Genomic DNA, 57,671 nt, shown 5'->3' with positions numbered 1-57,671 from the left:
GATTGCCGCATTCATTACCCCGCCGGATATCGTTTCGCATATGCTGGTGACTTTGCCTTTGATCTTGCTCTATGAATTCAGTGTAATTATTGCGCGCATTGGCTATCGCAAGTTCCTGCGGGCAGAACAGCAGCAGGCAATTGAAGAACAGACAGAAGACCTTCCGCCGAAATAATGGCGGGAGGTTTTTTGTATGGAATGAAATGTATCTAAATCAGAAAAAACCGCGTCAGCTCTTAACACTGGCGCGGAGGGGAACTTATGGGAATATGATTAGGATTTCTCATGAAAGTTAATCTTCGAAAGATAGGTTAACCGGTTCTTCCATTAGCTCGTTGTCCAATTGCATATTGGTTGTAGGGGTATTGGCATCCACTGTTTGGAAAGACAGTCCATCGATCCAGACACTGCCTTTACCGGTTAGCAACACGCCGAATGAGATAGCTGCGCTGTTGTCCGGGACATCGAGAACAATGGCATAGCGGTTCCACGTGGTGGTGCCGATGAGCGGTCGATTGCTCATATTGTCGAATTGTAAAACGTCTTCTGATGAATTGTCGACACGCATCCATAGGCCCGCGAAATGTTGGACGTCTTTCGTTTGGATAAATCCGGACAGTTGAATGCGCTGTCCGCGGTAACGGTCGGCTTTAAACTGCTGCATCATCGTGGCGAATTCTTCATCATCCGCGGAATCGGTTGATTTTAGGTATCCCGATGCTCGCCCCTGATGGATTTCTTTTCGGTCAGTGCCGATTTCGTAATGGTCAGGATGGCTGCCGCTGATGAACCAGCCTTTAGGATGTTCAGTCATTTTTGTTTCCTCCTTTTCTAAGTACAGGGCGGTCATGATTTTTCGGTAACGTCCAGGTGGCAGTTGATAAACTTTCTTGAAAGCGCGCGTGAAAGCTTCTTGGGATTCGAATTGATAGAAAAAGGCAATATCGATAATACGTTCATCGGTATATAAAAGCTGGCTAGCGGCATTGGCAAGGCGTCTCCTCCGTATGTATTCAGCAGCGGATATGCCAACAATATGTTGAAATACGCGGTGAAAATGATATTGAGAAAATCCGGTGGCCGCTGCAACCTCATTAGCTGAGATAGGCTCGTGCAAATGCGATTCTATCCATTGAATGGACTTTTGGATAAAGTGTTCGTAACCCACCGTGTATCACCTCCTTCTACGCTTTATCATAAAACAAAGCAAAATTGCATTTTTGATATTTATTGCTTTTTTGCCGTGAAGGCATAAAAACCGCCATTCCAATATAGGAACGGCGGTTTTGGGTTATTGCAGGTTTTCCATTTGTTTGATGAAGGTTTCGATTTTGTCCATGTTGAGCTGGATGAGCATGACGTAGCCGTTCAGCATGATGTGCGCGATGATCGGTGTAAGGATGCGCTTGGTCCGCTGATAGAGGGCTGCCAGGATCAGTCCGGTCGTGAAATAGAGCAAGAGATGCGTGAACTCGAGATGGACGAGCGCGAAGACCAGTGCCGAGATGGCTGTGGCGATCCAGAAGTTCATCGTCTGGTTCAAGGAGCCAAAGACGACTCTGCGGAAGACCAGTTCTTCGAGGATCGGGCCGAACAGGACGACCGCGATGATCGCATATGGCACGACTTCAGCGATTTGGACGAGCGTCTGCGTATTGGCAGATCCCGGGTCGATGCCGATTGCCATTTCGATCATGGCAGCGATCGATTGGCCGATGATCAATAGCAGAAATCCGAGAATGCCCCAGCCGATTGCAGCGGGAAGACTCGATTTTTTGCCTTTCCAAATATTGAAGAAGTTGCGATCGCGCAAGATGAGAATCATCGTAACTAAAAAGCCGATGCCCATCGTCAGGAAGATCAGCCATCCGGAAGTGGAAGCGCGGGCGGTGGCATCGTCAAGCCCTTGGTCACGGAAATAACCAAGTGTCGGGCCGATAAAGAGAATCGGCATGAGCTGAACGGCCACGAAAACCAGCAGGACCAGGAGCGGCGTGCGCATGTTTTTGCGCTTATTTCCTTTCGCTTTCTGCGAAGAGGCGGTTTTATCGGTTGAGGTCATGTAGTCAAATTCCTTTCTTTTCGCGTGCTTCTTTTATTGTAGGGCTTAACGGAAAAAGGCGCAAAGAATTCAAAACGGCCTATGGTTTCTGCTTGCAATTAACTGAAGATTTTATTAAACTTATTTATGGGTTAGCACTCAAAGGTTGAGAGTGCTAAGCGACTAGAAGCTATTTAATTTGAGGAGGGTGTTTCAATTGTTAAGACCATTAGGAGATCGTGTCATCATTGAGCTCGTCGAAAAGGAAGAAAAGACATCTAGCGGAATCGTCTTGCCAGGATCGGCGCAGGAAAAGCCGCAGGAAGGCAAAGTGATTGCGGTAGGGAATGGGCTTATCCGTGAAAATGGACAGCGTACAGAGCTGGACGTAAATGAGGGAGACCGCATCGTCTTTTCGAAGTATGCGGGCACAGAATTGAAATACGAAGGCAAAGAATACTTAATCCTACGTGAAAACGACATCCTTGCGATTGTCGGCTAAATAAGCATAAATTCTATTTAAATAGGAGGAACCGAATCATGGCAAAAGATATTAAGTTCAGTGAAGATGCACGCAGCTTGATGCTGCAGGGTGTAGATAAATTAGCGGACGCAGTCAAAGTAACGCTTGGGCCAAAAGGGCGCAATGTCGTACTTGAGAAGAAATTCGGCACGCCGCTTATCACAAACGATGGCGTAACGATCGCCAAAGAAATCGAGCTTGAAAATGCGTTTGAAAACATGGGCGCGAAACTGGTAGCGGAAGTCGCTTCCAAAACAAACGATATCGCCGGTGACGGTACAACAACTGCGACAGTTCTTGCACAAGCGATGATTCGTGAAGGCTTGAAGAACGTCACAGCTGGCGCCAACCCTGTCGGCATTCGCCGCGGCATCGAACTTGCTGTGGAAAGCGCGGTTACTGGATTGCAGTCCATTTCTCAACAAATCGAAGGCAAAGAATCGATCGCGCAAGTAGCGGCGATTTCTTCTGGCGACGAGGAAGTCGGCAAATTGATCGCAGAAGCAATGGAGCGCGTTGGCAACGACGGCGTCATCACTTTGGAAGAATCCCGCGGCTTCACGACGGAACTTGACGTTGTGGAAGGGATGCAATTCGACCGCGGCTACCAGTCTCCTTACATGGTGACGGATTCCGACAAAATGGAAGCAGTTCTTGAAAACCCGTTCATCCTTGTCACAGACAAGAAAATCGGCAACATCCAGGAAATCCTTCCAGTACTCGAGCAAGTCGTTCAGCAAAGCAAACCGCTACTCATCATCTCTGAAGATGTTGAAGGCGAAGCGTTGGCAACACTTGTCGTGAACAAATTGCGCGGCACATTCAACGCAGTGGCTGTGAAAGCTCCTGGATTCGGCGACCGCAGAAAAGCGATGCTCGAAGACATTGCTGCACTCACTGGCGCTGAAGTGATTACAGAAGACCTCGGTCTTGACCTGAAATCCACAAACATCGCACAACTTGGACGCGCAGCGAAAGTCGTCGTTTCGAAAGACAACACGACAATCGTTGAAGGCAATGGCGATTCCGAGAAAATCATCGCTCGCGTGGCGCAAATCCGCAGCCAATTGGAAGAAACGACTTCTGAATTCGACCGCGAAAAACTGCAGGAGCGCCTCGCGAAACTTGCCGGCGGTGTAGCCGTCATCAAAGTCGGCGCAGCAACTGAAACAGAACTCAAAGAGCGTAAATTGCGCATTGAAGACGCATTGAACGCAACACGCGCAGCGGTTGAAGAAGGCATCGTGGCAGGCGGCGGTACAGCGCTTATCAATGTCTACAACCAAGTGGCGGAAGTTGCAGCTCAGCAAGAAGGCGACGTCGCGACAGGCATCAACATCGTGCTTCGTGCACTTGAAGAGCCGGTTCGCCAAATCGCAACGAACGCTGGTCTTGAAGGCTCGATCATCGTTCACCGCTTGAAAACGGAAGAAGTCGGCATTGGCTACAACGCAGCAACAGGCGAATGGGTCAACATGCTTGAACAAGGCATCGTAGACCCAACGAAAGTGACGCGTTCTGCATTGCAAAACGCAGCATCTGTTGCAGCTATGTTCCTGACAACTGAAGCAGTCGTAGCAGACCTGCCAGAACCAGCACAAGCTGGCGGTGGCATGCCCGATATGGGCGGCATGGGCGGCATGATGTAAGTCATCAGCCCATTTAGAAAAATCCCCTTCCACATTATGTGGAAGGGGATTTTTTGATATCAAAACTATAGTGAATCCTACTTCCTCGAAGTATACTGAAAAACCGGATCCATCAACTCAAACTCATAGCTCTCACTATTGACCTTCCCGAGAACCTGTTCGCTATCGTAAAGCTCCAGCATAAACTGTGCCATCTCTTTTGCGGTATGGAACTTCTGCACATTGTCGCTATAGCTGAAGTCATCAAGCTCCCGCGCTGTTTTCACGAATTCGGTTTCTGTCATGGACGGTGCGAGTATTTTAACTTTCAACCGAGCTCCGTTATCCTGCAGTTCCTGGGCCAGGCCTTCTGTAAATGCGCTTACGTAAAATTTGGTCGCAGCGTATGTCACGGCATTTGGCACGAGTCGGTAGCCGAGGTCTGATGATACGTTGATGAGCTGCGCGCCTTCTTGGTCCGCATAGTCGCGTGCATAAAGAGTGGAAAGCGTGGTGAGTGCTTCAACATTTACGCGAAGCATCTGTTCCGTTTTAGTTACATCTTGTTCAGCGACGGTTGCGCTGTTTCCGAAGCCGGCGTTGTTGACGAAGGTTTCAATATCGTATTCTTTGAGGCTTTCGTAAAGCGCATGGACCTGCTCGCTATCGGATAGGTCTGTGGGTTTGATAACGACGTCCAGATCAGAGTTTATGCTTTGAATGTTCTCTTTAAGATTATTGAGCTCGGCTTCTCTTCTTGCGACAAGAATCAGGTTTTTGCCACGTGCTGCGAAAGCCAATGCCGCTTCATATCCGATTCCTGAGCTGGCGCCTGTGATAACTGTGTACTTCATGTGAATCCCCCCATTGAAATGAATGTTTAGCAAATGTACAGAAATACTGAAACTCTCCTGAAATCGTGCTGGGTATTGAAGTGGAATAAAAAGCAGTTATAAATCGGTAATTTCTTGGAGTATTTAGAATTATGAGTGTACTCAAATGAAGATTATACACTATTCTTCGAGTAGCAAAGGAATAGGAAGCATCGAGTTAATTAAAAAGATCATTTAAGGGTATAAAGTGGATACGACGATTTTTCCCAGAATATGCAGGAAGGCTCGATTGATGCGAGCATTTCATAGATCAACGGGAAAGCGGATGCCGCATCACAGGCGTCGCAGTTGTGCCGAATGCACCTCAAGGATTATACTCGGTGCATCATTAAGTAGAGGACGGCTTCATTTTGACGGAGGAATGGACGTAATAGATAGGAGAAAGGTGAAGAATGATGGATATCCTAAAAGCGAAGACATTTGAAGAACGCATGGACATATTGAACGAAACAGTCGCACCGTTTACAGAACGGGCCGCGCATAACGATTCGGAACGAAAATTTCCATTTGAGAATTTTGAGGAACTGAAAGCGATCAATTACCCCGCGCTGACGATTCCGAAAGAATACGGCGGAGCGGGGATTTCCTTGTCGGAGATGCTACGCTATCAGGAAGCGATCAGCCGTGCGGACGGGTCGACGGGATTATCGATCGGCTGGCATATGGGCATCGTGAAAGATTTGGGCGAGACGAAGAAATGGGATGAATCGGTGCTCGAAGATTTATTCGATGACATCAAAGCACGCGGCGCATTGATCAATAATTGCGCGACCGAAAAGCAGACCGGCAGCCCGACAAGAGGCGGCAAACCGTCGACGACAGCCAGAAAAGTTGACGGTTTGTGGGTCATTGACGGGCGCAAGTCGTTCACGTCGATGGCGCCGGTATTGGATTACTTCAACGTGACCGCTGTGATTGAGGAGACCGGGGAAGTCGGCTACTTTCTCATTCCGCGGTCGGCTGACGGTATAGCGATCGACGAAACCTGGGATAGCGTGGCAATGACCGGCACTGGGAGCCATGATTTGGTGTTGACGAATGTCCACGTGGAGGAAAAAGCGTTGGTCGAAATCAGTGTGCCCGGGAAAAAGCAGCCGGCCGGATGGCTGTTGCATATTCCGGCGTGCTATCTCGGAATCGCACAGGCCGCGCAGGATTACGCAATCCGCTTTGCACAGGAGTATTCGCCGAATAGCTTGAACGGGCCGATTATCGAGCTGCCGAATGTGAAACAAAAGATCGGCCAAATCGAATTGGAGTTGCAGCGGGCGCGGCATTTCCTTTATTCCGTCGCGAAACAATGGGATGAATCGAACGACGAACAGCGCTCGCAGATGGCGGCGGAACTTGGGGCCGTGAAAGTCGCGGTAACGAATTCAGCGGTCGACATCGTGGATCTGGCGATGCGGGTGGCGGGCGCACACAGCCTTTCTGAACAATCGCCGCTGCAGCGCTATTATCGCGATGTGCGGGCGGGGCTTCACAACCCGCCGATGGAAGACATGCTCATTCCGTCGCTTGCGGACTTTGCGATTGCCAACCAAGCAGTAAAGCAGCCGGTGGAATAAGAGGCACAATAGCCGGAGCAGAGAGATTGTTTTTCCTGTTTCAATAATGTGATTATTGCTAGAATTTAAAGTGGGAAACCCTTGTGAAATAAGGGTTTCCCGCTTTTTTTGTCTGTAAATAACGGACGGTAAAAAAGTAGGGAAATTCAAGTTTAAAAAGTTGGCAAACACTTTATCATCGGATACAATTGGACACTTGTTGAAAAAAATCTTGCGGGTGTGGCGGTCTTTTTATATCATCACGCCAGCTGTCTATTGAAAGTGAAATCATCAGCTACGATTTCTATCATTCTTTTGTACGGCCTGGATTTGCACAACAGAACGATAAGGGAGGAATAAGATTGAAGAAATATGCATCCAGGACCGATTGGCCAGTCATGTGGATTAGTGGCGGGCTATTGGTGGCGTTTGTTTTAGCGTCATTTATTAATGTGGAGATGGTGTCATCCATCGTGAATTTGGCTTTTGCCTTTGCAGTGAAGTACTTTGGCGCATTTTGGCAAGTGTTGTTGCTGGGAACGTTTTTTATTGCTTTGTTTATAGGGTTTTCGAAATACGGGAATATCCGCCTTGGGGGCATCGATAAGCCCGAGGTTAGTTATTTCAAATGGGTTGCCATGATCATGACGACCTTACTTGCCGGGGGCGGCGTATTTTGGGCCGCGGCTGAACCGATGTATCATTTTCTGGATCGGTCCCCTAATTTTGCAGGAGTAGAATCCGGTACAGCGAGCGCTGTCGTGCCGGCTTTTGCCCAGTCTTACTTGCATTGGGGCTTTCTGGCTTGGTCCATTCTCGGGACGCTTGGAACGATCGTGTTGATGTATGCGCATTACCAAAAAGGAATGCCGTTAAAACCAAGATCTTTGCTCTACCCATTGCTTGGCGAAAAAGTTATGGGGAAAAGCGTGCTTGGTACTGCCATTGACGCCTCTGCCGTCATCGCCGTGGCAGCTGGCACCATCGGCCCGATCGGCTTTCTTGGCTTGCAGGCAGCTTACGGGCTGGAATCATTGTTCGGCGTGCCGAATACTTTGTTCACCCAAGTGATGATCATCGTTGCGGTCGTGGTGATCGCGACGATCTCTGCGATCACGGGACTTCGAAAAGGCATCCAATTCTTGAGCAATGTCAATATTTTGCTGACACTATTGTTGATGCTGGTTATTTTGGTTATTGGCCCGGGTGGCTTTATCGCCGACACTTTCTTAGCGGCATCGGGTATTCACTTGCAGGAATTTTTGGCGATGAGCACATTCCGCGGGGATTCCGCGTGGCTGGGTTCTTGGACCATCTTTTTCTGGGGCTGGTTCCTCGGTTATGGCCCGATGATGGCTATTTTTATCTCCACCATCACGAGAGGCCGGACGATTCGTGAATTGATCTTGGCCGTATCGATTACGGCGCCGATTGTGACGGCGTTCTGGTTTACAGTCGTAGGCGGGACGGGCATGTTTTATGAGCTTGGGGACCCGGGTGTCATTTCTTCTGCCTTGAACGCGGACGGCATGCCGGCTGCGATGATGGCCATCACGCAACAGCTGCCGTTTGATACAGTGATTGCACCGCTGTTCCTGTTGGTCACGATTCTTTTCGTGGTAACGACGGCGGATTCGATGGCCTATACCATTTCGGTAGCGATTACCGGCAATGGCCATCCACCGAAAGCGATGCGCGTCTTTTGGGCAGTCATCATGGGAACTGTCGCAATCGTGCTACTCATGATCAGTGAAGGCGGCATTCAAGCCATTCAATCCTTTATCGTCGTCACGGCGATTCCGGTTTCATTGCTGTTGCTGACGACGTTTTGGGCAGCTCCAAAAGCGGCCAAGACGATGTATGTCGACCAGTTCGGCACTGAAGCAAGACGCCAGGCAAGAGTGGCGAAAACGGACGGAAACTAAACGACGTTAGCTCGAACCGGCAAAGCGATGGAAGACAGATTGAATTTTTCCACACGCAGCGGTTCAGTGTCTCTATAATAGAAAGTTCTTGGTGGACAGAATGAGACGGGCAATTATCTGTAATGGATAATTGCCCGTTTTTTATCGGGAAATAGCTGCCCCGAAAAGTTCTGTGTCCAGATAAGTGCAAATTATGTCGACGCTTACATTAATTTTTCCTTATGTGACATCTGTCACTAGCCGCTATGGCTGCGCCTCCTGTACGTTAGCAAGAGCAGACAACTGCTTCCGATATGGAATTTGCATCTAGAGGAGATTTTTTGAATGAAAAAAATAGCATGGATCACGGATACAGCAGCGCAATTGGATGATGCGTTCATCCAACGGCATAATGTCTATGTATTGCCCCTTAGTGTCGTGTTTGATGATGGGTCGTACCGCGAGTCGATCGACCTGACACAAGGAGAATTTTACGATAAATTACGCGTGGCGAAAGTATCACCGAAAACGTCACAGCCGGCCATCGGGGAGATGGTTGCTTTATATGAACAATTGCAGTCTGAAGGCTATGATTTTGCGGTAGCGCTTCATTTGTCGAGCGGATTGTCCGGCACCTATAATAGCGCCCAATCAGCTGCTGAGATGGCCGATTTCAAAGTCTATCCAATCGACTCGAAAATCGGTTCGTTCCCGATGGGGAAAATGATCGAAATCGGCAATGAATTGTTCGCAGCTGGTAAAGGACCGGAAGAAGTCGTGGAGACGATCAACCAATTGACCGCTAAATCGCATTTGTCGTTCATTCCGTCGAGTTTGAACCAATTGCATAAAAGCGGACGGGTGTCAGGCACGCAGGCATTCCTCAGCAATATCCTCAACATCAAAGTGGTCATCACTTTTGTGGACGGCGTCACGACGATGAAAGAAAAAGTCCGGTCGAACAAACGCGCTAAGGAAAGCGTCAATTCGGCGTTGCGGGCGGATATGGAGACTGGAATGGTGCCGGAAGTGGCGGTCATCCATTGCAATAATGAAGCCGGTGCCGAAGTGTGGAAAAGTGAATTGATGAAGGAATTTTCCGGGCTGAAAGTGGAAGTCATTCCATTGAGCGTCTGTGTAGGCGTCCATGCCGGCGAAGGCACGACCGGCTTGAGCTGGGTTAGTTATTAAAATAGGCAAGATCCCCATGAACCTTGGATGGGCTGCGTATTTATGCGCGGCCATCCGGGGTTTTTGTTATTTTCCAGTATTTGAAGAAAGCTTCATAGTGTGACATTCTATGTTAAGCTCGAATAAATAAAGTTAAATATTGTCTATTGATAAGATTTGTAAGATTAATTTTCCAAAATAATGAAAATGAGAAATCTGACACTAATTGAGGTGCTTAATGATGGTGACATTTCGAGAATTGGAAATGTATAAGAATTTCGATGAACTGGCGGAAGATGTGATTGATTTGGCGAAAGAGATTTTACCGGATCAATTGTTTTGCTTAAGCTCGATCAGCGATACCCAGCAAATGATCCTCAAACTTTCGCAAAATGACACGGCCATCCCTGTAGAAGAAGGAATGGTGATCAACCTGGAGGATTCGCTGTGCAGCCGCGTGGATTTCAAGAACAAGCAGCCACTGGTCTATGAGGATGTCAAAGACGGACATGCACTGGGAGCGTTTGAAGAGAAGCTGGAAGCGGCCAATGTGCGCTCATATTTGGGGCTGCCGATTTCATTCGTCAATGGGGAGCGGTTCGGCACTTTATGCGCAGTGAATGATGAAAAAAGCCAGTTCGATGCAAAAAGCATCACTTTATTGCAGCGGATTGTGCGGATGTTTACCTATTACTTGGATCTCGAGCGTTTTGCTTATCGTGATTCGCTGACGGATCTATACAATCGCCATTTCCTCACACGGTTTTTTGAAGGGAATTCGAAAGCGGGAGGTGCGGTGTTCTTACTCGATCTGGACGGGTTCAAAAAGGTCAATGATTTATACGGCCATGACACGGGAGATGTGGTGTTGAAGGAAGTGGCCTCCAAGTTGCAGCGATTCACTGCAGATCATCCAGATGCTTTGGCGATCCGTCTTGGCGGGGATGAGTTTCTGGTATGTTTTACCGAGCCAGCAAATGCCGCGGAATTGAGCGAACGGGCAGACGGGCTGCTCGACAGCTTGAGTGATTGGGAAGCCGATTATCCGCTGTCGGCGAGCATCGGCATTGCCCAATATGTGGCCGGTGGGGATTGCAACTTGAAAGAACTTCTTCAACAAGCAGACCAAGCGTTGTATCAGTCGAAAAAAAGCAGGGAAGAACCGCTATACTTTCTATTAAGTTCAAAATTAAGCGTTTTGAGGAGTGGGGACATTGGCTGAACTCAATCAACTGCAATCAGTCTTTAAGCAATCGGAATATCAATTGGCGAATCATGGCTCACGCAATGTTGGCGTATTGAAAAAAGCTTTTGAAGAAATTGCTGATGACGTTGAAAGTGACTTGTATGGAACCGGACAAGTCATTGAAGATTTTCAGGAGAAGATGGCGGCGTTTTTAGGAAAAGAGACGGCAGTCTTTTTCCCGAGCGGCACGATGGCCCAGCAGATTGCGCTGCGGATCTGGTGCGATGATAAAGGACTGAAGCGAGTGGCGTACCACCCGCTTAGCCACTTGGAAATCCACGAAGAAGACGGGTTGAAGGAATTGCATGGCATCGAATCGGTGTATTTGACAGACCCGGACCGTGTCGTTGAGTTGAAAGATGTCGCAGAGTTGGAAGAAGAGGTGGCGGTAGTGCTGCTGGAATTGCCGCAGCGCGAAATCGGCGGGCAATTGCCAAGTTTCGAGACGCTGGAACAAATCTCGCGCTATTGCCGCGAGCACCAGATCAAGCTTCATCTCGACGGCGCCCGCTTGCTGGAAGTTACTCCTTATTACGAAAAGTCCGCAGCGGAAATTTGTGCTTTATTCGATAGCGTCTATTTATCCTTATACAAAGGCATCGGCGGAATTGCCGGCGCCATCCTGGCTGGGGACGAAGCTTTCACAAAGCAATCGAAAGTGTGGGAAAGGCGGCATGGGGGCGATTTGATCAGCCTCTATCCGTATATCATCTCAGCCGATTATTATTTCGACCAGCGCTCCGGGAAGATGGGGCAGTATTTCGAAGCTGCGAAGCGAGTGGCGGCGCTCTTTAATTCCTGTCAGGGCGTTGCGACTTTGCCGGAAGTGCCGGTTTCGAATATGTTCCATGTCCATTTCGCGCATTCTAAAGAAGAAATAGAACCGGTCATCATGGAGCTTGAGCAAGAAACAGGGATCGGCATCACCAGTTATCTGAAGGAAGTGGACAGCGGCTCCTGTTATTTTGAAGTGTCGATGGGGGACGAGTACGCAGAAATACCAGCAGATTTGGTTCAAGAAGCGTTCAAGCGATTGGATCAAAAGATGAAAGAACAGTTCAGTGAATAAAAGCTCGGATATTCAGCCCTTCCAGTCAATCTGCGGATTGCGGGAAGGGCTTTTGCGTTCAAGCGGAAGCAGGAGCGCCTCTCTTTCCACAGCGCGCGGAATCGTGTAAACTGTATAAGGTTAAGAAAAGCTAGCGAGACGTAGTGAACCATTTGATATTTTTGCATTCTTACTATAGATGACAGTGAATTTTTGGGTGAAGAAATGCTTCATCCCGTAAGGAAAGGATTGGAATTGAGTTATGAAAGAGAATTTTTGGCGTGAATTGCCGAAGCCATTTTTTGTATTGGCGCCGATGGAAGATGTGACGAATGTGGTGTTTCGCCATGTCGTAGCGGCAGCGGCGAGCCCTGACGTGTATTTCACGGAGTTTACGAATACGGAAAGCTATTGCCACCCGGAAGGCATCCACAGCGTGCGTGGGCGCTTGACGTTCACGGAAGATGAACAGCCGATCGTCGCCCATATTTGGGGTAACAAGCCCGAGCATTTCCGCGAGATGAGCATTGGCATGGCGGCGCAAGGCTTTAAAGGCATCGACATCAATATGGGTTGCCCGGTGCCGAACGTTGCCGCTAAAGGAAAAGGCAGCGGCTTGATCAATTATCCGGACAACGCGGCGGAAATTATCCAAGCAGCGAAAATGGGCGGCTTGCCAGTCAGCGTCAAGACGCGCCTCGGCTATACAAATGTCGACGAATGGAAAGGCTGGTTGCGCCATGTCTTGGAACAAGACATCGCCAACTTATCGATTCATTTGCGCACGAAAAAGGAAATGAGCGCAGTGCCGGCGCATTGGGAACTCATCCCTGAGATCAAAGCGCTGCGTGATGAAGTGGCGCCGGATACTTTGATTACCATCAACGGTGACATCCCGGACCGCAAGACCGGCCAGGAGCTGGCGGATAAATACGGCATCGACGGCGTCATGATCGGGCGCGGCATTTTCCATAACCCGTTCGCTTTCGAAGAAGAACCGAAAGAGCACAGCACAGAGGAATTGTTCGACCTGTTGCGCCTGCATTTGGATCTCCACGATAAATACTCGACGGAAACCGAGCCAATCGCCTTCAAGCCATTGCGCCGTTTCTTCAAAATTTATGTGCGCGGCGTACGCGGTGCGGGTGAACTCCGCAACGATTTGATGCACACCGAGACGACCGACGAAGTGCGCGCTTTGCTGGATGCATTCCAGCTGGCCGCTGCAGAGAGCGAAAACCATAGCTCGGTGGGCATTTAACTTTCGCCTTCTGTTATGTAATTTGCACACAAATAGAGTAAGCCGCTGAAACTATAGTTTTCAGCGGCTTTTTTGTATTGTTTTTTGAAACTCTTTGGAAAGGAAAAGGCAGAAAATGAGTTGACTTTCAGAAATTAGTAAAGTAAGCTTTACGTAAAGCCAGCTTTACTTTTTGAGAGGAAGTAATAACGATATGCAGAACGTCATTAAAGAAAAACGCGCTGAGCACAACATCACCCAAGAGCAATTATCCATCTTGCTGAGTGTATCCAGGCAAACAGTCATATCTCTTGAGAAGGGAAAATATAAGCCCTCTCTTGTACTCGCCCATAAGCTCGCTCAAGTTTTTGAATGCCATATTGAAGATTTATTTCAATTCGAAGGGGATGAAAACATTGAATGAAACAATGAATCATTTAATCGGTCTCGGTGGATTGGTTTTTGGGGTTTTCAGCGGCTTGGCTGCGTATTTCATTGCCAGGCACAATATGAAGAAAAAACGTCAATTGGACGAACGTTATCAAAACATCCACGTAAATGCACGATCATCTGCATGGATCGCGACGTCTGTCTTTATTGTTATTGCGTGGGCAGCCATTATTATGGTGGAAGGAGCTTCTTTTGCCTTTTTCGTCATGACCTTTCTCTATATCGCTCATTGCATAGCTTATGGAGTGACCAGTTTTCAACAAGCTAAACTGCATTAGGAACGTCTCTCAATCAAATAGTCTGGCCTCTTTTTCGATTATCCCCGGCAATCGATGGATTAATAGGCGGCGTTTTGACTTCAGGCGCGAAAGCAGGATGGCGGCAGATTGTGGTTCAACTGGTTGTTTACGTTTCGATCAGCTTCTGTTCGCCCGCAGACCTGGATAAAGAATACAACAGTTCTTCTCCAGGCGTGCTATAATAGATGACTTAAGACAACAATGTTTTGTCCTAAGGCAAAGGATGCCCGAAAGCTTCCAGCCAATCCTAAATTGAGGTGTAACAGAATGAATAAACGATGGACGATCGATAAAATCCGGACATTCGTCAACAACAATTCCGACAGCAAGTTGTTGTCGACGGAATACCACGGATTCTCCCAAAAGCTGTTGTTCAAATGCGCATGCGGCAATAACTTCGAGAAGACCTTCACGAAGTTCAACAAGAACAACCAGCGCAAATGCGACACATGCCAGCCGCCAAAAGCACCGCGCGGGCAGGAACAATAAGAAAACGCCAATCCCCATCACAAGGGATTGGCGTTTTCTTATTGCCCAAAAATATGGTCAAAGAAGAGATCGATGCAGCTTCTGATGCGAAAAGTTAAAAAAGTACAGATGATGTTAAAAGAGTGCTAGTGAAAGCGCTATCATTTAAGTTTTCAGAATTTATACTTAAGAAGTAATTACTTATATTTACAAAGGGAGAGGGGAAATAATATGAAAAAGAATGTTAAAGGGTTTTTGCTGCTGACGATTCTGGTGTTGTTCGCTTTGGCTTTAACCGCATGCAATAGCGAAGGAGATGCGGATTCAGTATCGGGTTCAGGCTCTGGGGTGGATGTCGGAATCGTCTTGCCGACAAAAGATGAGCCGCGTTGGGTGCAGGATGAGCAACGCTTTAAAGATGCACTTGCGGAATCAGATTACTCAACTGAAATTCTCTTCAGCCAAGGGTCTTCAGCTAAAGAAAAAGAGAACGTTGAAGCTTTATTGAACAAAGGCATCAAAGTATTGATCATCACGCCTCATGACGGGGCTGCAGCAGCAGCTGCTGTAGAAGCTGCAAAAGCGGATGACGTAACGGTTATTGCGTATGACCGTTTGATCACCGATACGGATGCAGTTGATTACTACGTAACTTTCGATTCATTGGCAGTAGGGGCAGCACAAGCCCAGTATTTGATCGATAACGCAGAAGGCTCTGATATCCCGTTGTACTTGTATGCAGGAGCTTCTTCAGATAACAACGCGTTCTTGTTCTTCCAAGGCGCGTGGGAAGTGCTTCAGCCGAAAATCGCTGACGGCACATTCAAAATTGCCAACTCCAGCGAAGCGGAAGCTTTGTCTGACACGAAAGAATTGGACCGCGACCAGTTGAGCAAAATCATCGGCCAGGTCACTACGAACTGGGATCCAAACGAATCCAAGAACAAAGCACAGACGCATTTGACTTCAGTAGGTGAAGACATGAAAGGCGATGTAGCGATTTTGGCGCCGAACGATGGCACGGCACGCTCGATTGCAGACGTGTTCGGATCGGATTCTGCTGTGACGGATTACACGATCACAGGACAGGATGCTGAGAAAGCGTCAATCCAATATGTCATCGACGAGAAACAATCGATGACGGTCTTCAAAGATGTCCGCACACTAGTACAAGATGCAATGGGCATGGCAGTCGAAGTGTTGGACGGCAACGAACCGGAAACAACAGGTTCTTACGATAACGGAGCAGGCGAAGTGAAAGCGAAACAGACGGACGTTATCGTAGTCGATAAAGAAAATGTGAAATCCGAATTAATCGACACAGAATATTACGAAGCAAGCGAGTTCACAGGCATCGAGTAAAAACAATAGGACACAGGAATAGTGATAGCGCTGTCTATCACTATTTCTCCATTCCTTGAGGCTTTTTGTAGGGGAGGCGAAGAAATGAGCGACTATATTTTAGAGATGAACGGCATTTCGAAAGAGTTTACGGGAATCAAAGCGCTGGATGACGTCAATTTCAAAGTCGAACGCGGAGAAATCCATTGCTTGATCGGCGAGAACGGGGCAGGGAAGTCAACGCTCATGAAAGTGCTAAGTGGCGTATATCCCTATGGTACATATGAAGGGGACATCGTCTTCGAAGGGGAAGTCCAACGGTTCAATGAAATCAACGATAGCGTCAAAGCCGGAATTGCCATCATCTATCAAGAGCTGGCGCTGTTTCCGGATCTGACGGTCTACGAGAACATTTTTGCCGGAAACGAAATCCGGAAAGGCCCGTTCGTGGATTGGAATGAAACGATTGTCCAGTCGGCGAAGATGCTGAAAAAGGTCAAATTGAATGTCGACCCGGAAACCTTGATCAAAGACCTCGGGGTGGGCAAACAGCAATTGGTGGAAATCGCCAAGACTTTGAGCAAGGACGTCAAACTGCTGATTCTCGATGAGCCGACCGCTGCCTTGAACGAGAATGACAGCGAGAACTTATTGGAGCTATTGAAAGAATTAAGATCGCAAGGAATCACCTGCATCATGATTTCCCATAAATTAAAAGAAGTCATTTCGATCGCCGATAAAGCGACCATCTTGCGGGACGGAAAAACGATTGTCACCTTGGATGCGCATAAAGGTGAAATATCCGAGAGTGTCATCATCAAAAATATGGTAGGCCGTGAAATCGCGGATATTTACCCGAAACGCTTGGATCATGAATTCGGCGGGACAGTACTCGAGTTGAACGATTGGTCGGCATATGACACTCAGCTCGGCCGCCACGTCGTGAAAAAGGCGAATATCCAAGTGAAGCAAGGCGAGATCATCGGCATCGCCGGACTGATGGGTTCGGGGCGAACAGAACTTGCGCTCAGCATGTTCGGCAATCCGAAAAAATACAAAGTGGAAGGCGATATGCAGGTCAATGGCCAGAAAGTTCAATTTAAGCATACAAGCGATGCCATCAAAGCGGGAATCGCTTATGTGACCGAAGACCGCAAAGGCAATGGTTTGTTCTTGATCAATGACATCAAGAACAATATCACAGCGGCCCATCTGAAAGGAATCTCGCAAAGCGGTGTGCTGAACTTGAACGAAGAAGTGAAAGTCGGTTCTGAGTACAGGCAATCGATGCAAATAAAAACCAGTTCGCTTGAATTGGCAGTCGGCAAGCTGAGCGGCGGCAACCAGCAGAAAGTATCGCTCGGCAAATGGCTGTTTACGGGTCCGAAAATCCTGATCCTCGATGAACCGACACGGGGAATCGATGTCGGGGCGAAATTCGAGATCTACACGATCATGAATGAACTGATCAAGCAGGGCATGAGCATTATCATGATTTCTTCTGAATTGAACGAAATCATCGGCATGAGCGACCGCATCTACGTGATGGCGGAAGGCGCAATTACTGGAGAATTGTCGAGAGAAAATACGACACAAGAAGCCATTATGGAATTGGCAACGCAATAGGGGGCAGATATTTATGAGTATTTTTAATGAAGCGCGCTTTCTGATCAAAACAAATATCCGCGATTACGGCATGTACATCGCATTGTTCGTCATCATGCTGACATTTTCGGTAATGACGGACGGCTTGTTCATGTCATCGCGAAATATCAGCAACTTGCTCGATTCAGCCGGCTATATCGCAGTACTGGCAGTCGGCATGACGCTCATCATCGTTATCCGCCACATCGATTTATCGGTCGGCTTTGTCGCCGGCTTCCTCGGCGCTGTGGCGGCGATTTTCCTGACGCAGATGGGGTTGTCGGTGTGGATCGTTATTCCGATTGTCTTGGTGTTCGGGATTATCATCGGCTTGTTCAATGGCTTTTTGGTCGCGAAAATCGGCATTCCGTCGTTTGTCGCGACACTGGCCGGCATGCTCATTTTCCGCGGGGCTTTGCTCAATGTCACGGAATCGACAGGCACCATCATCGTCAACGATGATTTGTTCAACGCACTGGGCAATGGCTTCATCCCATCGCTCGTAGAAGTAAACGGCCTTCATTTGCTGTCGGTGCTTGTCGGGTTCGTCGGCATCGCCCTTTACATTTACAGCGAACTCTCCACACGCCGCAATAAAGTGAAATACGGCTTCGATGTAATTTCACTGCCGATCTTCATTCTTAAACTGGTTTTTGTTTCGTTCATCATCGGCTATATTACGTGGGTGCTGGCTGGATACAACGGATTCTCGTGGACGGTCGTCATCATGCTGCTCGTCGTGGTCATCTACCATTTCCTATCGACGAAAACCGTTCTTGGACGGAATATTTACGCAGTCGGGAGCAACCCGGAAGCGGCTCACTTGAGCGGCATCAACGTCACGAAAATCACCATGATCGTCTTCGGCTCAATGGGTATGCTCGCTGCTTTATCGGGTATCCTGTTTACGGCGCGCTTGCAATCGGCGACGACGACAGCGGGGACGTTGTTCGAGCTTGATGCCATCGCTGCAGCTTATGTCGGCGGGGTTTCTTCAGCCGGCGGTGTCGGCAAGGTCACCGGGGCCATTATCGGCGCGATCGTTATGGCTTCCTTGTCGAGCGGCATGAACTTGCTCGGCGTCGGCATTTCCTATCAGTATATGATTCGCGGAGGAGTGTTGGCCGCAGCTGTTATTTTCGATGTCATGACACGCAAGCAGCGCGGGTAACTTCATTACAGACAAGCACCTTCGCTGATAAAGGAAAGCGTTTCTAGAGTGTTAAGAAAGTCTATAAACTGCTACAAATTAGAATGGAGATGCTTTTCTCCGCATTCAAAAATCAATGAATTGTCTAAGTGTTTGGAGAAGTGTTTGCTCGACTCCTGTGGGGCTAGCGGGTTTGAGAGACCCCGCAGGCAATGAATGAGTGAAGCTGTGCTGAGCACATTCATTTGCGATGCTCGAACGTAGTGAGAGTTGAGCAACGCTTTAGTGACGAGGAGGCTCGATTCCCGCCCCACGGAAAGCGAGCAATAAACTTCGGAAAATACGAGTTTCAAGCACCTTCAAAAACGAAGGTGCTTGTTTCTATATAGTCCGTATTGCGAATCTTCCGACAGGTGGTAAGATGGGAACAGTTTAGTCGCGAAAAGGGGAGCGAACCGTGAGAAGAAAAGTCATCTTTGTGCTGTGCTCATTATGTGCTGTGCTCGGTTTTTTTACTGTGCTGTCTGTCAACAAAGTCCTGAACTCTGAATGGGAGCTGCCATCAGCCGTCAGCAGCGACCAGGAGCGCCAGCGGATTGTGCTTATCACCCAGGAATTGGATACGCCGTTTTGGAAATTGGTGGGACAAGGCGCTGCCAATCAGGCAGAAAGGGAAGATGTCGGTTTTGAATTATGGGGAAGCTACGGCAAAAACCAGGAAGATTTCCTGAAGCAAGTAGAAATCGCGCTTCATTCGAAAGTGGACGGGGTCATCGTACAAGGCAATGACACCGATGAATTCCAGCAATTGGCGCGCATCAAAGCCGCCTCCTATGGCATCCCGATCATCACAGTCGCAAATGACGTGCCTGTCGAGAAAAGCTTGCGCAAAACCTATGTGGGCTCGGACCATTACGCAGCCGGTGAGTTGCTGGTGAAGCAATTGGTCGACGATATGGGCAAATCAGGAGAAATTGTCCTGCTTGGCGATGCTGAACTGGAATACAGCGAGCGCCTGCGCTTGGACGGTATGCAAGACAACCTGGAACAATACGCCGGGATCCGCTCCACCTATATAGAAAGCGGGTCTTCTGACGAAGAGGCGGCAGATGCGGCCCAGCAAGCGCTGAATGAGCATCCAAATGTCGATGCGTTCATCTTGCTCGATATCCGCCAAGCCCGCGTAATCATGCAGGAAATCAGTAGCCGCACCGAACTCGAGCCTTTCTATCTCTACTCGTTCGATGACGGTTCGGAGGCTTCGGCGCTGTTAACGGAAGGAAAGCTCGATGCCATCATCGAACAATCGCCGGAAGAGATGGGGGAGAAAAGCGTCGAAATGATGATGAAGTGGCTTCGCAATGAAGTCGTGCCCCTCGATTCTGCTGGGTATGTAACGGATATCCGCATTGTGGAAGGAAAGGGTGAATTGCCGTGAATACAATCCAAAAAAAGATTTGGATGCTCGCGGGAATCGTCATCGTCATGATGTTTGCGATTTGGCTGGCATTGACGTTTTATAACCAGAAAATGCAGGACCAATACAATGACATTTTGCAGCGCTATTTGCAGATGAACGAAGTGACCGCATCCAGCCAGCAGACGGTAACCAATTTGAACGATTATCTATCCAATCCGACAGCCCGTTCAGCGAATACGCTCGCGTCCAGTCAGCAACGGCTGCAGGATGCCCAGTCGTCGCTGCTCGAATTGCGCAACGCGGACAATGAATTTTCATTGACCAATTACAGCAATATGATCGAAAGTTTCACGGAAACTGTGGAGCGTTCTACGGTTTTCAGTGAACAAGGCGAAAACGACACCGCACTAAGCGAATTCACGGAAGCGAACCGCATGTCGGTCTATATTTCCGAAATGACCTTATCGATTTTCAATTCCGAACTCAGGACCTATGAACGCTTTTACCGGGACATTATCCGGCAATCACAGGAATTGAACACGATGGGCATCTTGCTGTTATCGCTCACGAGCGTCTTATTGTTATTGTTCACCTATTTGTTTTCCTTAAGCATCACCAAGCCGGTCCATCAATTGACGAAAGCGGCAAACGAACTGGCCAAAGGGCGCTTCGACCAGCCAATCCGCGTGAATTCCAATGACGAAATTTCCTTTTTGGCGAAAACCTTCGATCATATGCGTGTGAACATCAATAAACTGATTTTGGAAATTCAGCAGAAAGCCCAAGTGGAAAGTGAATTGCAGGAAAGCCAATTGCTGCTGCAGCAAAGCCAGATGCGCCACCTGCAAAGCCAAATCAATCCGCATTTTTTATTCAATACCTTGAACACCTTATCGAAAAAAGCCTATTTGGACGGGGCCGAAGATACGAGCGATCTATTGGTCAGCGTCGCCGGTTTGCTGCGCTATAATCTGAAGCGCCTCGACCATACCGTGACGCTCGAGGAAGAAGCTCATGTACTGACGCAGTATATGGATATCCAAAAAGCCCGTTTCAGCGACCGCTTGACCTTTCATATCGACCTGGATCAATCGGCTTTATTGTATCAAATGCCGAGCCTGACGCTTCAGCCGCTCATCGAAAATGCCGTGATCCATGGCATCGAGCCGAAAGAAGACGATGGTGAAATCTGGTTCCGCATTAAAGACGAAACCCAGTATATACGCATTGAAATTGAAGACAACGGCCAAGGGATGGATGGAAATAAAATAGAACAATTATTGAAAGGCGGCATCACTCCACAGGAAGGGCATGCGACGGGAATCGGTTTTTCCAATGTCGCGAAACGGCTCCAGCTATTCTATGGCAGCGATAATGTCGTTGAAATTGAAAGCATGCCGCAATGTGGAACGAAAATCATTTTGAAATTGCCAAAAGTAATGGAGGTTGAAAGCTATGTTTAAGCTCCTGCTCGTGGATGACGAACCGATCGAACGTGAAGGCATGAAAGCGATCCTGGAGCGTTCATTCCAGGGAATAGAGATCAAACAAGCGAAAAATGGCAAGATGGCTGTGGAACTTGCAGCTGACTGGCAACCGGATATCATCTTTATGGACATCATGATGCCGATCATGACAGGCTTGGAGGCAATCGAACAGATCCGCCGGGTTAACCAGGAAATCGAGTTCGTCATGATGACGGCATTCGATACTTTTGATTATGCTCAGCAAGCGATTAAATTGGGCGTGAAAGACTATTTGCTAAAACCGAGCAAAGCGGGCGAAATCGTTGCCATTACCGAGAAATTGTTCAGCCATTTAAAAAAGAAAGCGCAGCAATCGGCTGAAAGCGAGCAGCGGCAAAGCGCCTTGCAAAAAGCAATGGCCGTCGTGGAAATGGATATCGTTACGCAATTATTATTTGACCAAGTACAGGATATGCACATCGATTTGCTGGTGGAGATGAAAGGAACCAAGCCGGCAAAAGAGAAATTCGTCATGACCATTGCCGTCCCGAAAGGCGCAGAAGAACTTTCCCATAAAATCAAACGGGAAATCAGCGAAACCACTCATATTTGGGCGGGGCCTTGCTACGATAAACAATTGCCGATCATCGTCTTCCGCGACCCTGCGCATTCGTTCCGCTCCCAGGCGATCACGCTCGCCAATCGGATTTTAACGGCATCGGGCAAGCGCGAGCAGTGCTTTGTCGGGATTGGGCCGGTATGCGATTCACTGGGGCAGGTGCGGGATTCTTACCAGAAATCATTGCTCGCCATGATGGATTTAACGGTTCCTTCGCGTTACCGTTTTTATTCAGCGGATCTCGAACCGATCAGCTCCCATGACCCGACGCTCATTAAGCAGCGGGAAAAGAGAATGGCTGATTGCGTCCGGCTCGGCGAGTGGGAAGCGGTCGAAGAAATCGTGACCGGGTTGATCCGGCAGTCGGAGCGGGCAGGCGAAAATGTCCTCAGAACCCAGCAGCGCTCGCTTGAATTATTATGGCTTTCGAGCCGAATCATGGCTGAATCCGGTATCGAGACGGAAGCGCCTTATTACGCGATCCCGGCACAAGACTATCGTCAATTGACGTTGGAAACCTCAGAGTTAATCGCAATGTTGAAGCAGCATTATGCCATGCATTTCAGCCGGCTGGAATTCGATAAGATCCATAAAATCAAGCAATTCATCACCGAGCATTCCCATGAAGATATTTCATTGGAAGTGCTGGCGAGAAAAGTGGATTTGAGCCCGATCTATATCAGCAAATTGTTCAAGGAAAAACTGGGCATCAATTACATCGACTTTCTGACAGAATGCCGGATGGGAAAAGCCAAGAAGCTATTGGCGGATCCGGAAATCAGCTTGAAGACCATTGCCCTGGAAGTCGGATACCACGAACCCAATTATTTCAGCAAAGTCTTTAAGAAAATGAATGAACTGTCCCCGACTGAATACCGCCTGAACCTGCTGAATTCGGGGCGCACGCAAGGAATCAGCACATGAAGCGGCTGTTGTGGCTAGTATTGCTGATGAGCGCGAGCGTTTGGCTTACGGCGTGCCAGGAGGATGCCAAGCTGCCGGAAAAAAGCGTGTTTAAGGAAGACGACAAGGCACAAGACGAAGAACCGCTGAAAATCGGCTTTGCAATGGACACTTTGAAAGAAGAGCGCTGGCTGAAAGACCGGGAATTATTCGAACAAGCCATCGAATCGCGCGGATTGGAAGTGGAGATTGCGGCAGCGAATGGGGATGATGCGTTGCAAATCGCCCAAGCCGAAGAGATGATCCAAGAAGGCATCGATTTACTCGTCATCGTGCCGCATAACGCTGAAGCGACAGCGGCGATCGTGCACAAAGCGCACGGCGCAGGCATCAAAGTCATCGCTTACGACCGGCTCGTGAAAAATGCGGAAATCGATTTATACGTCTCCTTCGATAATGAAAAAGTGGGGGAGCTGCAAGCTGAGAAAATGCTGGAATTGGTTCCGGAAGGCAATTATGTCTATATCGGCGGCGCTCCGACAGACAATAACGCGCATCTGCTGAAAAAAGGGGTGTTTGATGTACTGCAGCCGGCGATCGAACGCGGCGACATCAACATCATTTACGATGAGTGGACAGAGGATTGGGCGCCGGAACAAGCCTTTGCCCATATGTCACAGGCACTCGAAATCAACGGCAATCAAATCGATGCCGTCATTGCAGCAAATGATGCGACGGCCGGTGGGGCGATCGAAGCGCTTGCGCAGCAAGGGTTGGCTGGGTCCGTTCCGGTCGCAGGGCAGGATGCCGAACTGGCAGCTGTCCAGCGGATCGTCAACGGAACGCAATCGCTGACCGTCTACAAACCAATCCAGCAATTGTCCGAACGCGTCGCAGCGCTTGCCGTGGAATTAGCAGAAGGAAACGAGATCGAACCGACCGTCAGCATCAATAACGGGAAAAGCGAAGTGCCCGCTGTATTGCTCGAACCCATTGCAGTCAACAACGATAATATTCGAGATACGCTCATTGCGGACGGGTTTCATTTGGAGCAAGACATATATGCAAATGAATAAGCAGGCAACAGAAATTTTGAGGAAACCCAAGATCTTCGGCTCGGGTAATAGCATGGCCAGTAACGCCTGCTTATCGAATAAACAAATAGAATGGCCGGACGGCACCACCTTTCGATTCCAGAAAGGCGGTGCTTTTTTGATGAGTCAGAGAGTTCGTCAAAAAACTGGATTCTCTACGAAAACTTTCTATCTACGCCGAAAAGCTATACAATTCAGAATAGAATATCAATTAAATGGGGAGGGGACTTTATGGAGCAAGGGCGAAAATCATGTTGTGCGCCCAGAAGAGCAGTTGAAGAAGCCGAAATTTCAAATCGAACAAATGGAGCTGGCATTGCCCGTCCAAAAGCGGGCATTCGCTTTCCGGAAAAAATGAATTGGATAGAAGGCGGACACTTCTTGATGGGAACCGATGACACGGATGGAATCCAGCAAGACCGAGAAGGCCCTGTCAGAGAATGCAAAGTGGAAACGTTCCTGCTTGATCGCTATGCAGTGACAAATGAGGAATTCATGCATTTTGTCAAAGAGACGGGCTATAGGACGGAAGCGGAAAAATTCGGCTGGTCGTTTGTCTTTTATCAATTGATTCCGCCGCGTGCGGCGCTGGAAGTTCAGCAAGTCGCATCGACGCCTTGGTGGTATGCAGTTGGCCAGGCAGTTTGGTTTCGACCGGAAGGCCCGCAATCATCTATTTCAGAACGCATGGACCATCCCGTCGTTCATATAAGCTGGAACGATGCACAAGCTTTTTGCCAATGGGCAGGCAAACGGTTGCCGACGGAAATCGAGTGGGAATATGCAGCTCGCGGAGGGTTGGAGCAAAAGAAATATCCATGGGGAGACGAATTGGCACCGGACGGCAAACATCGTTGCAATATTTGGCAAGGGACGTTTCCGACTGTTAACACCGAGGCAGATGGCTTTCTCGGTACAGCTCCTGCACAGTCGTTTCCCGTGAATGGCTATGGCCTTTTTAATATGTCCGGAAATGTGTGGGAATGGTGCCAAGATCTATTCGAAAAGAATACACAAACGGGAAATGCCGCTCGCTCGGTGCGCGGCGGGTCGTACTTATGCCACGAATCATACTGCAACCGTTACCGCGTAGCTGCCCGGACATCGAATACGATGGACAGTTCGTCGGGGAATATTGGATTCAGGTGTGCCGCACAATGAATGGCACTTGTTAATAAGGAGGAGATTGTTTAATGGAAAAGCTCAATATTTTGATGATCATCTCGCATGACACTGGCCGTCATTTAGGCAGTTATGGACGTAAAGTTGAAACTCCAGAACTCGACGCAATAGCAGCTGAAGGCTTTCAGTTCGACAATTATTTTTGTGCGCAGCCCCAATGCAGCCCAAGCCGCGGCAGCATCCTCACGGGAAAATACGGGCACAACCACGGGCTGGTCGGCCTGACCCATTTAGGACATACGATGAAAAAGGGAGTCAAGACCATCCCTTCCGAAATGAAGAAAGCGGGATATGAAACATTCCTGTTCGGCTTTTTCCATGAATCGATTGACGGCATCTATAAAGGCGAGCAATTGGGTTACGATCATGTCGTCGAAGTGCCCGGCAATGCGGCCGCGAAAGTGACAGAAAAAGTGGAGGATTTTCTCACTAGGCGTACAGCTGCAAAAAGTGAACTACCGTTTTATGCTTCGGTCGGTTTTGAGGAAACGCATCGGCCGTTTGACCATTTTGAGCCGGATTCACCCGACACTGTAGAAGTGCCGCCTTATTTACCGGATACGGAAAAGACCCGTGAAGATATCGCGCATTTTCAAGGTTCTGTCAAAGAACTGGACCGGGCAGTCGGGCGCATCCGGAAAGTACTGAAAGAAACAGGCCTGGAGAAAAATACATTGCTCATTTATACGACGGACCACGGCATCGCCTTCCCGAGAGCGAAAGGAACGTTATTGGATGCGGGGCTGGAGACGGCGCTGCTTATGAAATTTCCGGAAGACATGATGAAGCAGAACAACAAGCAAAAGGAATTGCTTTGCAATGTCGATCTCATGCCGACTTTACTCGAAATAGCGGGGGGTGAAGCACTGGAAGACATCGATGGTTATAGTTTTTTGCCTTTATTAACCCGAGGGAAATATGAACAGCGGGATCATTTTTTCTGTGAATTGACTTGGCATGACCGTTATCATCCGATGAGGGGAATCCGTACCACGCAATATAAATATATCCGGAATTTTGAAGCGGGACCTTCAGTCTATTTGCCTTACGATATTTACTCGAGTTTATCCGGAGAAGAAGTGAGGGAAGAGTATTCAAAACCCAATGCACAAGAGGAGCTGTATCAATTAGATAGCGATCCGTTGGAGCAAAAAAACTTGGCTGGCGAACAGGCGCATCAAGATGTCCTGAGGGAGCTGAGAGAAAAAGTAGCGAGCTGGATGGAACGGACAAAAGACCCTTTATTGGATGGGCCAATACCGGGAATAGAGGCGAAAGAATGGCAGAAAGAAAAATAAACGACAGCCATGAATGCTGAGAAATGGAACGGAAATTCCAGATTTAACAGACTTTTGTTGAAGGTCATCCATTGACTATTAAAAAAGCAAGAATTATACTAAATGAAAGCGCTTAATATTCAGAAAAATATAATAACAGATGCGCACTGCCAATTGATAAGATGGTAAGGTTCACAGGCGATTCATAAAATCGAAAAAGAACCCGTATAAACCATCTTAAATTTTTTACGAAAAAACTAAAACGTTTTCGAAAACGGCAAAGCTTGAAAGGAGGAGGGCGTGGATGATGGAATATTCGCTTGGCACTGCAGGTTACAAAGACTGGATTCTGGCTGAAACGGCTTTCTCTGCAGATGCGCTGGGCAAGAGTGAATCGATCATGCTGCTTGGGAATGGCTATATGGGCTTGCGCTCGGTCAATGAGGAACCGTATTTAAATGAAAAGAGAAACCTCTTTGTCAATGGCACCTTCAATCAAGCGGAAGATAATGAAGTAACGGAGCTGCCGAATGCCGCGGATATTACCCGGCTCGATATTCGCGTAGACGGTGAGCGCTTCTCATTGGAATTCGGGGAAACAAGGCATTACATCAAACAATTGAATTTAAAAGATGCGGAACTCACCAGGTCTTTTGAATGGATTTCTCCGAAAGGAAAAAAACTGCTGTTTCGTTTCAGCCGCTTCGTGTCATTCGATGAACTGCATTTAATTGCCATGAAAATGGAAGTGAAAAGCTTGTCGGATGAAGTGGTTTTGTCTTTTGACAGTGGAATCGATGCGCAATTGACAAACTCAGGTGTCCAGCATTTCAAGGAAGGCGAGCGGCGGATTCTGGATGGGCGTTTCATTCAATTGATTCAAACAACCAATCGATCTGGCATTGACTTTGTCCATAACACGGTCCATACACTGAAAGTCAACGGGAGAGAAATTACAGGACGGGCGGACAAAGACATGAAGCGCAGGAAAGCCTGGATGTCTTATGAATTCAAGCTGCAGCCGGACGACAGCCTGGAAATGGAGAAGTTGTCCACGGTGCATACAAGCCGTGATAAAGAGAAGGGCCGGGAAATCGTTAAGTTGGCACAATTGCAGAAACGTTCGCTTGATGAACTCAAAGAACATGAGAAAAAAGGCTACGGCAATCTCTTGGAAGCCCATCGCCTTGCTTGGCAGAAAAACGTATGGGACGCCTGCGATGTGAAAATCGAAAGCGAGGATTCCACGGACCAACTGGCGCTTAGGTTTTCGCTTTATCATCTGGCAGCCATGGTGCCCAGGCATGATGAGCGCATGGGCATCGGGGCAAAAGCCTTGAGCGGTGAAGGCTATAAAGGCCATTCATTTTGGGACACTGAGATTTTCATCCTGCCGTTCTTTATTTTTTCGCATCCTGAAGCTGCAAGATCGCTTCTTGCTTATCGTTATCATGGATTGGCTGGAGCCCGGCAGAAGGCAAAGGACAACGGCTATAAGGGGGCAATGTATCCATGGGAAATGGCGTGGCCAGCAGAGGGCGAAGTCACACCGGTGTGGGGCGATATCGATATTATCACCGGTGCGCAGTCAAAAATCTGGTCAGGCTTCATTGAACAGCATATTTCCGCAGATATCGCATTTGCCATTTATCAATATGTAAATGTTACCGGAGATGAAGGATTTCTTGAAAGCTGCGGGTATGAAATGGTTTTCGAAACGGCAAAGTTCTGGGCCAGCCGTCTCGAATGGAATGAACAAAGAAAAGAATTCCACATTAATAAGGTCATTGGCCCAGATGAATACAAAGAGCATATCGACAATAATGCTTTCACAAACTATATGGCCTACTTTAATTTAAAGCTGGCTGTGCGCTATGCGGACAAACTGTCACAGGAAAATCCGGCGCTATGTAAAGCATTCGGCTTGAAGGAAGATTATCTGGAGTGGCAACGGAAGTCAGGGCAATTATACTTGCCGCAGCCGCGTGCTGGGGATTCGGTGATCCCACAAGACGATACGTATTTGCAGTTGGCGGAAATCGATCTTGGCAAGTACAAAAAGCAGTCGAAAGTCAGGACAATTTACCGTGATTACAATGCTGAGCAGATCAACGCCATCCAAGTGACAAAGCAATCGGACGTTCTATTGTTGTTCTACTTGCTGGAACAAAGTTTTTTGAAAGAGGATCTGCGCTTTTTGGAGCAGGCGAAACGCTCGAATTTCTTCTACTACGAGTCCCGGACGCTCCATGACTCCTCGTTAAGCCTTGCAACACATGCGATTGCCGCAAGCGACATAGGAGAAAGCGAACTTGCTTATTCCCTGTTCAAGAAGACTTGCGACATCGATATGGGGCCGGGGATGAAAACTTCGGATGACGGCATTCACGCAGCAGCCATCGGGGGAATCTGGAAATCTGCAGTCTTCGGATTTGCAGGCGTGCGGCAGCTAGATGGCAAACTTCGCGTCAATCCCCGGCTTCCCAAGCAGTGGAAGCATATGCGGTTTTCAGTTTTTTGGCGCGGGCAGCCGGTACGAATCGAAATTAGCCATGATCACCTGGAAATCACATCAAGCGCAGAACACATGATGCAAGTGGAGGTGGACGGCAAATCCTATGAACTCAGCCGCTCTGTAAAAATCCCTCTTCGGGAAGGCAAAGGTTCACCTATTAGAAGGTAGTTTCAAAATGAGTTGATCATTTTGTTTTCTATAGCATTCCAATAATGAAAAGGGGGCAACACAAATGGCGTTCAATAAAAGATTGGTTATGGGAATGGCGATTGCTGCATCCGCATCGGTACTGGCGGCATGCGGCGGTGGAGGAGACGGGGAAGAATCAGGCGGTTCTTCAGGAGAAGCGGCTGATGGCATTACGATTTTCCAAAGCAAAGTGGAAATTTCTGAACAACTGGAAGCTGCTGCCGAAGCCTATACGGAAGAAACAGGCGTGGATGTGGAAGTGATCGGGACGACAGGGGACGATTATGCGCAGCAATTGCAAATCCGCCTGAACAACGGGACCGGGCCATCTATTTTCAGCGTACAGAATACGGAAGTGGCGGAGCGTCTGGAATCCTATATCTATGATTTGAGCAATGAAGACATGGTCGAGAATATTGCCCCGGACATGGAATTGACGCTGGACGATAAAGTTGTCGGCATTCCTTATGGCGTTGAAGGGTTTGGGATTGTCTATAACAAAGAAATGGTCAATCCGGAAGACATCCAGGATTATGATTCGTTTGTAAGTACGCTTGAAAAGTTTAACGCAGAAGGAATCAATGGTTTCGGGCTTTCATCAGAGGCTTATTTCCTCATCGGGCATATCAGCAACTACCCGTTTTCCCTTCAGGAAAATCCTGAAGAGTTCATGGATCAATTGACGAACGGGGAAGTAACACTTGCGGAAACAGAAGAATTCCAGCGATTCGGAGAATTTATGGAAGCCATCAGAGCGAATACGCCAACACCTTTAAACACTACTTATGATACGCAAGTCGGCGATTTCGCCGCTGGCCAGACAGCGATGATCCACCAAGGAAACTGGGCATCCGGCATGCTCGAGGATTTTGAAGTCGATTTTGAAGTCGGAATGGCGCCATTTCCGCTTGAAGGAAACGATCAGCTGGCAGTCGGCGTAGGCAGCAACTGGGCAGTCAATGGAGAAAAAGACCAAGCTGAAATCGATGCAGCCATCGAATTCCTGGACTGGCTTCATACGAGCGAAACTGGCCAAAAATTCATTGTTGAAGATTTCGGGTTCATTCCTGCGATGACCAATATTGAAGCAGGCGATTTGGATCCATTATCACAAGCTGTCTTGGAAGCTTCCAATAGCGGGAACACCATTCCATGGTCGCATAACGATTATCCGGCCAATGTGGTTCCGAACGACTTTACTCCAGTAGCTGAAAGTTTCTTCGTAGACGACAGCATGACTGGTGAAGAGCTGGTGGAAAATCTCGAAGCAGCATGGCAGAATGCCGCTCAGTAACCGAAGAGCGCTTAGTGAATAATAGAACACGCCTGTCATATGGCGTGTTCTGCTGTTTCTAAATAATAAATCAGCAATGATGGGAAAGTAGGGATGGATGTGGCAAACAGGAAAAAAATCGGCTGGTATCTTTTGTTTACGGTACCGTTGTTAATCATCTTCACGATAATAGTTGTCATTCCGTTTGTAATCGGCATTTACTACGCATTTTTTGATTGGGATGGCATTGGGGCGAATCCAATGGTATTCACCGGTTTGGAGAATTTCAGGATTTTGCTGGAAGACGAACGGTTCTTGAGTTCGACTTGGCTTACTGTCTTATTTACCGTGTTATCGGTTGTCTCGGTTAATATAGCAGGTTTGGCATTTGCGCTTCTCGTAACTTCCAAGCTGAAGATGGCGAATTTGGCACGTACGATGTTGTTCATGCCTTATTTGATTGGCGGGCTGATCTTGGGTTACATTTGGCAGTTCGTATTTCTCGATGTCTTCACTTTGATTGGAGAAGTTACCGGATTGGAATCGGTATTCTTCAATTGGCTGAATAATGAACAGTTTGCGCTTTTCGCATTGGTCTTTGTCTTTACTTGGCAGATGGCGGGGTATGTGATGATCGTCTACATTGCCGGTATTCAAGGCATTCCTGGAGAGTTGATCGAGGCTGCTAAAATTGATGGCGCAGGCAGTTGGCAACGCTTTTTAAGAATCACTGTCCCGCTTCTCATGCCGGCCTTTACAATCAGTTTGTTTTTGACACTGTCCTACGGATTTAAAATTTACGATGTCAATTTATCTTTGACTGGCGGCGGTCCGGCAAATGCCACGGAATTATTTGCCATGAATATTTACAATGAAATTTTCGGATATGGAAACTATGGCTATGGACAGGCGAAAGCGATTGTTTTCTTTATCATCATCGCCGCTATAACATTGACGCAAGTTTATCTTACGAAGAAGCGGGAGGTTGAAATGTGATGGGAGCCATAAGAAATTGGTCGAAAGAAATACTGCTATTTCTCATGGCGCTGCTATTTTTGTCGCCTATCTACATTATTTTTGTCAACTCCTTTAAAACGCGCCAGGAACTGTACGAAAACACACTGGCTTTGCCAGAACAGTTCGGCCTGCAGTTCTATAGTGCTGCCATGGAGCAGATGGATTTCTTTAATGCTTTCATCAATTCGATGTATGTCACGATCGTTTCCGTTGCGTTCATTGTCGTCCTGTCGTCCATGACGGCCTGGATGCTTGCAAGATCCGGGAACTGGATCAGCAATGTGATTTTTATGACGATGATCGCGACGATGCTGATTCCGTTTCAAACGATCATGATGCCGCTGATGCAATTGGTGACGGGAATTACACAAGATACCGGAATTCCTTTGTATAATACACTCAGTGGCTTGATCTTCATGAACATCGGTTTTCATGCCGCTTTATCGGTCTTTTTGTATCATGGGTTCATTAAATCGATTCCTCTCTCTCTCGAGGAAGCGGCGACTATTGATGGAGCTTCAAAATTTGGCGTATTCTGGCGCATCATTTTTCCGATGCTGACACCGATTACGGCAACCGTGGCAATTTTGAATGTCATCCTCATCTGGAATGATTTCCTGTTGCCATCATTGACCTTGATCGATAAAGATTTGCGGACCATTCCGCTTTCTGTCTTTTATTTCTTCGGCGAATTCACCATTGAATGGAACCTGGCGATGGCGGGGCTGACTTTAACAATTATCCCGGTCGTTATCTTTTATATGCTGGCCCAGAAATATATCATTAAAGGAATCGGAGAAGGGGCTGTCAAATAGGCTCTTATCCATTGGAGGTGCCATATGGAATTGAAAGGGATCACGGGCGTACTATATGCGATGAGTGAATGGATCATGAGGTTGTCAGCCGTCAACTTGATGTGGTTCGTCCTTAGTTTGCCGTTGTTTATCCTGCTTGTGGCCGTTGATATGAGCACTCCTGATGGACGCGTGATCTTTGGGGTAGCAGCATGGGTTTTTGCCTCTGCATTGTTTTTCCCGGCTACAGCGACTGTTTTTTCGGTAGTGAGGGATTGGGTTGTAAAGAATGACTATTCTTCGGCCTTCAAAAAATTTCTCTACCATTTCAACGCCGATTTTGTGAAAAACGTTAAAATGGGCGCGGCATTTGCCACTGTTTGGCTTATCTGGTATTACAGCTACTTCTATTTTTATGCAGCGAAAAGCAGTGCGGCTTTCATCTTTCTGATGTTCGGGGCTGCCTTATTTATTTATACAGTCAATTTTTTGTCGATCAGGGCCCATTACGAGATGGACAGCAAAGAGTGCATGAAGAATGCATTTTTCATCTCTGCAGGCAGGCCATTGACGGGGCTGTATATTTTATTGAGCAGTGCAGCGCTTATCTGGGTCAGCCTGTTCCAATTATTATGGCTCCTGCCATTTTTGACCTGTTCCATGCTTGCTTTTTCAGCTTTTTCAGCCTTTCACAGAACGATCGTGAAAATTTCCGGAAATCCGGCTTCGAATAAAGCGGCTTGATGTGCTATACGCCCAAACTACAGGAGGAAGTGACCGCAAAGTGGCGACGATCAAAGAAGTTGCAAAAAAAGCGAATGTCTCAGTAAGTGTCGTTTCCAAGGCATTCAATAATTATAAAGATGTAAAAGAAGAAACGCGCCAGCGGATTTTTGCGGTAGCCCAGGAATTGAATTACACGCCGAATATCAATGCAAAAAATCTCTCTTCAAAAAAACAGATGACCATCGGATTGATTTCATCAGGTGTGCTGAATGACAACGAAAAAGATAATAATGCCTTCGATATATTTAAAGGGGTTTATCAGGCGATTTCTGAGAGCCGCTTTGACTTATCCATTTATTTAATCGATTCGAAAAAACAAAAACAGCAAAGCTATGTCCAATATTGCCGTGAACGCAATATTGGGGGAGCAATCTTGCAAGGGATACGGACGGACGACCAATATTATAAAGAATTAATCGACACCAGCTTGCCTTGTGTCGTACTTGATATCATGAGCACAGCAGAAAATGGATTGATCGGAACGGTGTCCATCGATAACGCCCAGGCCGGGAAGGAAATTGCCGATTATTTACTTGAGCGGAACCATCGGGAAATCGTGGTCATTGCCGGGACTGAAGAAACTTACGTTAATAAAGAACGCATGAAAGGCGTTGAAAGGGCGTTGGCTTGTCGTGGGCTGGACCTTGGGGCAGTGACCGTATTGAACGCGGATTTTTCAGAAGAGAAAGCCTATGTGCTGGCAAAGAACGAACTGGAACATAACGAGCCTACTGCGTTTTTGTGCTTCAGTGATTTAATGGCGATCGGTGTCATGAAAGCGGTCAATGAGAAAGGACTGCGAATTCCTGATGACATCTCCATCACGGGCTTTGACGATTTGATTTTCAGCAGGTACACATACCCGGCACTGACCACTATTCACCAGGACTTTGTTGAAATCGGCAGAAGCGCGGCCCAATTGCTCCAGGATATAAAAGATGGCAAGAAAAAACAGCAGCACGTGTGGATTGAGCATAGGTTAATTGAACGCGAAAGCGTAAAAAATCTGGTGGGCCTAATCGCAGAAACAGAAAGGACTTAATTTTATGGCGAAATCTCCTGAGCTTGTTATTTACGATCTGGATGGCGTAATTACCGATACGGCGGAATTTCACTATTTGGCTTGGAAAAATCTCGCAGAGCAGCTAGGCATCTTGATCGACCGGAATTTCAACGAACAACTCAAAGGCATCAGCCGGATGGATTCCCTGGACCGCATACTCGAACTGGGCTCTTCGGCTAAACCATTCTCATATGAAGAAAAAGTGGAACTGGCCACAAGAAAAAACAGTTATTACCTAGAATTGATCGAGGAGATTACACCAGATCATATATTGCCCGGGATCAAAAATTTCCTGCAGGAAAACAAGGAAGCGAATATCAAAATCGCCCTCGGATCTGCCAGTAAAAATGCGCCGCTGATTTTGGAAAAGCTGGGCCTCAGCCATTATTTCGACTATGTGGTGGATGCCGGCAAGGTGAAAAAAGGAAAACCCGATCCAGAAACCTTTACTGCCGCAGCAGATGCGCTTGGCGTTTCCTATAGCAATTGCATTGGAATTGAAGACGCAGCAGCAGGAGTGGAAGCGGTCAATCGAGCGAATATGTTTTCAGTCGGTGTTGGGGATCGGACACATTTGGCGCATGCACATTATTTGGTAAATGAGACCAGTGAATTGGATTTTCAGAAGATCATCCAACAATTCCAGAAATGGAGACAAGCATATTAAGCTTGCCAGTAGGAAAGGGAGGGTTAAATGAGCTGGAAATTGACGAAATACGAATTGGATAATCAGAGCTTATTGACCACTGAAAGCTTGCTGTCACTCGGAAATGGCTATCTCGGTGTCCGGGGCAATTTCGAAGAAGGCTACACAGATGGATATAAATCCATCCGGGGCACTTACATCAATGCCTTCCATGATGAAACCGAGATCGTATACGGAGAGAAATTATTCGGCTTTCCTGAGACGCAGCAAAAGGTCCTAAACGTAATAGATGCTCAAGGGGTTCAAATCTATTTAGACGATGAACGTTTTTCGTTATTTGAAGGAGAATTGCTGTCCTTTGAGCGAAACTTGCACATGGATGCGGGATTTTCAGAACGGATTGTCCACTGGATATCGCCGAAGGGCAAAGAAGTGAAGCTTCAGTTCAGGCGCGTGATTTCGTTTACAGCGAAGGAATTATTCGCAATCGATATCCGCGTGGAACCGATTTCTGTGGTCGAAAAAGTGAAAATCGTCTCTACTGTAAATGGGGATGTCGCGAATTACGTGGACAAAGATGACCCCCGTGTTGCCTCTGGGCATGCGAAGCGCCTCCGCGTCACAGACATCAGGCAAGAAGCGCAATTCTCAGTTGTAAAAGCTACGACCTTTACAACCGGTTTGGAGGTGGCATGCCTGTCAACCTCCTTTATCGATGCAGAAAACTATGAGCATAGTGGCGCAGCGACTGAATCCTCTGTTGAAGAAATCTATACTTGCAAGGGAGATTCAGCCATCCGGTTCACCAAGTACAATATCTTCACCGATACACTCCGGCATGGTGAAAATCTGGTAAACGAAGGGGAAGTGCTGCTTCATCAAGTCCGCGACAAAACTTTCGACGATTTGCTCGCACAGCAACAAGCCTATCTAGACGAATTTTGGGCGGTATCGGACATCGCCATCGACGGCGATCAGCAAGTACAGGAAGGTATCCGCTTTAATTTATACCAGCTGTTGCAGTCGGTCGGAAAAGACCCCGCCAGCAATATCGCAGCTAAAGGCTTATCAGGCGAAGGATATGAAGGGCATTATTTTTGGGATACGGAAATTTACATCTTCCCTGTGTTTTTGATGACCAATCCAATCATCGCCAAAAATCTATTGTTGCATCGGTATTCGATTCTTGGCCATGCCAGAGAACGGGCAAAGGAAATGGGGCATGAAAAAGGTGCTTTATTTCCTTGGCGCACCATCACTGGGGCTGAAAGTTCAGCGTTCTTCCCGGCCGGCACTGCCCAATACCATATTAGTGCAGACATTGCTTATAGTTACGTCCAGTTTTACTTGGCCACAAAAGATGAAGATTTCCTGAAAAGGTATATGGCTGAAGTAGTATTTGAAACCGCGCGTCTATGGGCCGATGTGGGACATATGCAACACGGCGAATTCCGCATCGATGACGTGACAGGCCCTGATGAATATACCTGCATTGTAAATAATAATTATTATACGAATGTGATGGCTAAGCATAATTTATTATGGGCTGTGAAAATCTATAAACTATTGGAAGACAAGGATATCGACCGGTTGAGGCAATTGTCGACTCAAATGGAGTTGACGGAAACGGAAGTGGACACGTGGCAGATGGCGGGCGAAAATGTGTACTTGCCTTATGACGAAACACTCGAAATCAATGCGCAGGATGATAGCTTTCTGCAAAAAGCCAGATGGGATTTGAAGAATACCCCTGCCGAAAAGTTTCCTTTGCTGCTTCATTACCATCCGCTGACCTTGTATCGCCGGCAAGTGCTTAAGCAAGCAGACACCGTGCTCGCCCATTTTTTGCTGGAAGATGAACAAGATCTCAAGACCATGAAAAACTCCTATGATTATTACGAGGAAATCACTACCCATGATTCGTCCCTATCTTCTTGTGTACACAGTATCATGGCGTCAAAGTTAGGCTATTCCGAAAAGGCATACAGCTATTTCAGTGAGACAGCCCGCTTGGATTTGGAAGACACCCACCATAATACGAAAGATGGCTTGCACATGGCCAATATGGGGGGCACTTGGCTTGGCATCGTCTACGGATTTGCCGGTCTCCGCCTGAAAGAAAGCGGCCTATACCTGTCACCATCGTTGCCGATTGAATGGAACTCCTATACCTTCCATCTTCGCTATCAAGCGAGAGTGTTAAAAGTCCATAAAACCAGGGAAGCGACAGTTTATACACTTATCGAAGGGGAAAGTCTCGGCTTTACCCACAACGGAGAAGCTGTGCTTATAGAGAACGGAAAAGAATTAGTCATGCCCGAAACAACAAATTGAAGATGCGGGAGAGGATCGAATGAGCAGTTTAACCTTAAAGAACGTTAAAAAGGAATACGACAAAGGCGTTGTATCCGTACAGGATTTCAACTTAGAAATCCGTGACAAGGAGTTTCTGGTATTGGTCGGCCCGTCCGGCTGTGGAAAATCGACGACTTTGCGAATGATTGCGGGACTTGAAGACATCACAGAAGGCGAGCTTTATATCGGCGAAAAGCGTGTCAATGATGTCTCCCCAAAAGATCGCGGCATCGCCATGGTCTTCCAGAACTACGCGCTGTATCCGCATATGAATGTCTATGACAATATGGCATTCAGTTTGAAATTGAGCAAGATGAAAAAATCCGAGATCAAGACGCGCGTCGAAAACGCAGCGAACATCCTGGGCTTGCAAGATTATTTAAATCGAAAGCCGAAAGCCTTATCGGGCGGCCAGCGCCAGCGCGTCGCTTTGGGACGTGCAATTGTCCGCGACGCCGATGTCTTCCTGATGGATGAGCCGCTGTCCAACTTGGACGCCAAGCTGCGCGTTCAAATGCGGACCGAAATCCAAAAGCTCCATCGCCGCCTGCAGACAACGACTGTGTACGTCACGCATGACCAAACAGAAGCGATGACCATGGCGACGCGCCTCGTCGTCATGAAAGATGGATTGATCCAGCAAGTCGGGACGCCGAAAGAAGTGTACGATGAGCCGGATAATATCTTTGTCGGTGGCTTTATCGGATCACCTGCGATGAACTTTCTGAATGGCCGTTTAGAAGGAGATCGATTTGTTATAGGGGAGGACGGTGTGTTGGTTCCGGAAGGCAAGCTGAAGATGCTGCGCGCCCAGGATTATGACAGCAAGGAATTGGTGCTTGGCGTGCGCCCGGAAGATATCCACGACGAACCGCTATTCCTTGACCATTCGCCCCAGTCGAAAATCCATGCAAACATTGAAGTAGCGGAATTATTGGGGTCTGAAATCATGCTCTATTCGGCTGTCGACAATCAGGATTTTGTCGCCCGCGTCGACGCCCGATTCGCTGTTAGAGCCGGCGAAACAATCGATTTAGCTTTTGATATGAATAAAGTTCATTTCTTTGATAAAGATTCGAAACTGCGAATCAAGTAAGCAAACGTTCTCTTTAGGAAACGAAAAAGCATTCATGCCCACCAAGGATGTGAATGCTTTTTTCTATTAGTCGCTGCTGCCATTTTCGGATATATATAAAACGACCCGTATGTAGCGCTTCGCTAAATCGCTCCGAATGGAAGAATTTTGGGGACTCTGGGCTCATCAGCGCCATCGCATCGGTCGTCAATGATGCCGGCTGCTATATGATCTTGAACGGCACAGGCATTATTGGACACGTCTTCCGTGCGCTCGATTCTCAGCTTCACTTCGATGATCGCGGTGAGCCTGTTTGATGAAACTTGGGAAAAGCGCGAAAAGACTTCGCAGGAAGCGGTTCGTGGATAGTAAAGAAAAAGCCCCGAAATCATTCGGGGCTTTTTACAGAGTGTTGAAGAAGTCTATAATCCGCTATGAATGAAAAAGAAATCACCATTTCTACATTCAAAAATCAATGTGCTATCTGAGTATTTGGAGAAGCGTTCGATCGTAAAACCTTCTGCTCAATAATGCTGCGCATTACTTCGCAAAGATAAGATCTCACGTAGTTCGACCTTATCTTTCCTGTGGGACTAGCGGGTTTGAGAGACCCCGCAGGCAATGAATGAGTGAAGCTGTGCTGAGCACATTCATTTGCGACGCATCTGCTTGCAGATGTGGCAGCAACGGTTTTAGTGACGAGGAGGCTCGATTCCCGCCCCACGGAAAGCGAGCGATAAGCTTCGGAAAATACGATTTCCTGAGTTTTTCGACAACCTTAAAAAAGCCCCGAAATCATTCGGGGCTTTTTCTTATCACGCCAATCTTCGGGGAAAGTTCATAAATCCAAGCGTCTCGTTCTTGTTTCTTCCGTGCAAATGAAATAGGCTGAAAAGAGTGGATGCAATAATTGAGTTCATCTAAAAAGAAAGAAGGAATCATACCTATGAAGAAGACTTTGATTTTATTAAGTACATTACTGGTTTTGCCGATGACAGCACACGCCCATTCCGTGCTTGAATCGTCTACTCCAGCGGAAGGCTCGGTTGTGGCTGAGCCAATTGAACAGGTGGTACTCGATTTCAGTGCCGGTATCGAGCAGGGCAGCGCCATGACGATGACGATGGACGGGACCGCTGTTGATTTCAGTGAAGTCGCCGTTATGGAAGATCAATTGGTCGGCACGCCAGCGCAGGAACTTGAAGACGGATCTTATGTCGTGGAATATGATGTGCTGAGCGAAGATGGCCATCCGATCCAAGGGTCTCTTGCTTTTGAGTTGCAAGCAGGTGAGCAAGAAGCGGCTCAAGAAGAACAGACGCAAGAACAACAAGCTGAAGAAGTAACGGATGAACAGGAAGCTGAAGAGGCGGAAGCAACGGAAGCGGAGGAAACACAAGCTTCGGATACGGAGCAAGCGTCAAGCGGGGAGCCCGAAGCCCCTTCAGAAGACGCCGGTTCGAGTATGACTTTGATCATTGCGGGCATCGCCATCATCTTATTGATTGCCGCCGTAGTCTTATTGCGTAGAAAACGATGAACTGGTTGATCGCGTTATCGGATTTTTTCCTTTACGTGGTACTGGCATTTCTTGCAGGGGACGCCGTCTTGCGTTTCATTCGACCGGAAAAAAAGCCGCTTGTTGAAGTTTCGAAAAAATGGCTTATGCTTGCGCTGGCGTTCATTCCGCTATTGCTTGCTCCGCCCGTGTTACAGCTTATCCTGTTGCTGACGGAAAGCTTCGGCCTGATGCAAGCGGTGGTGGATGTGGCCACAGAGTTTCGCGCCGGTCAAAGCTATGTATTCGGAGTCTTGATGGCTGTGGCGTGGTTGATTGTTGTATGGCGCAATGGGTCTGCGATATTCCGTGCATTTTGGCTCGTGCTCAGCGTGCTTAACGTGGCGTACGCAAGCCATGCGGCATCGATTGCGGATTGGCAAGGATTTGCCGGGCATGCGCTTCATTTCCTCGCGCTCGTATTATGGGCAGGCGTCTTGATCCACATTGCCTGGTTTTTGCGCGACGGGCGCAATTGGCGCGCGTTTCTTAAATGGTTTACGCCGTTTTCTGTAATTATGATGATCGTTTTGATCGGCAGCGGCATCTGGCTCATGTTGTTTTTCGTGGCGCCCGAAGATTACGCGAGTTCTTGGATTCTACCTTATGGCCAGCTCTTGCTGCTGAAGCATTTGAGCATCATTCCGCTCCTGCTCGCAGCGTTCATCAATGCCGTTTTATCCAGAAGCGACGCCCCGAACCGCTCATGGCTCAAAGTGGAGAGCTGGCTCTTGCTATTGGTGTTATTGATTACCGCCTTCATGAGCAAGCTCGCCCCGCCGCATAATATCAACGAAACGTTCCGGCTAGAAGGCAGCGCGCCATTTGTCGAATGGTTTGCCGGGCCGCAATATCTTCCGGTACACGCTTTATGGACGCCGAATATCGATGGTTTCTTGATGATGGCGATCGGCTTGATTTTCCTGGCTTTACAATGGCTGGGGTATCGCAAGCAGCTGCCCGAATGGCTGTTGTTCATCTTCGGCCTTGGGTTTGTCGCAGCGGCATACACCGGATTGATGTTCAGCTTTTTATTTTAATGAAGAGCCTTGCCTGAAATGGTGAGGTTTTTTTTCTTGCAAAGAATATTTCGACTATCTGCTAAGCTGTTGAGACTTGTGCATGGTTGGGGTACACTTGCAAAGGTTAGGGATAGATTTTAATTATTCAAAAATTTACATTTTAATAATAAATTTCCAAATATTACTTTTATTATTTAACGAATCCTACACTAAAAATTATAGAATGACGAGGTACATATAATGGCAGATTTACGGGTGCCTGAAAAGCGCTTCCGTCCTGAATTGGAAGGAATTCGAGCAGTAGCAGCGCTTTTGGTAGCAGTCTATCACATTTGGATTGGATCGGTTTCCGGCGGGGTCGATGTCTTTTTCATTGTCTCAGGATACTTAATCACGACGTCTCTTTTGTCACGGATGGTGCGCGAAGGCCGCATCAACTATCTGGAAAATCTATTGGGGCTGGCAAAACGGCTGTTTCCACTGGCCTTTACCGTGCTTGCTGTAAGCGCAGCACTGTCCATTGCCTTGCTGCCGCTTAGTTCATGGCGCCAGACGATCGCTGAATTGTTTGCGTCGATGTTCTATTTCCAAAACTGGCAGCTTGCCAATAGCGCCGTCGACTATTTGGCGCAGAATAATACCGCGAGTCCATTCCAGCATTTTTGGGCATTGTCGATTCAAGGCCAATTTTATGTGACATGGCCAATCGTCATCACGCTGGTCTATTTATTGGCAACAAAAATCCTGAAAACACCGGTGCGCAAAACTTTGCTTGCCGTGTTGTCAGTAATTTTCCTTGCTTCACTCAGCTATTCGGTCTATATTACTGCAGTCAATCAACCATGGGCATATTTTGATACGTTTGCGCGCGCTTGGGAGTTCTCGCTCGGCGGAATGCTTGCGCTGTTGCTTCCATACTTAAAATTCCCGAATTTTGTGCACCTCATCATAGGGTGGGCTGGGCTTGCAATCATCGCATTCACCGGCATGGTCCTTCCGGTATCGACCGTGTTTCCTGGATTTGCGGCATTGCTGCCTACTGGAGGGGTTATCCTGGTCATCATCGCCAGTGAAAACGGGCAGGCACTCGGTGTCCAGAAATTGCTTGGCTCGAAACCGTTCCAGTATTTCGGCAGCATCTCCTATGGGTTCTATTTATGGCATTGGCCGCTGTTGGTGTTCTACTATGCCTATTTCAATACGGAAACAGTCACAACACTCGGCGGCATCGGCATCTTGGCCGTTACAGTCGTATTGTCGATCATGACCATTCGTCTTGTCGAAAAACCGGTACGCGAAATGCCAGTCAAGCATTCGAAAAAACGTTTATCGAAAGTACTGGTCGCGTTAATGGCACCGGCCATTTTAGTCGGGCTCTCCTGGGGAGTTTTCGTCCAGGCGAATAGCGGAGGGACAGCGACAATAAAAGACAATCCAGGAGCACAAGCGGTGTCTGAGAATATTCAACCTTCTGAAGAAGCTGAGCTTCAACCTGACTTTTTGTCAGCAAAAGAAGATTTACCGACCTTCTATGAAGATATCAATTGCTATTCTACGGATACGATGGGTGCTAATGTCAAAGAATGTTCTTTCGGAGTGACAGAAGACCCCGAACATGTTCTGGCATTGGTCGGTGGTTCGCATTCTGGCCATTGGTTCCCGGCGCTTGAAGCAATTGCCGAAGATTTGAATATGCGTATTGATGTATACAATAAAAATGCTTGCCGCTTCTCGAGTGATGATTTTGACGGCGAGTTAGATCAATTATGCATGGAGTGGAACGAAAATCTTGAGAAGAAACTGATTGAAGATCCTCCAGATTTAATTTTCACTACAGCGAATATAGATTCTGAGGACGCTGTTCCAAGTGGATATATCGAAAAATGGAAACAGTTCGAGGATGTGGCTGAAATTTTTGCCGTACGCGATAATCCGCGTATGGAAAATGATCCGACTTTTTGTCTTGATAGTGCGAATTTGAAGGACTGTTCTGTTCAACGCGATAAAGCTTTGGCGGATGAAGTGCCGTGGGAAAACACGGAAGGCATTCCAGACAATGTCACGTTTGCAGACATGTCTGAGTATTTCTGTACGGATGACGCGTGCCCGCCTGTGGTCGGCAACGTACTCGTCTACCGCGATAAACACCATCTGACGACGCTTTATTCGCAAACGATGGGGCCGGCATTGAAAGAGTATCTTGAACCGGCTCTTGAAAATTTAAACTGATAGACATTGAAACGCCTCCGGAAGGCCCAACTTTCGGAGGCGTTTTCTATTGCTGGGCTTGGCAGGGAAAATAACTGCTGAGTCGAAAGAGTTACTAAGGAAATAAAGACCGGAAAAGCGCAGTGAAATCGGAGAGGGGTATGAAGCATGAAACGCAGATGGCCGATTTTAGCATTGACATTGCTTGGGGCATACGGAGCTTACCGAAAATACAAAGACATGACACGGCTTATCAAGCCGACCTGGCCGGAAGTCCAGCACGCCGGGGAAGTGAAAGAGGCAAGAACGGAAAATCTCCCGAAACCGATCGCCAAATGGCTGGAGACGAGCGGCGCGGTCGGCCGTGAACAGGTGATGGGCGTTTATGTAAAACAAGTGGGGTGGATGAAAACCAAGCCCGACCAGGAAGAATGGACTGAATCGACCGCCGAACAGTACAGCTTTGTCGAACCGCCATCGTTCTATTGGAAAGCGCGTATGAAAGTGGATGGGCTGTTCGTGACAGGATCCGATAGTTTTCGGGATGGCCGCGCGGGCATGCGTATCCGTTTTGCGGGGCTCGTGCCGATCAACCGCGCACTGCCGGATGGCAAACTCGATGAATCGGCCTTGCAGCGCTTTTTAATGGAGATGGCTTGGCTCCCGGGACTGGTGTTTAGCCCATATGTGCGATTTTTGAACAGTTCAGATCGCTCCGTGGAGGCAGAGATGACTTATAATGGCTCGACTGCCAATGTGACCTTCGAGTTCGATGAACAAGGGCGCATGAAGCGGGCGCGTGCGTTGCGCTATAAAGATGTTGGCGAAGATGCCAAACGCTTGCCGTGCATCGCGGAAGTGCATGAATGGCAAACAATCGACGGCATCGAAATTCCGCGGCGCATCGACATCACTTGGATGATCGATGGGCAAGCCTTCACGTGGTATAAATTTACCGTCGAACAAGCCAACTTCAACCCGCGCGTGCCGGAGGCCTGGTGAGCGGATCGGAAATATAACAGAAAGTTCTATGTTTTTTGATAAATCACCTTGACCCGAATCACCGCAGGGGGTATCATGTGGGAATACTAAAAATTGCATAGTGAATTCTTATCTAGAGAAGTCGAGGGACTGGCCCGATGACGCTTCAGCAACCAGCCACTAAGGTCAGGTGCTAATTCCAGCAGGCATATGCCTGGCAGATGAAAAGGAACGAGTCCGATATCGTAAAGCCTTCTTTTTCATGGAAGGCTTTTTTTGTTTCATATCGATGCGTCCGCAGCTGCACGGCAAAATAGACGGAGGAGGGCGAATCATGTTATTAGACGAATTGAACAAACGGATGCTGACGGCGGACGGCGCCATGGGAACGCTGTTGTACTCCTACGGTATCGAATACTGCAACGAGGAATTGAACATCCAGCGCCCGGAAGTGATTGAGAAGATCCACCGCGATTATATCGCGGCCGGGGCGGATATCATTCAAACGAATACCTACGGGGCGAATGCCCACAAACTGGCGCGTTACGGGCTTGAAGAACAGACCGAAGCGATCAATAAAGCGGCCATCGCCATCGCGCGTAAAGCCGCAAAAGACGGCGGCCAGTTTGTGCTCGGCACGATCGGCGGCATCCGCGGCATCCGAAAAAGTGACGCGACACTTGATGAAATCGTCGCCATGGTCGACCAGCAAGCGCAGCATCTATTATCCGGCGACCCGGACGGTTTGTTGCTCGAGACCTATTACGATTTCGAGGAACTCGCAGCGACCGTCAGCCACTTGAAGAAACTGACCGACGCCCCACTTATTGCGCAATTGTCGATGCATGAACCCGGTATCCTGCAAAATGGCATGAGTTTGAACGACGGGCTGAAACGGCTCGATGCGCTCGGCGCGGAAATCGTCGGGGTCAACTGCCGTCTCGGCCCACACCATACGATTCAAGCGTTTGAAGGCGTCGAACTGCCGGAAAAAGCGTTTTTATCCGCTTATCCGAACGCCTCACTCCTCGATATCGAAGACGGGCGCATCGTCTATGAATCGGAAGCCGATTATTTCGGCCGTGCGGCGCTGCTGTTGCGCGAAGAGGGCGTCCGCTTAATCGGCGGCTGCTGCGGCACGACGCCGAAGCATATCGAAGCGGTGAAAAAACGCATCGGTCACTTGCAGCCGATCACTGAAAAGAAAGTCGAAGAGAAAAAGCCGATTGTCATTCGCGAAGCAGAAGTCTTGAAAGACAAGCCTTTGCACGAAAAAGCGAAAACCGAGCGGACGATCATCGTCGAGCTGGATACACCGCGCCATTTGGAAATCGATAAATTTCTTGAAGGGTCTAAAGCATTGGACGCGGAAGGCATCGATGCCATCACGATGGCCGATAATTCACTCGCGTCGCCACGCATCAGCAATATGGCGATGGGGTCAATTCTCAAACACCAGCAAGATGTCAGACCTCTTGCGCATATTACGTGCCGCGACCGCAATTTGATCGGCCTGCAATCACATTTAATGGGGCTAGACGCACTAGGTATCCACGACATACTCGCTGTCACGGGCGATCCGACAAAAGTCGGCGATTTCCCGGGAGCGACGAGCGTTTATGACGTATCGAGCCTGGAATTGATTCAACTCATCAAAAAGCTCAACGAGGGCATTTCGTTTTCCGGCAAGCCGCTGCGGAAAAAGGCGAATTTCTCCGTCGCTGCAGCGTTCAACCCGAACGTCCGTGTCGTGGAGCGGGCGGTGGCAAGGCTTGAGAAGAAAATCGAAGCCGGAGCGGATTATTTTATTTCACAGCCGGTCTATACGAAAGAGAAAATCATCGAAATCCATGAGGCCACAAAGCATCTCGAGACACCGATTTTCCTCGGGGTCATGCCGCTGACGAGCATACGTAGCGCCGACTTCCTGCATAATGAAGTGCCGGGCATCAAATTGTCGGAAGAAGCACTTGATCGCATGCGGGCTTGCGGCGAAGACAAGGAAAAAGCGACGGCGGAAGGCATTCAGATTGCGAAAGAATTGATCGATACGGCAGCCCAATTGTTCCACGGCATTTATTTGATCACGCCATTTGTGCGCTATGACATGACGGTGGAATTGATCCGTTATATCCGACAATTAGATTTAAAGAAAGCGAGCGATCGTGCTTATGCCTAAACATTTAATTGAACAGCAGCTGGAAAAACGCATTTTGGTCATAGACGGTGCGATGGGGACGATGATTCAAAACGCTGATTTGTCGGCAGAAGATTTCGGCGGAGAGGAATACGATGGCTGCAATGAATACTTGAATATCGTCCGCCCCGATGTCCTAGAAGTCGTACACGACGCGTATTTAGAAGCGGGCGCTGACATCATTTGCACGAATACATTCGGCGGCACGCCCGTTGTGTTGGATGAGTACGGGCTCGGTCACCGGGCAGCGGAAATTAATCAACGAGCAGTCGAAATCGCGAAAAAGAGCCAAGCGAAATACACGACGCCGGAATGGCCACGCTTCGTAGCGGGTGCTCTCGGCCCGACGACGAAAACTTTATCAGTCACAGGTGGCATCACATTCGACGCATTAAAAGCCGATTTCCAGGTGCAGGCGAAAGCCTTGATTGAAGGCGGCGCGGACTTGCTGCTTCTCGAGACAAGCCAAGATATGCTTAACGTCAAAGCGGCGACCATCGCGATACATGATGCCTTTGAAGAAACCGGCGTGGAATTGCCGGTGATGATTTCAGGGACCATTGAACCGATGGGCACGACGCTTGCCGGACAGACGATTGAAGCGTTCTATGTCTCCATCGAACACATCAAGCCGCTGTCGGTCGGATTGAATTGCGCGACGGGGCCGGAATTCATGACCGATCATTTGCGTTCGCTGTCTGAACTGTCGACAGGCTATGTCAGTTGCTATCCGAATGCCGGACTGCCGGACGAGGAAGGGCATTATCACGAGACGCCGGAATCTTTGTCGAAAAAACTGCGCGGCTTTGCTGATAAGGGCTGGCTCAATGTGGTCGGTGGCTGTTGCGGCACGACGCCAGCGCATATCGCGGCGGTGCGCGAAGCGGTCGACGGGCTGGCCCCGCGCGAGCGCAATGAAACGAGCCATGGCCATGCAGTATCTGGCATTGAAGTGCTTGAATACGACGAGTCGATGCGCCCGCTGTTTGTTGGCGAACGCACGAATGTCATCGGCTCGCGTAAATTCAAGCGTTTGATTATAGAAGGAAAATTCGAGGAAGCTGCGGAAATCGCGCGTGCGCAAGTGAAGAACGGCGCGCACGTCATCGATATTTGCCTGGCCAACCCGGACCGCGAAGAACTAGACGACATGGCGGCGTTCATGCAGGAAGTCGTCAAAAAAGTGAAAGTGCCGCTCGTCATCGATTCTACAGATGAAGACGTCATCGAAGCGTCGCTGAAATTCTCCCAAGGCAAAGCGATCATCAACTCGATCAATTTGGAAGACGGAGAAGAACGTTTTGATGCGGTCATGCCGCTTGTGAAAAAATACGGCGCATCGGTCGTTGTCGGTACCATTGACGAAGTCGGCATGGCGGTGACGCGTGAGCGCAAACTCGAAATTGCAGAACGCTCGTACAAATTGCTGACTGAAAAATGGGGGCTCGCCCCGGAAGACATCATTTTCGACCCGCTCGTGTTTCCGGTCGGAACGGGCGATGAGCAATACATCGGCTCGGCGGTGGAAACGGTTGAAGGCATCCGCCTCATCAAGGAAAAGCTACCGCGCGCCTTAACGATTCTCGGCGTGTCGAACGTATCATTCGGTTTGCCGCCGGTCGGCCGTGAAGTGCTAAATGCCGTTTATCTCTATCATTGCACGCAAGTGGGCTTGGATTACGCCATCGTCAATACCGAAAAGCTCGAGCGCTTTGCGTCGATTCCAAAAGAAGAAGTGAAGATGGCGGAAGAGTTATTATTCGAGACGACCGACAAGAACTTGGCGGACTTCACGGATTTCTACCGCGACAAGAAAAAGGAAAAAACCGAGGACGATATTCCGGATACCGTGCCGGAGCGCCTCGCTTACTATATTTTAGAAGGCACAAAAGAAGGCCTCATCCCGGATCTCGACAAAGCGCGGGAGTTGTACGAAGATCCGCTCGAGATCATCAACGGCCCGCTCATGGAAGGCATGGCTGAAGTCGGCCGCTTGTTCAACGACAATCAATTGATCGTCGCGGAAGTGCTGCAAAGTGCAGGCGTCATGAAAGCGGCCGTATCGTATCTTGAAGGCTTTATGGAAAAGAAAGCGGACGATAGCGGGAAAGGCAAGGTCATTCTCGCGACTGTCAAAGGCGATGTCCATGATATCGGCAAAAACCTCGTCGACATCATCTTGTCGAACAATGGCTTTAAAGTGATCGATATCGGCATCAAAGTGACGCCAGCAGCACTCATCGAAGTGATTCGCAAAGAACAGCCGGATATCGTCGGTTTGTCGGGGCTGCTCGTGAAATCCGCCAAGCAGATGGTGCTGACGGCACAGGATTTCCGTGAAGCGGATATCGACGTGCCGATCCTCGTCGGCGGCGCAGCGTTATCCCGACGTTTCACCGAAACGAAAATCGCCGCCGAATACAACGGCCCGGTCATTTACGCCAAAGACGCGATGCAAGGGCTGGACCTTGCGAACCGTCTGCAAAGTGGAGCTGAAAAAGCGGTCTTGCTCGAAGAACTCGGCGTACAAAAAGAAAAGCGCCAAGCGCAAGATGCCGCGCGCGCCGAAAAAGGCGCAGTCGCCATTTTGGAAAAGCCAGTCAAGACCGTTCGCGAAGATGCACCTGTTTACGTGCCAAACGATTTGCGCAGGCATGTATCGAAAGAGTATTCAGTGGCGCATCTGTATCCGTACGTCAATATGCGTACGTTGATCGGCCATCACTTGGGGCTCCGCGGCTATAGCGACAAACTATTGCAGCAAGGCGACGCGAGGGCGGTGGAATTGCATGAACTCGCGACGAAGTTTCTCCAGTCGGGAATGTTGAAGCCGGCGGGTATGTATCAATTCTTCCCGGCGCAATCGGACGGCGACGATGTCATCATCTACGACCCGGGAGACGCCAAGAGGGAAATCGAACGCTTCACATTCCCGCGCCAAGCCAAAGCGCCATTTCTCTGTCTCGCCGATTATTTGAAATCAACCGCAAGCGGCGAGATGGATTATGTCGCGTTCATGCAAGTGACGGCAGGACACGGGGTACGAAGCGAAGCAACGCGTTTGAAAGAAGCGGGGCGTTTCCTCGAGAGCCATGCGCTACAAGCGACCGCTTTGGAACTGGCAGAAGGTTTCGCAGAACGTATGCACCAGGAAATTCGCGACCAATGGGGATTCTCGGACGCGACGGATTTCTCGATGCGCGACCGGTTCGCGGCAAAATATCAAGGCCAGCGCTTCTCGTTCGGCTACCCGGCCTGTCCGAACCTAGAAGACCAGGCGAAACTCTTCGGCCTCATCAAACCGGAGGACATCGGTGTGCACTTGACGGAAGAATTCATGATGGACCCGGAAGCATCGGTATCAGCCATCGTCTTCGCTCATCCGGACGCCCGTTATTTCAATGTGGAATAAAGGAAACGGAGCAGGGAAACCCTGGCTCCGTTTTAAAATTATTAAAGAAGTAATAACTATTGCAACTTATGATAAGAGTAGATACTGTTACCAGATTAAAATAATCAGTGATGAAGCAAAGTGGTTTGGAGAAGTGTCTGCCCGTAAAACCTTCTGCTCAATAATGCTGCGCATTACTTCGCAAAGATAATGTCTCCCGTAGTTCGACCTTATCTTTCCTGTGGATCAGCGAGACGACCGAGACCCCGCAAGGAGCGAAGCGGATGAGGAGGCTTGGGCGCGAGCCCACGGAAAGCGGGCAGTAAACTTCGGAAAGCCACCTTAACTTTAATTGCTTGATATAGAATAAAGCGGACTGGCAGACCCCGGTCCGTTTTTTCTATGGGCTCGAGTGGTATGATGAAGAATAGAGAGTTAAAGGAGGTGCGGAAATATGACTGTCTTGAATATTTTGGATTACTCGCCGATTGATGAAGGCGAAACGGCAGCTTCCGCGCTGCGTTCGACGGCGGAACTGGCGAAACTGGCGGACCGCCTAGGCTACAAGCGTTACTGGGTCGCGGAACACCATCAAGTGTTTTCAGTCGCGGGCAGTTCACCGGAAATGCTCATGATGCATCTCGCGACACTCACCGAACGCATCCGTATCGGCTCGGGCGGCGTCATGCTGCCGCATTACAGCGCCTATAAAGTGGCGGAGAATTTCCGTTTGCTTGAAGCGCTGCATCCGAACCGTATCGATCTTGGCATCGGGCGGTCGCCGAGCTTCCGGCTCGTCAACCAAGCGCTTAATGAATCAAAAGGCAAGCGCGTTCCTTATGCCCAGCAACTCATTGATCTGGAGAAATATTTCACCGATGATCTGGACAATGAACACCGCTTCCAGAAACTAAAGGCAACGCCCGTCACAGAGACTGCGCCAGAACTATGGCTGCTCGGGACTGGCGAAGGCTCGGCGAAACTCGCTGCTGAACGTGGCATGGCGTATGCCTATGCGCATTTTGCGCGACCTGAACAAGCGGGCATCGACGCGATCAAACGCTACCGGGAAACATTCATCCCGTCCGGCTTGCGTGAACAGCCGCATGTCGCCATCGCCGTTTTTGCCATTGTCGGCGAGACAGAAGGCCAAGCGGAACAACTCACCAAAGCTTTCGACTTATGGCTGTTATTCGTTGAATCGGATTTCCAGCCGCCTTATTACCCATCGGTCGAAACGGCTGAAAAAAGACGCCTCAGCGCAGCCGAACAAGAACGCGTCGAACGCAACCGCAGCCGCATGCTCGTCGGTACGGCCGAACAAGTCAAGCAACAAATCGAAGCCGTCGCCGAACAGTTCAAAGCCGATGAAATCACTATCATTCCGAATATTGCCGGCCATCAGGCGCGTATGGACACTGTGCGGTTATTGGCTGAAGCATTTAAGTTGGATTGAACCGTTGATAGCTCTATCTTCTTCTGATCAACAAAGAAAAACCGCCGGAAATAACATCCCGGTGGTTTTTGGTCGTTTTATGAAAGTTTTTAAGTCATTCATGGAGAATGTGGCGATGCTTCACTCCTGGGGCTTCATCCAGGTAACTTTTCCGTCGTCTTCATCGAATTCAATGATGACGTCTGTGACATTCTTTATGTTCTCTTTCAATTTCTCTTCAATATAATCGCGGATATCATCTGCTTCTTCAATGGTCATTGATGAATCAACTTCCACTTTGATTTCGATGTGCAGGCTATCGCCTTCTTTAATGGCGTACAAGTCCTGGATATCCTTGATTTGCGGGTGTTCCATAAGCTTAGCGCCGATGCGTGCCTGTAATCCGACATCTGCCACGCCCAGCACGCCGGCTGCATTATCAAGGAAAATGCGGCCGACGACTACGATGAGGGCAATCCCGATGATAATCGAGGCGTAGCCTGTAGCGCTGTGAAACGGAGTATAGGTCGAGACGACAATGGCTGTTAACGCCAATACTGCCCCGCCGACAGCTACATTGTCTTCCAGGAAAACCAGTTTGGTAGCCGGGTTTGCATCTTTGGCGTGTTTGTAGCTCATTGGGATGATTTTAAAACCGCTCACTTGATCCTTGGGCAAATGTTCAGTGATTTCTTTCATTGCCTTGTAAAGGACGATGGCTTCAAGAATGGCTGCAGTTCCCAATACACCGATATTCAGCCAGAACCAATCCTCGGAATGGGTGGCGTTGGAAATGTGGTGGATGCCTTCTACGATAGTTTCATAGGCAAGCACTCCGACGACCAGGACCGCACCTAACAGCACGAGGTTGACTAGACGGCCGAATCCACCGGGAAACCGTTCTGTAGGCTCTTTCTTGCTTAGTGCAGAACCGATGAATACGAAAAATTGGTTGGCGGCATCGCCGTAGCTATGCATCATCTCTGCGAACATTGCGACGTTGCCGGTAATCAGATAGGCAGCAGTTTTTATGATAGCAACAACTGTGTTTACAATAGCAGCCCATAAAGCTGATTTCGTTCCAAATTTCAGCAATCCGATAAATTCTTTCATGAACAACGCTTCTTTCTGTAGAGAATTATTTTTACCTAATTACATTCCCTTCATGAAAATCTTGAAACTTGATAGCAGAAGACGAAGAATGCGAAAAGAGCAGGCACGCTGTATAATGGACCGCAGAAATCGTTTTATAAGGTGGATTTTATAGTTGGCCAGCGGAATTGCAGGGTATTGTAGCGAATCGATAGGAGCGGCAGCCGGTTGTGTGGCCAATCCGTGTATGAGCATCGGTCGACAGGGCAAACGGTTGTGACAACTATGCATCATTTCGCTCAATCAGTTGACCTTCGATTGATGCCATGAAACGATAGAAAAAGCACATCTGAGAGGAAGATCGAGCGATGAAAAACAACTGGTTATGGCCGGTGATGGCAGCCGGACTGTTCATTTCGGCTTGCAGCACAGAAACAGGCCAAGAGGCAGCTGAAGATACACAAGAGACCGCGACTGAAACAACTGAATCATCAAAAACGGCATCAACCGCGGATAGTGCGGCCATGGAGTTGGAAGTACCGTTCGACGGCGTGATGGACCATGTCCACGGCATGGGTTACATCGAAGAAAATGGGGGTTTGTATTTCGCATCCCATCAAGGATTGAAAGTGCACCGAGATGGTCAATGGACAGAAATCGAAGACCAGTACCATGATTTTATGGGCTTTAATGCCACTGCTACCGGCTTTGTCTCATCAGGGCATCCTGATATGCAGTCGGACATGCAAAATCCGCTCGGCATTAAACGCAGCGATGATGGAGGAGAAAGCTTTGAGGATCTTGGGTTTGAAGGTGAAACGGATTTCCATGAAATGGCAGTCGGTTACAATAACGGCAATCTATTCGTTTTCAATCCGCAGCCGAATTCCGAAATGGACACCGGCTTCCACCGAAGCGATGACGCCGGAAAAACGTGGCAGCCGACTGTTGCTGAAGGACTGGACGGGAAAGTGACTTTTCTAGCGATGCATCCCGATGATTCAATGATGATCGCAGCGGCATCGAACCAGGGCATCTTTTGGTCTGAAGACGGGGGAGAGAGTTTTTCGCGCATCACGGAAGGCGAGCTCGGAACAGCTGCATTTTTCAGTGAAGACGCGCTTTATTATGCCACTTACAGCGACGATGCAAAACTGATAAAGCGCAGCCTATCAGGCGATGAGCAGAACATTCCGCTGCCAGACATGACGGAGGATGGTGTCGTTTACGCGGCACAGCATCCGGAGAATCCAGAGCAACTGGCGATCTATACAGCCAAAGGCCATGCATGGCAGACCCAGGACGCGGGCGAGAACTGGACGCAGATTTTGAACGCAGGGCAAGTGCAGTAAGGACAGTGTGGCTATGTTCCTGAATTTTGTGAGTGAATGAAGCCCAGAGCATAGAAGAAATGAATTGATAACGATGAACACCCACCCTCTAATTGGAGGGTGGGTGTTTTTACGTAAGCAAGCTTTTCCCGGAAATTGAACGTGCGCAGTGGATGCCGCTTGCCGCGACACCAATCGTGCCGCCTCCGGGGAAAATATGGTCGCCCGTCAGATATAACCCGGGCAAGCCGCTGTGATGCGAGATGGATTTGAACAATGCCGCATCCAAAGTTTGCGCGAAGCCGCCCACATAGCCGTTCGGCCGTCCAGTATAATGCTGCCAGGCAAGTGGTGCGCCGCTTTCAACATGGACGATCGCCGAGCGAAAGCCCGGGATATGCTGTTCGATCAAATCCAGCATACGCTCTGAGAGTTCGGTGCGCATCGCTTCGTAATCCTCCTGCGACTGCCAATAGCCCGGCTTCGAATGCGTCGAAATGGTTACGGTCTGAAAGCCTTCGGGCGCGCGCAGCCGGTCATCCATACGCGATGCCGACATGAAGAAATGATGCCCTTCGTCCATAGCCGCACCGCTTGAGAGCTGGCGGAATTCAGGGAGAGGTTCCATGAGTTTGCCCGTGTCGAGTGCCAAATACAAAGTCAAAGTTGTCCACGTTTCCGTATCGATGACTTCTTGCAGCGGGCGTTTTAATCGGTGGTGATGATCAACCGGCAATAGCTCGGTCAATAACTGGATCGGCGCGTTGAAGACGACCGCATCCGCTTCGTACAAATTGCCGCGCTGGTCGCTGGCATGCCAAACGCCGTCTTTGTGTTCGAGCGTTTCTACGGTGCGAGGCTTTCTCACTTTGCCACCATTTTCTTTGATGCTGTCTGCCATCACTTCGGCGAAACGGTATAAGCCGCCCGGAACGTAATAAGCGCCTTCGTGGTAAATATCGAGCGCCACCGCCGCGAGCAGATAAGAAACATCTTCCGTCGTCGTCTGCATGCTGTCAATCAGCAGCCCATCCAGCACATGGCGGAACGCATCGAGTTCGCCGAGGCCATGCTTTTTCAACACTTGCCCGAGTGTCAGCTGGAATTTTGGCAACAGGCGCAAATGGACCGGGCGCAAGGCTTTCGTGAGTGCAGCCCATTCCCACGCATTGGCAGGCGGCAGCGCAGGCAGTGGTCCCATCAAGGTGCGGGTGATGCGTGCCGTGCGGTACAGTTCCGCATAGAATGACAGGATTTGGGTTTTATGATCCGGAAAATGATCAGCAAGTTCCCGCACATGCCTCCTGCGATCTTTATGGAAAACGAACGTGCCTGTGGGATGGATCATTTCCATCACCCGCTCGAGGGGTTCGAGTTCCATTTGCTTTCCGAGGCGGCGGAATACGCGTTCATGAATGCCGCCAGGCTCGAGCCCCATGCCGAGCGTGGCGCCAACCGGAAATAAATACGGATGGCGCTTGTATTTTCCGGCGCAGCCGCCAATTTCTGATGCGGCTTCGAGCACGGTCACTTCATAGCCTTCTTTTGCCAACAAGGATCCGGCAGTCAATCCGCCGATACCGGCACCGACAACCAATATGCGTTTCGTCATCATGTTCCCCCTCATTTCCCCCATGAAAAAACGCCCGGCAAATCAGCCGGACGCATATCTCTTATGCCACTTGTCTGCAAGCTTCTGCGCATTTCAAGCAAGCTTCCGCACATTTTTGGCAATGGTCATGGTCATGTTTTTTACATTCGTTTCCGCACGCTTCACAAATCTCCGCACATACTTTCGCGAGCTGTGAGACGAACGGTGAGTTGCGTTCAATGGCTTGCGCCAAATAAGCGCACATGTCCGCGCATTCACGGTCGAGCCGGATGCACTCGGCCATCATTTTCACATCGTCTTCTTTTAGGCAAGCATCGAAACAATGATTGCACGCCACCATGCAGTCATGGAGCGTCTTGGATAGTTCTGCGTGTTTTGCATGTTCTACCATTCTGAAAAACCTCCTATAAGAATTATGATCATTCACTTATTCCTTGGATTTCCCGACTGGCAGGAAAATAAACAAAAGCTAGGGGATTCTACCCGTTTTTACGCAGTCCGGGCTTTTGTTCAAGCTCTTTCATGCGCTTGCGGAACTCGTCTTCAGACAACTCGCCGCGTGAAAAGCGTTCTCTCAGTAACCGCGCTTCGTGATGGGGGCCGGGCAGTTTATGCGGTTTATGGCGAATGAAAAACAATACGAGGCACAAGACGGTAAGCACGACCATCAAAGCGACGAGCACAGTAAAGAGCCAGAACATAAGCGTTCACTCCGTTCGCTTTCTTTTCTTTTAGTTTACGCCATAACACTGAAAATTGCGTCTTTTAAAGTTGCAAAAATAACTTCTTCTAAAATGCCGGATATGCTACGCTTATGGATAATTCAGGAAAAGGGGAGAACGGAATGTTTATACATAAGGTTGATGAAGAGTTAGCGCTGAAGTTAGTCGAGACACAAGATGCGGAACGGATTTTTGAATTGACGGATCGTTCGCGGAATGCATTGAGGGAATGGCTGCCATGGCTCGATCACACGAAAACCGCCCTGGATACGAAAAACTTTATCCAGTCTGGAGCAGAAAGTTTCGCGCTCGGCAAAAGCTTAAATTGCGCGATCGTCTACCGTGGCGAACTAGCAGGAATCGCTGGTTTCAATGAAATCAATGAAGCGAAACAGACCGCCTATATCGGTTATTGGCTCGACACCGAATACCAGGGGAAAGGCATCATGACGCGTGTCGCAAAGGCATTGACGGATTATGCGTTAACGAAGCGCGGGCTCAATAAAGTCGAGATCCGCGCAGCGGTCGGCAACGAGAAAAGCCGCAACATCCCAATCCGCCTAGGCTTTACGGAAGAAGGCGTGATCCGCCAAGGAGAATGGCTATACGACCACTTCGTCGACAGTGTCGTCTACGGCATGCTGAAATCGGAATGGCCATCTGAAAAAGACGCGTAAAGTTCTCGTTTCTTTTTTGAGAGTTTTGGAGAAGACTATGACCCGCTATGAATCAAAAAGGGAATCACCTTTTCTGCAATCAAACACCAATGAACTATCTGAGTATTTGGAGAAGCGTTTGCTCGACTCCAGTGGATCAGCGAGACGACCGAGACCCCGCAAGGCGCAAGGCAACTGAGGAGGCTTGGGCGCGAACCCACGGAAAGCGAGCGATAAGCCTCGGAAAATACGGGTTTCTGATTTTCTCGACCACACAGAAAAAGACTCGCAAAGTTCCCACATCTTTTTTTTGCGCAATGTTTCCCACAGCCTTGCTCATTTAGTAAAATAAAGAGGAAACTAGAAATACAGGAGGAATACTATTATGAAGCATTTTCTACTCGGCCTTGCCGTATCAGGCCTGATCGCACTCATCGCTTTCCTAGCGGATGACTGGTCGCTGTTGTTCCCGATCGCGGGCGCTGTCGCTGTTATCGCTCTGGTCTGGGCGGTCGTTTCGTCCATCACAGCGGGTAAACAAGTTAAATCATCATTCAACACGAGCTCTGAACGCCGCCGGGCACAGCAGGCGCGCAACGCTAAGGTGAAAAACCTCGTGCTGTTCGCGTTGCCGAACCTGGTGTTGGCGCTTTACGGATTGTTCATACTTTCCTAAACGAAAGAGGGGGATGTCATGCTCAGCTATTATAGTTCCTTGTCCGCGGAAGTGTACGACCTCGATAAGCCAATCGGCAAATCGTTCGGCGATGTCGAGTTCTACAAGGAGCAGCTCGCCGGGAATGAAGGGCGTATTTTAGAACCCGCCGCAGGAACCGGCCGTTTGCTCGTGCCGCTCCTAGAAGAAGGGCTTCACATCGACGGCTTTGACAGTTCATCTGAAATGCTCGATATTTGCCGCGCCCATTGCAAAGAACGGGGCTTGCGTCCCAAGTTATTTGAAGCAGATATGGAAACCTTCCGCATCGATGTCGAATACGACGCGATCATTTTGCCGGCGGGAACGTTCCAGCTACTGGCGGGACGCGAACAGGCCATCAAAGCTTTGAAGAATTTCCGCAAACATTTGGCGCCAGGCGGACGATTGCTCGTTGATTTGTACGTCCCGCAGGGCTTCGAGATCGACCGGCCAAGAACGCGGACGTGGCAGACAAAAGCAGGAGAAGTGATCACGCTCGAGAG

General features: G+C 48.7%; 49 protein-coding genes and 1 riboswitch (2 of these 50 cut by a window edge). Of the genes, 42 read left to right on the top strand and 7 right to left on the bottom strand.

Going from position 1 to position 57,671, the window contains the following annotated elements; genetic code table 11:
* Positions 1-175: the 3' end of a twin-arginine translocase subunit TatC gene (tatC, locus tag KTG14_RS11740; RefSeq protein WP_216971123.1), read on the top strand. Its footprint begins 599 nt before the window's first position; 175 of the gene's 774 nt are visible here — the last part of the coding sequence; the start codon falls outside the window, past its left edge; the stop codon is at positions 173-175.
* Positions 176-292: 117 nt separating this feature from the next.
* On the opposite strand, the gene KTG14_RS11735 is transcribed toward tatC, so the two are convergent.
* Together KTG14_RS11735 and KTG14_RS11730 are read right to left on the bottom strand one after the other, a co-directional pair.
* Positions 293-1,168, bottom strand: a complete 876-nt coding sequence (locus tag KTG14_RS11735) for a helix-turn-helix domain-containing protein (RefSeq protein ID WP_216971122.1) — start codon at positions 1,166-1,168, stop codon at positions 293-295.
* A 123-nt stretch (positions 1,169-1,291) separates the two neighbouring features.
* Positions 1,292-2,062, bottom strand: a complete 771-nt coding sequence (locus KTG14_RS11730) for a CPBP family intramembrane glutamic endopeptidase (protein WP_216971121.1) — start codon at positions 2,060-2,062, stop codon at positions 1,292-1,294.
* Positions 2,063-2,258: 196 nt separating this feature from the next.
* Here KTG14_RS11730 and groES point away from each other — a divergent pair, with 196 nt between their 5' ends.
* Both groES and groL read left to right on the top strand, forming a co-directional pair.
* The gene (gene groES, locus KTG14_RS11725) at positions 2,259-2,543 is read left to right on the top strand and encodes a co-chaperone GroES (protein WP_216971120.1); all 285 of its coding nucleotides are present in this window, start codon (positions 2,259-2,261) and stop codon (positions 2,541-2,543) included.
* A gap of 38 nt (positions 2,544-2,581) precedes the next feature.
* A complete protein-coding gene (gene groL / locus KTG14_RS11720; RefSeq protein ID WP_216971119.1) occupies positions 2,582-4,213 on the top strand; it encodes a chaperonin GroEL in 1,632 nt (543 codons plus the stop codon).
* A 77-nt stretch (positions 4,214-4,290) separates the two neighbouring features.
* Here groL and KTG14_RS11715 read toward each other — a convergent pair whose 3' ends face one another.
* Positions 4,291-5,046 (bottom strand): SDR family NAD(P)-dependent oxidoreductase, encoded by a 756-nt coding sequence (locus KTG14_RS11715; RefSeq protein ID WP_216971118.1) that lies wholly within the window; start codon positions 5,044-5,046, stop codon positions 4,291-4,293.
* Positions 5,047-5,480: 434 nt separating this feature from the next.
* Between KTG14_RS11715 and KTG14_RS11710 the strand changes: the two genes are divergently transcribed.
* The 35 genes from KTG14_RS11710 to KTG14_RS11545 all read left to right on the top strand — a co-directional run bounded on the left by KTG14_RS11710 (position 5,481) and on the right by KTG14_RS11545 (position 51,079).
* On the top strand, positions 5,481-6,653 hold the full coding sequence (locus KTG14_RS11710) for an acyl-CoA dehydrogenase family protein (protein ID WP_216971136.1): 1,173 nt from the start codon (positions 5,481-5,483) through the stop codon (positions 6,651-6,653).
* 341 nt (positions 6,654-6,994) lie between these two features.
* Positions 6,995-8,557 (top strand): BCCT family transporter, encoded by a 1,563-nt coding sequence (locus KTG14_RS11705; RefSeq protein WP_216971117.1) that lies wholly within the window; start codon positions 6,995-6,997, stop codon positions 8,555-8,557.
* A gap of 324 nt (positions 8,558-8,881) precedes the next feature.
* On the top strand, positions 8,882-9,727 hold the full coding sequence (locus KTG14_RS11700) for a DegV family protein (protein ID WP_216971116.1): 846 nt from the start codon (positions 8,882-8,884) through the stop codon (positions 9,725-9,727).
* A gap of 220 nt (positions 9,728-9,947) precedes the next feature.
* Positions 9,948-10,928 (top strand): sensor domain-containing diguanylate cyclase, encoded by a 981-nt coding sequence (locus KTG14_RS11695; RefSeq protein WP_254178128.1) that lies wholly within the window; start codon positions 9,948-9,950, stop codon positions 10,926-10,928.
* Complete coding sequence (locus KTG14_RS11690) at positions 10,921-12,021, top strand: threonine aldolase family protein (protein WP_216971114.1); 1,101 nt, start codon at positions 10,921-10,923, stop codon at positions 12,019-12,021. Before KTG14_RS11695 ends, KTG14_RS11690 begins: the two co-directional genes overlap by 8 nt.
* Before the next feature lie 241 nt (positions 12,022-12,262).
* Positions 12,263-13,261 carry a tRNA dihydrouridine synthase gene (locus KTG14_RS11685; protein WP_216971113.1) on the top strand — a complete coding sequence of 333 codons (999 nt, stop codon included), beginning with the start codon at positions 12,263-12,265 and terminating at the stop codon, positions 13,259-13,261.
* Positions 13,262-13,454: 193 nt separating this feature from the next.
* Positions 13,455-13,664 carry a helix-turn-helix transcriptional regulator gene (locus KTG14_RS11680; protein ID WP_216971112.1) on the top strand — a complete coding sequence of 70 codons (210 nt, stop codon included), beginning with the start codon at positions 13,455-13,457 and terminating at the stop codon, positions 13,662-13,664.
* Positions 13,579-13,968 carry a DUF4080 domain-containing protein gene (locus tag KTG14_RS11675; protein WP_308462031.1) on the top strand — a complete coding sequence of 130 codons (390 nt, stop codon included), beginning with the start codon at positions 13,579-13,581 and terminating at the stop codon, positions 13,966-13,968. The genes KTG14_RS11680 and KTG14_RS11675 overlap by 86 nt, the downstream gene beginning before the upstream one ends.
* Before the next feature lie 288 nt (positions 13,969-14,256).
* Complete coding sequence (locus KTG14_RS11670; protein WP_058381746.1) at positions 14,257-14,478, top strand: hypothetical protein; 222 nt, start codon at positions 14,257-14,259, stop codon at positions 14,476-14,478.
* A 210-nt stretch (positions 14,479-14,688) separates the two neighbouring features.
* A complete protein-coding gene (locus KTG14_RS11665) occupies positions 14,689-15,819 on the top strand; it encodes a sugar ABC transporter substrate-binding protein (RefSeq protein ID WP_216971110.1) in 1,131 nt (376 codons plus the stop codon).
* Between the two features lie 84 nt (positions 15,820-15,903).
* Positions 15,904-17,424, top strand: coding sequence for a sugar ABC transporter ATP-binding protein (locus KTG14_RS11660; RefSeq protein WP_216971109.1), 1,521 nt, complete (start codon positions 15,904-15,906; stop codon positions 17,422-17,424).
* A gap of 13 nt (positions 17,425-17,437) precedes the next feature.
* The gene (locus tag KTG14_RS11655; RefSeq protein ID WP_216971108.1) at positions 17,438-18,613 is read left to right on the top strand and encodes a sugar ABC transporter permease; all 1,176 of its coding nucleotides are present in this window, start codon (positions 17,438-17,440) and stop codon (positions 18,611-18,613) included.
* A 436-nt stretch (positions 18,614-19,049) separates the two neighbouring features.
* A complete protein-coding gene (locus KTG14_RS11650; protein WP_216971107.1) occupies positions 19,050-20,030 on the top strand; it encodes a substrate-binding domain-containing protein in 981 nt (326 codons plus the stop codon).
* Positions 20,027-21,475, top strand: coding sequence for a sensor histidine kinase (locus KTG14_RS11645; protein ID WP_216971106.1), 1,449 nt, complete (start codon positions 20,027-20,029; stop codon positions 21,473-21,475). Before KTG14_RS11650 ends, KTG14_RS11645 begins: the two co-directional genes overlap by 4 nt.
* Positions 21,468-23,021, top strand: a complete 1,554-nt coding sequence (locus tag KTG14_RS11640) for a response regulator transcription factor (RefSeq protein WP_216971105.1) — start codon at positions 21,468-21,470, stop codon at positions 23,019-23,021. Before KTG14_RS11645 ends, KTG14_RS11640 begins: the two co-directional genes overlap by 8 nt.
* Complete coding sequence (gene xylF, locus KTG14_RS11635) at positions 23,018-24,076, top strand: D-xylose ABC transporter substrate-binding protein (RefSeq protein WP_216971104.1); 1,059 nt, start codon at positions 23,018-23,020, stop codon at positions 24,074-24,076. The genes KTG14_RS11640 and xylF overlap by 4 nt, the downstream gene beginning before the upstream one ends.
* Entirely contained in the window at positions 24,063-24,452 is a 390-nt protein-coding gene (locus KTG14_RS18025) for a hypothetical protein (RefSeq protein ID WP_308462033.1), read from the top strand. The genes xylF and KTG14_RS18025 overlap by 14 nt, the downstream gene beginning before the upstream one ends.
* A complete protein-coding gene (locus tag KTG14_RS11630; protein WP_308462032.1) occupies positions 24,383-25,255 on the top strand; it encodes a formylglycine-generating enzyme family protein in 873 nt (290 codons plus the stop codon). Before KTG14_RS18025 ends, KTG14_RS11630 begins: the two co-directional genes overlap by 70 nt.
* Before the next feature lie 32 nt (positions 25,256-25,287).
* Positions 25,288-26,574: a sulfatase family protein gene (locus tag KTG14_RS11625; protein ID WP_216971102.1), complete on the top strand. Its 1,287-nt coding sequence runs from the start codon at positions 25,288-25,290 to the stop codon at positions 26,572-26,574.
* Between the two features lie 283 nt (positions 26,575-26,857).
* Positions 26,858-29,236, top strand: coding sequence for a glycoside hydrolase family 65 protein (locus KTG14_RS11620; protein WP_216971101.1), 2,379 nt, complete (start codon positions 26,858-26,860; stop codon positions 29,234-29,236).
* A 64-nt stretch (positions 29,237-29,300) separates the two neighbouring features.
* The gene (locus KTG14_RS11615; protein ID WP_216971100.1) at positions 29,301-30,551 is read left to right on the top strand and encodes an ABC transporter substrate-binding protein; all 1,251 of its coding nucleotides are present in this window, start codon (positions 29,301-29,303) and stop codon (positions 30,549-30,551) included.
* A gap of 99 nt (positions 30,552-30,650) precedes the next feature.
* Positions 30,651-31,526: a carbohydrate ABC transporter permease gene (locus tag KTG14_RS11610; RefSeq protein ID WP_308462030.1), complete on the top strand. Its 876-nt coding sequence runs from the start codon at positions 30,651-30,653 to the stop codon at positions 31,524-31,526.
* A complete protein-coding gene (locus tag KTG14_RS11605; protein ID WP_216971135.1) occupies positions 31,526-32,362 on the top strand; it encodes a carbohydrate ABC transporter permease in 837 nt (278 codons plus the stop codon). Before KTG14_RS11610 ends, KTG14_RS11605 begins: the two co-directional genes overlap by 1 nt.
* A gap of 24 nt (positions 32,363-32,386) precedes the next feature.
* Positions 32,387-33,085, top strand: a complete 699-nt coding sequence (locus KTG14_RS11600; RefSeq protein WP_216971098.1) for a YesL family protein — start codon at positions 32,387-32,389, stop codon at positions 33,083-33,085.
* Positions 33,086-33,125: 40 nt separating this feature from the next.
* Positions 33,126-34,169 carry a LacI family DNA-binding transcriptional regulator gene (locus tag KTG14_RS11595; RefSeq protein WP_216971097.1) on the top strand — a complete coding sequence of 348 codons (1,044 nt, stop codon included), beginning with the start codon at positions 33,126-33,128 and terminating at the stop codon, positions 34,167-34,169.
* Positions 34,170-34,173: 4 nt separating this feature from the next.
* Entirely contained in the window at positions 34,174-34,857 is a 684-nt protein-coding gene (gene pgmB, locus KTG14_RS11590; protein ID WP_216971096.1) for a beta-phosphoglucomutase, read from the top strand.
* 27 nt (positions 34,858-34,884) lie between these two features.
* Positions 34,885-37,170, top strand: a complete 2,286-nt coding sequence (locus tag KTG14_RS11585; RefSeq protein WP_216971095.1) for a glycoside hydrolase family 65 protein — start codon at positions 34,885-34,887, stop codon at positions 37,168-37,170.
* Between the two features lie 19 nt (positions 37,171-37,189).
* Positions 37,190-38,287, top strand: a complete 1,098-nt coding sequence (locus KTG14_RS11580; protein WP_216971094.1) for an ABC transporter ATP-binding protein — start codon at positions 37,190-37,192, stop codon at positions 38,285-38,287.
* A gap of 925 nt (positions 38,288-39,212) precedes the next feature.
* Positions 39,213-39,806, top strand: a complete 594-nt coding sequence (locus KTG14_RS11575) for a copper resistance CopC family protein (protein ID WP_216971093.1) — start codon at positions 39,213-39,215, stop codon at positions 39,804-39,806.
* Positions 39,803-40,864: a copper resistance D family protein gene (locus KTG14_RS11570; protein WP_216971092.1), complete on the top strand. Its 1,062-nt coding sequence runs from the start codon at positions 39,803-39,805 to the stop codon at positions 40,862-40,864. Before KTG14_RS11575 ends, KTG14_RS11570 begins: the two co-directional genes overlap by 4 nt.
* A 222-nt stretch (positions 40,865-41,086) precedes the next feature.
* Positions 41,087-43,075, top strand: a complete 1,989-nt coding sequence (locus KTG14_RS11565; protein ID WP_216971091.1) for an acyltransferase family protein — start codon at positions 41,087-41,089, stop codon at positions 43,073-43,075.
* A gap of 147 nt (positions 43,076-43,222) precedes the next feature.
* A complete protein-coding gene (locus KTG14_RS11560; RefSeq protein ID WP_216971090.1) occupies positions 43,223-44,056 on the top strand; it encodes a DUF6920 family protein in 834 nt (277 codons plus the stop codon).
* A gap of 105 nt (positions 44,057-44,161) precedes the next feature.
* A riboswitch (SAM riboswitch) is annotated at positions 44,162-44,263 on the top strand.
* A 103-nt stretch (positions 44,264-44,366) separates the two neighbouring features.
* Positions 44,367-46,214 (top strand): bifunctional homocysteine S-methyltransferase/methylenetetrahydrofolate reductase, encoded by a 1,848-nt coding sequence (locus KTG14_RS11555; RefSeq protein ID WP_216971134.1) that lies wholly within the window; start codon positions 44,367-44,369, stop codon positions 46,212-46,214.
* Positions 46,207-49,644, top strand: a complete 3,438-nt coding sequence (gene metH, locus KTG14_RS11550; RefSeq protein ID WP_216971089.1) for a methionine synthase — start codon at positions 46,207-46,209, stop codon at positions 49,642-49,644. Before KTG14_RS11555 ends, metH begins: the two co-directional genes overlap by 8 nt.
* 433 nt (positions 49,645-50,077) lie before the next feature.
* Entirely contained in the window at positions 50,078-51,079 is a 1,002-nt protein-coding gene (locus tag KTG14_RS11545; protein WP_216971088.1) for an LLM class flavin-dependent oxidoreductase, read from the top strand.
* A gap of 120 nt (positions 51,080-51,199) precedes the next feature.
* Here the strand turns inward: KTG14_RS11545 and KTG14_RS11540 are convergent, their stop codons facing one another.
* Positions 51,200-52,171 (bottom strand): cation diffusion facilitator family transporter, encoded by a 972-nt coding sequence (locus KTG14_RS11540; RefSeq protein ID WP_216971087.1) that lies wholly within the window; start codon positions 52,169-52,171, stop codon positions 51,200-51,202.
* 347 nt (positions 52,172-52,518) lie between these two features.
* Here KTG14_RS11540 and KTG14_RS11535 point away from each other — a divergent pair, with 347 nt between their 5' ends.
* Complete coding sequence (locus KTG14_RS11535) at positions 52,519-53,502, top strand: F510_1955 family glycosylhydrolase (RefSeq protein WP_216971086.1); 984 nt, start codon at positions 52,519-52,521, stop codon at positions 53,500-53,502.
* A 109-nt stretch (positions 53,503-53,611) separates the two neighbouring features.
* On the opposite strand, the gene KTG14_RS11530 is transcribed toward KTG14_RS11535, so the two are convergent.
* The 3 genes from KTG14_RS11530 to KTG14_RS11520 all read right to left on the bottom strand — a co-directional run bounded on the left by KTG14_RS11530 (position 53,612) and on the right by KTG14_RS11520 (position 55,794).
* On the bottom strand, positions 53,612-55,093 hold the full coding sequence (locus KTG14_RS11530; RefSeq protein WP_216971085.1) for a phytoene desaturase family protein: 1,482 nt from the start codon (positions 55,091-55,093) through the stop codon (positions 53,612-53,614).
* A 61-nt stretch (positions 55,094-55,154) separates the two neighbouring features.
* Complete coding sequence (locus tag KTG14_RS11525) at positions 55,155-55,484, bottom strand: four-helix bundle copper-binding protein (protein WP_083388992.1); 330 nt, start codon at positions 55,482-55,484, stop codon at positions 55,155-55,157.
* Positions 55,485-55,572: 88 nt separating this feature from the next.
* Positions 55,573-55,794 (bottom strand): SHOCT domain-containing protein, encoded by a 222-nt coding sequence (locus tag KTG14_RS11520; protein WP_216971084.1) that lies wholly within the window; start codon positions 55,792-55,794, stop codon positions 55,573-55,575.
* 143 nt (positions 55,795-55,937) lie between these two features.
* On the opposite strand from KTG14_RS11520, the gene KTG14_RS11515 reads away from it, so the two are divergent.
* From KTG14_RS11515 to KTG14_RS11505, 3 genes are all read left to right on the top strand, one after another.
* Positions 55,938-56,492, top strand: a complete 555-nt coding sequence (locus KTG14_RS11515; protein WP_216971083.1) for a GNAT family N-acetyltransferase — start codon at positions 55,938-55,940, stop codon at positions 56,490-56,492.
* A 364-nt stretch (positions 56,493-56,856) separates the two neighbouring features.
* A complete protein-coding gene (locus KTG14_RS11510) occupies positions 56,857-57,147 on the top strand; it encodes a DUF5316 family protein (RefSeq protein WP_216971082.1) in 291 nt (96 codons plus the stop codon).
* Between the two features lie 18 nt (positions 57,148-57,165).
* Positions 57,166-57,671, top strand: partial view of a class I SAM-dependent methyltransferase gene (locus KTG14_RS11505; RefSeq protein WP_216971081.1) — the 5' portion only. 253 nt of this gene lie beyond the right edge of the window; only the first 506 of its 759 coding nucleotides appear in the window; it begins with the start codon at positions 57,166-57,168; its stop codon lies beyond the right edge, outside the window.

This window comes from Planococcus sp. CP5-4_YE (genome assembly GCF_019042655.1).
Taxonomy (GTDB): domain Bacteria; phylum Bacillota; class Bacilli; order Bacillales_A; family Planococcaceae; genus Planococcus.
This window is presented reverse-complemented; position numbering and strand designations above follow the sequence as displayed.

What these genes read in the sequence shown, in the direction of transcription:
- KTG14_RS11580 (WP_216971094.1), top strand. Translation starts at nt 37,190, where the DNA reads ATGAGCAGTTTAACCTTAAAGAACGTTAAAAAGGAATACGACAAAGGC.
- KTG14_RS11520 (WP_216971084.1), bottom strand. Translation starts at nt 55,794, where the DNA reads ATGTTCTGGCTCTTTACTGTGCTCGTCGCTTTGATGGTCGTGCTTACC.
- KTG14_RS11680 (WP_216971112.1), top strand. Translation starts at nt 13,455, where the DNA reads ATGCAGAACGTCATTAAAGAAAAACGCGCTGAGCACAACATCACCCAA.
- KTG14_RS11605 (WP_216971135.1), top strand. Translation starts at nt 31,526, where the DNA reads ATGGGAGCCATAAGAAATTGGTCGAAAGAAATACTGCTATTTCTCATG.
- pgmB (WP_216971096.1), top strand. Translation starts at nt 34,174, where the DNA reads ATGGCGAAATCTCCTGAGCTTGTTATTTACGATCTGGATGGCGTAATT.
- KTG14_RS11535 (WP_216971086.1), top strand. Translation starts at nt 52,519, where the DNA reads ATGAAAAACAACTGGTTATGGCCGGTGATGGCAGCCGGACTGTTCATT.
- KTG14_RS11510 (WP_216971082.1), top strand. Translation starts at nt 56,857, where the DNA reads ATGAAGCATTTTCTACTCGGCCTTGCCGTATCAGGCCTGATCGCACTC.
- KTG14_RS11565 (WP_216971091.1), top strand. Translation starts at nt 41,087, where the DNA reads ATGGCAGATTTACGGGTGCCTGAAAAGCGCTTCCGTCCTGAATTGGAA.
- KTG14_RS11640 (WP_216971105.1), top strand. Translation starts at nt 21,468, where the DNA reads ATGTTTAAGCTCCTGCTCGTGGATGACGAACCGATCGAACGTGAAGGC.
- KTG14_RS11600 (WP_216971098.1), top strand. Translation starts at nt 32,387, where the DNA reads ATGGAATTGAAAGGGATCACGGGCGTACTATATGCGATGAGTGAATGG.
- KTG14_RS11670 (WP_058381746.1), top strand. Translation starts at nt 14,257, where the DNA reads ATGAATAAACGATGGACGATCGATAAAATCCGGACATTCGTCAACAAC.
- xylF (WP_216971104.1), top strand. Translation starts at nt 23,018, where the DNA reads ATGAAGCGGCTGTTGTGGCTAGTATTGCTGATGAGCGCGAGCGTTTGG.
- KTG14_RS11685 (WP_216971113.1), top strand. Translation starts at nt 12,263, where the DNA reads ATGAAAGAGAATTTTTGGCGTGAATTGCCGAAGCCATTTTTTGTATTG.
- KTG14_RS11665 (WP_216971110.1), top strand. Translation starts at nt 14,689, where the DNA reads ATGAAAAAGAATGTTAAAGGGTTTTTGCTGCTGACGATTCTGGTGTTG.
- KTG14_RS11545 (WP_216971088.1), top strand. Translation starts at nt 50,078, where the DNA reads ATGACTGTCTTGAATATTTTGGATTACTCGCCGATTGATGAAGGCGAA.
- KTG14_RS11585 (WP_216971095.1), top strand. Translation starts at nt 34,885, where the DNA reads ATGAGCTGGAAATTGACGAAATACGAATTGGATAATCAGAGCTTATTG.
- KTG14_RS11525 (WP_083388992.1), bottom strand. Translation starts at nt 55,484, where the DNA reads ATGGTAGAACATGCAAAACACGCAGAACTATCCAAGACGCTCCATGAC.
- KTG14_RS11560 (WP_216971090.1), top strand. Translation starts at nt 43,223, where the DNA reads ATGAAACGCAGATGGCCGATTTTAGCATTGACATTGCTTGGGGCATAC.
- KTG14_RS11515 (WP_216971083.1), top strand. Translation starts at nt 55,938, where the DNA reads ATGTTTATACATAAGGTTGATGAAGAGTTAGCGCTGAAGTTAGTCGAG.
- KTG14_RS11715 (WP_216971118.1), bottom strand. Translation starts at nt 5,046, where the DNA reads ATGAAGTACACAGTTATCACAGGCGCCAGCTCAGGAATCGGATATGAA.
- KTG14_RS11625 (WP_216971102.1), top strand. Translation starts at nt 25,288, where the DNA reads ATGGAAAAGCTCAATATTTTGATGATCATCTCGCATGACACTGGCCGT.
- KTG14_RS11540 (WP_216971087.1), bottom strand. Translation starts at nt 52,171, where the DNA reads ATGAAAGAATTTATCGGATTGCTGAAATTTGGAACGAAATCAGCTTTA.
- KTG14_RS11575 (WP_216971093.1), top strand. Translation starts at nt 39,213, where the DNA reads ATGAAGAAGACTTTGATTTTATTAAGTACATTACTGGTTTTGCCGATG.
- KTG14_RS11700 (WP_216971116.1), top strand. Translation starts at nt 8,882, where the DNA reads ATGAAAAAAATAGCATGGATCACGGATACAGCAGCGCAATTGGATGAT.
- KTG14_RS11530 (WP_216971085.1), bottom strand. Translation starts at nt 55,093, where the DNA reads ATGACGAAACGCATATTGGTTGTCGGTGCCGGTATCGGCGGATTGACT.
- KTG14_RS11730 (WP_216971121.1), bottom strand. Translation starts at nt 2,062, where the DNA reads ATGACCTCAACCGATAAAACCGCCTCTTCGCAGAAAGCGAAAGGAAAT.
- KTG14_RS11655 (WP_216971108.1), top strand. Translation starts at nt 17,438, where the DNA reads ATGAGTATTTTTAATGAAGCGCGCTTTCTGATCAAAACAAATATCCGC.
- groL (WP_216971119.1), top strand. Translation starts at nt 2,582, where the DNA reads ATGGCAAAAGATATTAAGTTCAGTGAAGATGCACGCAGCTTGATGCTG.
- KTG14_RS18025 (WP_308462033.1), top strand. Translation starts at nt 24,063, where the DNA reads ATGCAAATGAATAAGCAGGCAACAGAAATTTTGAGGAAACCCAAGATC.
- KTG14_RS11620 (WP_216971101.1), top strand. Translation starts at nt 26,858, where the DNA reads ATGATGGAATATTCGCTTGGCACTGCAGGTTACAAAGACTGGATTCTG.
- KTG14_RS11710 (WP_216971136.1), top strand. Translation starts at nt 5,481, where the DNA reads ATGGATATCCTAAAAGCGAAGACATTTGAAGAACGCATGGACATATTG.
- KTG14_RS11570 (WP_216971092.1), top strand. Translation starts at nt 39,803, where the DNA reads ATGAACTGGTTGATCGCGTTATCGGATTTTTTCCTTTACGTGGTACTG.
- KTG14_RS11615 (WP_216971100.1), top strand. Translation starts at nt 29,301, where the DNA reads ATGGCGTTCAATAAAAGATTGGTTATGGGAATGGCGATTGCTGCATCC.
- KTG14_RS11660 (WP_216971109.1), top strand. Translation starts at nt 15,904, where the DNA reads ATGAGCGACTATATTTTAGAGATGAACGGCATTTCGAAAGAGTTTACG.
- KTG14_RS11695 (WP_254178128.1), top strand. Translation starts at nt 9,948, where the DNA reads ATGGTGACATTTCGAGAATTGGAAATGTATAAGAATTTCGATGAACTG.
- metH (WP_216971089.1), top strand. Translation starts at nt 46,207, where the DNA reads ATGCCTAAACATTTAATTGAACAGCAGCTGGAAAAACGCATTTTGGTC.